Origin of the sequence: Streptosporangium sp. NPDC001681 (assembly GCF_040298085.1) — a bacterium.
Classification (GTDB): domain Bacteria; phylum Actinomycetota; class Actinomycetes; order Streptosporangiales; family Streptosporangiaceae; genus Streptosporangium.
The window spans coordinates 51,746-107,778 of record NZ_JBEOZN010000013.1 but is presented as its reverse complement, the minus strand read 5'-3'; the positions used below and the strand labels follow the sequence as shown (position 1 = coordinate 107,778).

Sequence of the window (56,033 nt, the reverse complement as noted above, 5' to 3'; positions counted from 1 at the left end):
CAGCACCCGGCAGTCGGCCGCTCAGCAGGCTTCCGCCGACCTGGTGTCCAAGGGGCAGGGGCTACGCGAATGGCTCTCTACCCTGGGCGGCCGCTCACCGGCCTCGGCGGTGGCGTTCGACACACGGATCAAGAGCCTCTGGATCCCCGGATCAGCCCGGTACGGCGCCGAGAAACATCTGCGCAGGCAAGGTTTCGCGATCCTGACCGGCTCACAGAGCTTCTACGTCGCCGGTACCCCTGGCCCGCTCCTGGAGGGGGAGATCGAGCGAGCCCGCCACTGGGGCGTGGCGCTGGCCACGGCACGACAGGCGGGCACTCACCGGATCGCGTAGCCAGCCCGGCATTCTGCCCGCGAGAGGGATGTGTCGTCCGGGGACCGAGGATCCGCGGGCGGTGCACGCGCCTTGAGCGGGCTCCGTCGAGGGCGCGCGTCCTGTCTGCGCCCGCGCAGGCCATCGCCCTGGCCAGGCCCAGCAGCAGCCAGGGCATGCGGTGGGTGAATCGCCTGCCGACGGACTCCTCGGCCGATCCCTTCAGATAACCACCGAGCCGGGCCACGTCCTCGTCGTGTTCCTGGAGCAGGATGTGCGGCAACCGGCGGCGGGGAATCAGGCCGGGTGAACCGGCAGGAGGGGGAGACGACCGCCAGGCCGCTCTCGCCGTGCCCGACGGCGTGCCAGGCGGCGACCTCCTGCGAACCTACGGGGGCGCCGCGAGAGACATTGGTCCTTGCGGCGGGTGACGTTCGGCCGGTGCCGGAATCCTCCTACGGGTGTGTGATGGAGATGAAGACACAAGGACTCCCCGACATCACCGAGGAAGCAGGCGAGGTGCGGACCGCACTGTTCCACATCGAGCCCGTGCCGCTCTCAACCAAGGAGCACTCATGACACGTTCGCACAAGCGCTGGCGTGACCTCTCCGACCGGCAACAGGCAGCGATTTTGACGCTGGTCTCCATAGAGCTGTCGCTCACCGCCACGGCGGCCGCAGACCTGTGGTGCAGACCCGCTGAGCAGATCCGGGGACGTAAGACGCTGTGGTGGCCGTTGCTACTCGTCCAGCCCTTCGGCCCGATCGCCTACCTCACGCTGGGCCGCATCCCCTCACCCCACTAGTGCGACGTTCCTTACCGGAAGTGCAGATCCACCCCGGTCCTGGCATGAGGAACGGGAGCACCAGTGAGATCGACGTCTCGTCGACATTAGATTATAAATCTACATTGTAAAGGCATTCGGTAGGTTTAACAACAAACAAGACATAACGGACTAAAGGCAACCACCAAAAAGCCGATGGTTCAGGGCAGAGCGCGTCGGCGGTCGTTGCGGAGACTCCCTCCGCAACGACCGCGACCAACACCCTGTGGTGTTGATGTGGGCAAACATGCGCCCTATACCGGGGCCATCGGTACTTGCATCAAGGGCGGCGCGGGTCCTGGCGAGCCGTCCGAGTGGGGGAGTGAAACCTGGAGAGGGTGGTTGCGCCCGCCATGAGGGGCGGCGCACCGCGGCGGACTACGCGCTTAGTGAATGAGGTCCCGGCTCGCATCGCCGGCGGCGCGCCTCCCAACGCCCGGCACGTATGAGTGCCACATCCGCCTACGACGGTGCCACGGGGGAGCGGGACATGGGCTGCGGCGGTACCCCGTGCATCGACGTCGTTCCACGCGTCTGGTGCGGATTCTGTACGGGCGCCAGGTCCTGCGGCGGCGTATCGAGCAACTTCGCCAGCGGCCCATGTCGCCGCGGGAGGTCGTTGTCGACAGGGCCGATAAGGGGCACTGCGGACAATGTGCTTCTCGCCTTGACTACGGAGATCACTCGGCTCGGGAGCGCTCAGCGGCAGGAGGAGGTCGGGCTGCGTCGGGCGTTGGAGCGGGCGCACGGTGAGAACCTGATCCTGCGCCGGGAGTTGACGCATCGCGGTTGGAGCGGGCCGCCGCCGGTTGAAGAATAGGCATATCTTATACCAAACAGAATTCAGCTTCTGTATGGTTAAGGGTGTTTTGTGCTGATAGGGCCTGTTCGGTGTGCCGTACGGGTTTTTACCTGCCGGGTGCTCCTCGCCATGGGAAGGCAGAGAGCCGGTGCGGTTCCCTCCCGGGTGCGCCATGGTACCCAGAGCCCCTTTCCGTTTTCCGTGCGTGATCACCTCCGCTTGATCGTTTCGTCGAACAAGATCCACAAGCCGTCGGACCGTCCAAAATGATCAAGAGGTGGCGAGGTTCCGCCGGTGCGTGCCGCGTGGGACTGTCCCGTCTCAGATGACCTGCTCGGTGTCTCGCTTGATCTGCTTCGGTTCTGCATCTGTCTCAGTCAATCTGCCCGGTCGAGCGGTTTGTCTTATTTGACCTGCTCCATCAGGCGTCTTTCTTCGACTGTTTGATGGCAGCGGCTGTCATCGTCCACGAAATCGGCGCCCAGGTGGCCTCTCCCCTGTGTCGTCAGGGCAAATATTCGCTTTGGCGGACGAATATGGGCAAGTCGGCGCTACTGAAGATCCTCACGACCGGCAAGCCGCTCTGGATCCGATGGTGGACCACTCCCCCGGTTGGTGATCTCAAAACAATGGGGCGCGGGCGTAATACCCGGCATCGGGCGGCGATGGCTGCGGCCGGTGGGTGGTGATGGCTTGCTCGGTGCCGGGAATGTCGAGTTTGTGGGCGGCGTAGGAGCGGGTCAGCAGGTTTTCGCCGATGACGTCGTCATACTTGTCGATTCTCTTGTCGGGGATCAGGCTCGCCAGGTCGGTGGCGTCGGGGAGGCCAGAGGCGGCCGGCGAAGATGAGCAGCGCCCTCTCGGACGGGGAGTTCTCCAGGGGAAGGCTGCCGAGTGTTTGTTCGTCCCGCGGTGACGATGTGGTATTCGGTGGGGGCGGCGAAGGCGGCGTAGAAGGTGTGGTGGTTGACCAGCCGCTCCCCCACCTCTGCGTGCAGCAGCAGGCCGTCGCTTTCCTGGCGGATGAGCCGTCCGGCGCCGAGGTCGCGCAGCAGGGCGGCGAACGTCGGCGCGTCGATCGCGCGAAATGGTCCCTGGGCGCACAGGGTGCGGTATCGGACCTGCTCCCCCGCTTCCTTGTCACCTTCAGCCGCGTGCTGCGCGTCCGGTACGTCCTGCACGAGCGGGAGGCGGATCTCCGCAACACCACCGAGGCGCTCAAGTACGCCCTGGCGGAGCCGCGCGGAGCTCCCGCCGAGTCCGCCGGGCCGCTGACCGAGTTGTCCGCCCTGCGACGGCTTCGATATGAGAAAGACGACGACACCGCCGCCCTGGACGAGTCGGTCGAGTTCGCCCAGGCGGCGATGGTGCTGCGGCCGCCCGGCACCCCAGGCCGCGGTCCGCAGGTTCCTCAACCCCGAAGACGCCGAGTCGGGCTGAGATTCGATGTCACTCGGAGTCGGCCGGGTTGGCGAGGGCATCGCGCAGGGCTGCGCGGGAGGTGATGCCGAGCTTGGGGAACACCTGGTAGAGGTGGGTGGAGACCGTCCGCGGGGACAGGAACAGGCGGGCGGCGATCTCCTTGTTGGTGTGGCCGGCCGCCGCGAGTTGGGCGATCTGGAGTTGCTGCGGGGTCAGGGAGGCCAGCCCCGTAGCGGTGATCGAATGGCTGATGCCGGTGGCGCGTAATTCCCGGTCGGCCCGCTCCGCCCAGGGGGCGGCGCCCAGGCGGTGGAACGTCTGGGAGGCGTCGGCCAGGTGCCGGCGGGCTTCGCCGGTGCGCTTGGCTCGGCGCAGGTGGGCGCCGTAGGTGAGCTGGATGCGGGCCAGGTCGAACGGCCAGCGGTCGTTGCCGGGTTCGGCGATCGCTCGTTCCAGGTCGGCGGTGTCGGCCTGCGGGGCGGTGATGGCCGCGGCGGCCAGGACCACCAGGCGCAGGCGCGGGGAGAGCCGGTCGAGACGGCGGTCGCGGGCGGCGGCGACGTGGGCCGCGGCCTCCGCGCTTCGGTCGGTGTGGACAGCGGCCTCGATGAGGTCGTGGAACACCCACAAGGCGTGCGGCGTGTAGGGCGCGAGGGTGCCGGGCGGGCTGACGGCGGCCGCGTTGTGGAAGGCCGTCTCGAAGTCGCCCTGGCCGAGGGCGGCCAGGGCGCGGATGTGGCAGGCGTAGGCGCCGATGATCCCGGCGCGGCGGGGCGCGGCCCAGGCGTCCATGTCGCGGGCGATGCTGGCCGCCTTCTGGACGTCGCCGCGTGCCGCGGCCAGCAGGGCGCCGGTGAGGCGACCCGGCCAGGTCAGCAGGTGGTAGCCGTGGGCCTCGCACAACCGCAGGCCCTCCTCGACCAGTCGCTGGGCCTCGTCCCATCGGCCGGTGTGGAAGGCGTCCTGGCCGAGCAGGAACAGCGCCTCGATCGCCGAACTGACCGCGCCGCCTTCACGGCCGTGCTGGATGACGCGTTGCAGGACGTCGCGGCACGGGGAGAGTCGGTCGAGATAGGCCACCGCGATGCTGGTGCGGATGATGCGGGCCGAGCTGGCCTCGTCGCTGACGCTCGCGACGGCCGCGTCGGCGCGGGCCAGCATGTCCGGGGTCAGGCGGGCCGGATCCCCGAACGCGTGGGACAAGATCACCAGGAGTCCGGGTGGGCGCGGTCTGAGGCGGTCGATGGCGTCATGCAGCGGCGGCCACAGGTCGGCCCGGCCGCCGAAGAAGCACACCATGAGCAGCGTGTACAGCACTTCGATGACGACGATGTCGCTCGCGTCGCGCGCAGCGTCTTGGTCCTGGATGGCGGTGACCAGCAGCCGGTGGGCGGTGTCGATGTCGCCGTCACCGTGTAGGAGGTGGAAGGCGCGGGCGCCCGCAACCGACAGCAGGTCGCCGGGGCCGGGGGCGGCGAGGCGGGCCTGCTCCAGCAGGCGGGGTGCGTCGCGCAGGTCGCCGGTGACCAGGGAGCCCAGGTAGGCGGCTTCGGCCAGCCGTCCGCTGCGGCCCTTGCCAGGCGGGCTGAGTTGGGCGGCGCGCAGCAGTTGGGCGACGGCGCCGACGGAGTCGCCGCGGCGCAGGTTGGTGATGGCGACCTCCTTCAGCAGGGCGGCGACCTTCTCGTCGGGTTCCTCAGTGGCTTCGGCCAGGTGCCAGGCGTGCCGTTCGGGGCGGTCGGCGAGGCGGGCGGCGAGTTCGGCGTGGGCGCGGCGGCGTTGCTCGCTGGTCGACAGGTCCACGATCGCCGACTGGATGAGCGGGTGGCGGAAGGTCAGCCGTTCATCGGACTCGTCCGCGCGCACCAGGCCGGACCGTTCGGCCGCGTGCAGTGCCCCGCCGCCGCGGTCGGTGTCGATGGCCCGGACGAGCCGCAGGTCTCCCGTACCGTCCAACGCGGCGAGCAGTAGCAGTTCGACGAACGGCGCGGGCAGCGCGCGGACCCGGGAGGCGAAGACGCTCTGCAGCCGGTGCGTGAGCGGCAGCGCCGCGGGCAGCGCCCCGGCGACCGTGGTGCTCAGGTCGCCGAGGGAGATGGGCAGCTCCAGTAGGGCGAGCGGGTTGCCCCGGGCCGTGTTCAGCAGCCGCCGCCGCACGCGCGGGGTCATCACGGGATAGCGGCCGGTCAGCAGCTCGGTCGCCGCTTCCTCCGACAGGGGGTCCACGTACACGACTGCCAGGCTGCTCAGGTCGAAGAAGCTGGGTTCGCCGCTGCGGCAGGCCGCGACCATGCCGACCGGCAGGCCGTTCAGGCGGCGGGCCACCATGCCGAGCACGAGCGCGCTGGCGCGGTCCAGCCATGGCAGGTCGTCGACCACGAGCAGCAGCGGCTGCTTCTCGGCTGTCGCCTGCAGCAGCGCCAGGACCGCACTGGCGACCAGGAGCTGCGCGGGCGGCTGCCCCTCGCCCAGGCCCAGCGCCACGTTCAGCGCCCCGGCCAGCAGAGGGCTCAGCCGGGGCACCTCGCCAAGGCGCGGGTGGAGGAGTTGGTGGAGCGCGGCGTAGGAGATGTCCGCCTCGAACTGCGAACCGGTCGCCCGCAGCACCCGCATCCCCGAACCGGTCGCGAGAGCGGCGGCATGGTCCAGCAGGGACGTCTTTCCGACGCCCGGGTCACCCGCCAGCAGCAACGCCTCCCCCGCGCCCCCGGCGATTCGGCTGACGAACAGGTGCAGTCGATGGATCTCCGGTTCGCGGCCGACCAGGTTCGCCACCTGGTCGTGGCGTGCGTCGAACCAGTCCATCCCCCGACCTTCCTTCGTCTTGCCGTATCCGTCCAGCCTGTCCGGCGTGGACGTCTACTGGCCGGAAGTGGCGGCCTGGGCGATGACGGCGGCCACGGCGGCGGGGTTGGACACGTAGACGGCGTGGCTTCCCGGGGTCTCGGTGACCGTCGAGCCGGTCCGCTCCGACATGGCGCGCTGCGCGGGCGGGGGGATCATGCGGTCGTCGGTGGCGACCAGGTACCACGACGGCTTGGTCCGCCAGGCCGGTTCGGACACCGCGCCGCCGACTGGTCGTGGCGTGCGTCGAACCAGTCCATCCCCCGACCTTCCTTCGTCTTGCCGTATCCGTCCAGCCTGTCCGGCGTGGACGTCTACTGGCCGGAAGTGGCGGCCTGGGCGATGACGGCGGCCACGGCGGCGGGGTTGGACACGTAGACGGCGTGGCTTCCCGGGGTCTCGGTGACCGTCGAGCCGGTCCGCTCCGACATGGCGCGCTGCGCGGGCGGGGGGATCATGCGGTCGTCGGTGGCGACCAGGTACCACGACGGCTTGGTCCGCCAGGCCGGTTCGGACACCGCGCCGCCGAGCGCGTCGACGCCCCACGGTACCTGCGAGTCGGCCATGAACGCGGCCTGCGCCGCGGGCAGGTCGGCGGCGAATGACGCGGCGAACTTGTCACGGTCGAGGAACAGGAACCCGTCTTTGGGAGGCAGGATCGGTGGGACCGGTGCGCCGGGCGGCGGGTCGGCGATCAACGAGCTGACCGACTCGCCCTTGTCGGGGGCGAACGCCGCGATGTAGGCGAGCGCGACGACGTTGGGGTGGTTGCCGGCCTCGGTGATGACGACGCCGCCGTAGGAGTGCCCGACCAGGACGGCCGGGCCGTCCAGGCCGTCGAGGACCTGGTGGGTCGCGGCCACGTCCCCGGCCAGCGACAGCGTCGGGTTCTGCACCACGGCGACCCGGTAGCCGTCGGCGGTCAGGTGGTCGTAGACCCCCTGCCAGCCGGAGCCGTCGACGAATCCGCCGTGCACCAGCACGATGTTCTTCACGTCTGAATCTGCGTTCACTGCATTGCCTCCTTCGCCCGAGATTCCAGGCTCGGGCTCGATTGGGGAGATGTCCGGAACGGTAGACGGGCATGAAGGGGGCTCGATTGCGTCAAATGACGTAGATCCGGTGGCGGTTGCCGCAGCTACGTCAGATTACGGTCTGTCGTTAAGGAGCATGTCACCAGGTACACGCGAGCCTTGTACGGCCAGGTCGGAGACGCCGTCATCGGAACGACTCCACAGGACATGGCGGTCATCGGTGAGCGCACCCCTCATGTCTTCTGCAAGCCGGCACAGCATGGCGGCAGTGGCGACTCCTCGCCGGCTGTTGTCGGCGCGGACGGAAGATCCACCATGCCCTTGGTCACGAAGCTGGTCCTCGTCGTTCGCGACGACCTCGAGCCTGCGCTGATGGTGAACGCGGCGGGCGGCGACGGCGTCGACGCATCTGGCCGATCCCACGCGGGCCTGAACTCCCACCCGGTGAACGCAGGCACAGGATGTCTCTCCATCGCCAACCGGTCCGACGAGGAGGGCGGTCCGGCATGTCATTGAGCTGGGACTTCATGGACGAAGTCTGCCGATCGGATGCCCGGTTGGCCGCTGAGTAACCGTTCACGACGGTCGTGGCGTAGGCGGAAAAGGACGGTCCGATGCTCCCCTACCGGCTCCCGGGTACCTCCGATGCCGGGCGGGCGGTGGTCGCTCCCCCGCTGGTCGGCCAGGTCGGTCCGATGACCCGGACCGACCGCTTGCGCCGCGCCGTCAAAGGTCTGGGGCGGCTGAGGTGACAATGGTGTGGACGCGCTCAGCCAGAGCGACGGTGTACGACTCGTGGGACTCAGTGCGTCACTTTCCACTGGAAGCCGTCCGGGTCGGTGAAGTAGCCGGAATATCCGCCCCCGGTTGTTTCTGCAGCGGTGACTGTGATCCGGCCGCCGGCAGCGGCCGCAGCGGTCAGGAGGGCGTCGACTTCTTCACGGGACTCGGCTGTGTGGGTGAAGACCATCGATTGGAAGCCGTCGCCGTCTTTGGTGGTGCCCGCATCCCTTGCGAGGACCCCGCGTTCCATCAGGCAGAGCCTGGCCGCTGCGTTGGTCGGGTGGAAGTCGATGTACTTGTTGCCGTAGTCCCGGTCGACCGTCATGCCCAGGGCTTCATAGAAGGCCTTGGATGCCTTCGGCGCAGAAACGCCGAGGATGACTGTGGTCTCGGTCGGCAGCGGGGTTTCTGCCGCGGGGCCGGTGTCCTTATTAGTGGCCGCCGCCAGCTTCCAGATGGCGCCGTCCGGTGCCCGGAACACTCCAGAGAACGAACCGAAGAGGGCCTTCTTCGCGGGCTTGAGAACCTCTGCTCCGCTGTGGACGGCGGCATCCATCAGGGTCTTGACCTCGGTGGGCTGGTTGACGGTGTAGGTCAGCATGTAGCCGCGGAATCCCGATGTCGCCGGTCTCGTGCCTGCGTCCGCGGCGAGCCTTTCGGTCGTGGACAGTTCGAGTTGCCCGGTCCCGTGCATGTCGAGGTTCACCGGGTCACCGTCGTCGGCGATGGTGGCTGAGAGCGCGGTGGCGTAAAACCTGCGCGCGGCGTGTACCTCGGGCGCTCCGAGAGTGATGACGTCGGGCTTGAGGACCATGTTTGACTCCTTGGGCATAGAGCATCCGGTGATGCTGCGCGCGCGGTCGATCTCGTGTGGGGACCGGGACGGCTGGAGGCTCAGCGCAGTTCCTGGATGCGGATCATGTTGCCGGCGGGGTCGCGGAAGGCGCAGTCGCGAACTCCGTAGGCCTGCTTGATCGGCTCCTGGATGACTTCGGCGCCGCTGGCCTCCACTCGCTGAAACGTGCTGTCGAGATCGGCGGTGGCCAGCAGAAGACCGGCGTAGGTGCCCTTGGCCATCATCTCCTCGATGGTGATGCGCTCGCTGTCGGTGATTCCGGGATCCGCGGCCGGCGGCTCCAGGACGATGGACATACCGGGCTGGTTGGCGGGGCCGACCGTGATCCAGCGCATCCCGTCGTACCCGACGTCGTTGCGGACCTCGAAGCCGAGGGTGTCGCGGTAGAAAGCGAGGGACGCGTCCGGGTCGGTGTGCGGGAGAAAGGCGGAGTGAATCGTGATTTCCATGTCGGTCAGGCTAATTGCGGCTCTGACTGCCACGCTTCTCGATTCCTGATCGGTTTTGCCACCTGCTTCGCCACGCACGCAGGAGTTCCCTCAAGTGCGCCGGTCGCCGTACGTCGGTACGCATTCGGTGGCACGCCACGCCCAGGGCGTGCGCAGCCCGGGAAGAAATCGCCTACGGCGGCAGTCTCGACTGGACGTCGAGCCCAGGGCGGGCATCTGCACGCTGTTGTTGAGGGTGATGAATCGTCGTTGACGGTCATCGGGGGATGTCGGTGCCGTCTCGTTCCTGATCGGGTTCGCGCCCACCGGCCGGTGGACGCTGGAGCCGGCCGGCCCGGCACACGTCGGCGCCGGTTGCCACGCGAAACACGGCAGGTACGGCCCGGCTGTCCGATGGCCTGGTAGGTCTGAGGGGGCGTCTCACCTGGGGGTCGGCCGGGCGCCGGTGCTCTCGCGGACGACGAGTTCGGGTTCGATCATGCGGTGCGGGGTGGCGGTGCGGCCGTCGATACGTTCCAGCAGCAGCCGGAAGGCCAGGCGGCCGACCTCGGTGAAGTTCTGTCGTACGGTGCTCAGTGGCGGCCACAGGTAGGGGGCCTCGGGGACGTCGTCGAAGCCGACCACGCTGACGTCCTCGGGCACTCGGCGGCCGGCTTCGCGCAGTGCTCGCAGCACGCCGGTGGCCATGTGGTCGTTGGCGGCGAAGATGGCTGTGACCTCGGGGTCGCGGGCCAGTTGCCTGCCCGCCTCGAAGCCGGAGCGTGCGCTCCAGTCGCCGCGCAGGGGGTCGGGGATCTGGCGGCCTTCGGCGGTCAGGACCGAGTGCCAGCCCTCGACGCGGGCGCTGGCGTCGATCCAGTCCTCGGGGCCTGACAGGTGCCAGACGGTGTTGTGGCCGAGGCTGAGCAGGTGTCTGGTCGCTCGCACGGCTCCGGCCGCCTGGTCGACGGCGGCGACGGGGACGGGGAGGCTTTCACGGGCGCCGACCACGACGGCGGGCAGGTCGGGTGGCAGGTGGTGCAGGCCGTCGGCGGCCGATTCGTGGGGGGCGACGATGACGACGCCGTCGACGGACTGGAAGCGCAGCCGGTTGACGGCCTCGGCGATGGAGCGGCGGTTGAGGGTGGTGACGTTGACGATGGTGACGAGGTAGTCGTGGGTGCGGGCGGCCTGTTCGATGCCGTGCAGGGTGGAGGCCGGGCCGTACAGGGTGGTGTCGAAGCTGACGACCCCCAGGGCGCCCGAGCGGCCGGTGACCAGCGAGCGGGCGGCGAAGTTGGGGCGGTAGCCGAGTTCGCGTACCGCGTCCAGGACGCGGGCGCGGGTGTCGGGGCGCACCTTCTCCGGGGTGTTGAGAACGCGGGAGACGGTCATGGCCGAGACGCCCGCGCGCGCGGCGACGTCTTCCATGACGGCGGCTCTGGGCCGCTCGGAGAACGTCTGTCCGGATACCTGCTGGGTCACCCTGTCCGCCTTGTCGAAGTTACTCCAAGCGTATCCGAGTGTTTGCGCTAACAGTTCGGGGGCGGGTCCCCGTGGGAGGTGTTTTCGGTGGGAGCGCTCCCTTTTTGTGCCGGTCGGGCCAGTGCGGTGAGCTCCAGGCCGGCCACCGATCTGCCGGCGCACGTGCCGACCGGGCGAGGACCTCGCCCAAGCGCGACGAAGCCGCCGCCCCCGCCGGCTGGATGGAGTGCCGGCATGGCCGCCTGGCCCTCCTCGTCGTCTTGGCTGCGAACACGCCGCCGATGGCTGAGATCGGCACACCTCACGACATCCGCAACGCGCTCGGGCGGCTCACAGGCGCCTGCCCAGGACATCGGCCAGCAGGTTGAGCGCCTCGATCACGCGTTCGCGATCCGCGCCCAACCCCTCCAGCAACTCGGCCTCCCGGGCCAATTGCCGGGGGAAGATCGCATCGACGGCCGCTTCGCCCGCGGGCGTCAGCCGCACCAGCGCGGCACGCCGGTCGGTCGGGCTGGGTTCTCTCACGACCAGGCCGCGACTCTCCAGCCGGGTCAGCGTCTTGCTGATCGCTGCACGCGAGTGGCGCATCCGGTCGGCCAGATGGCGCGCGATGGTCGGGCTGGGGTCATGCCGTAGCCGCAGGCACACATCGAGTTCCGCGCCGGTGAGCGCGGCGTCGACATAGAGCGGGTCCAGCGCCTCGCCCAGCAGGGCGATGACGCGTTTAAGCGGGCCGACCACCTCCATCGGGGAGGTGTCGAGATCGGGACGGGCCGCGGCCCACAGCTCATGGACGCGATCGGTACTCCGGCTCATGCCATCCTCACCCCGACGATTGTTAACTGGTTGATTACCAGGTTACCTTTGATGTCGTGATAGACACCACGGCGCTTCGGCGTCCTGTCCTGCTGGCCATCTTGAGCCTGCTCACCGCGGTGGCGCCCCTGGCCATCGACATGTACGTGCCCGGCTTTCCCGACCTCGGCCGAGAACTGGTCGCGGGCGAGTCATCGGTGCAACTGTCGATGAGCGCCTTCCTGATCGGACTGGTCACCGGCCAGTTGGTGATCGGGCCACTCAGCGACGGGCTGGGCCGGCGCCGGCTGCTGGTGGCCGGCACCGCCGCCTTCGCGCTGCTGTCGGCCTGTTGCGCGCTGATGCCGACGGCGCCGCTGCTGGTGGCCGGCCGTTTCCTGCAGGGCTGCGCGGGGGCGGCCGGGCTGGTGCTGGCCCGCGCCGTGCTGACCGACCGCTTCGCCGGGCCGCGGCTGCCGTTCTACTTCTCCATCCTGGCAATGATCCTGGGAGTGGCGCCGGTCCTCGGCCCGCTGCTGGGCGGCATGATCGTGACCGCCTCTGGATGGCGCGCGGTGTTCTGGGCGCTGACCGCCTTCGGGCTGGTGATGCTGGCGGCGACCTGGCTGGGCGTGCCGGAGTCCCTGCCGCCCGCCCGGCGATCACCCGGCGGCCTCCGGCCGGCGTTCGCCTCCATGGCGGCGCTGTTGCGCCAGCGCGCCTTCACCGGATACACCCTGACCCTCGGCTTGGCCGCCGCAGCGATGTTCGTCTACATCGGTTCCTCCAGCTACGTCTTCCAGAACGGCTTCGGGCTGAGCGCCGTCCACTACGGGCTGGTGTTCGCCGTCAACGCCGCCGCCATGCTCATCGCCAGCGCGAGTTTCGGCCTGACCGCCCGGCGGGTGGCGCTGCCCGCACTGCTGTCGGGCTACCTGGCCATCGGCACACTCGGCGCGCTCGCGCTGGCGATCCAGGCCGCGCTGGCGCCCACCCTGGCCGGCACCTGGCTGTGCCTGGCCGTCATGCTGTTCGGCATCGGCGGGGTCTTTCCCGCCGTCACCACCATCACCCAGACCATCGGCCACGCCCGCGCCGGCGCCGCATCCGCGCTGTCCGGCGGCGCCGCCTACCTGTTCGGCGCCCTGGCCGCCCCGCTGAGCGGTACCACGCTGCGCGCGATGGCGTTGATCATGCCGGCCGCACTGGTGCTGGCCGTCTTGTCCCTACTGGCAGCGCGCCCCTGGCGGCCTCTGCCTGAAAGGAGCTTCGCATGAACACCATGCGCCTGATCATGGCACTGGCCGCACTGAGCGGCCGCCCGATCCGCCCGTCCAGCGTGGCCGCCCCAGATGACGACCCCGACAGCATCCGGCTGCACGTGAGGTCGGCCGACCAGATCAAGCCCGGCCGCAGCGCCCGCGCGTATCGAGGGATCGTCTACGCCGCTTCGGCGCGCAAGCTGCGCATGGACATCCTGGTCCCGCAGGCGCCCGGCCCGCACCCGCTGGTCCTGTATCTGCCCGGAGGGGGTTTCGTCACCGCCCGGCGCGCGATGGCCGCCCGTCAGCGCCGCTACGTCGCCCAGGCAGGGTTCGTGGTGGCCAGTATCGACTACCGCACCGTCAGTGACGGCGCCACCTACCGCGATGGGCTGGCCGACGTCGCCGCGGCGCTGAGCTTCCTGCGCCTGCACGCCGGCCGGTACAAGATCGCCCCCGCCCGGACCGCGCTGTGGGGCGAATCTGCGGGCGGCTACCTGGCCGCCATAGCCGCAACCGACCCCGGCGGTGGCGTTGCGGCGGTGACCGGCGCGGGAGTCGACGCGGTGGTTGACGTCTTCGGTGCCTCCCACCTGGCTACCGTGGCCGATGGCTTCGACCCTGCCACGGTGGCCGCCTACACCATGCCGGGCGCAGCGCTGCCCGCCTACCTGCTCGGACCAGGCCGGGACCTGGTCGACCACCCCGCCGAAGTGATCAACGCCGACCCGGCCGGCCACATCACATCCGAGACGCCGCCGTTTCTGCTGTTGCACGGCGACGACGACCGCATCGTGGCTCCTGCGCAAACCGCCCGCCTGCACCAGGCCCTGCGCCGTGGCGGCGTGGACAGCACCCGGTATGTGCTGCAGGGCGCCGGCCACGGCGCGCTGTCGGCCACTGCCCGAATCTGGACCAGCACACAGGTCATGGCGATCATCGTGAACTTTCTCCGCTCCCGGCTGGGGGCCACTCCAGAATCCGGCGACGAGATCAGGGGGTGATCGTCCAGCCCTGGCGGCCCTTCAACGCTCCTCCTTCGAAAAGTGATTCGCTATGACGCCTCACAAAGCCCGGCCCGCCGGCCGGCGGAACCCGAGGCGGCAAAACCTGACCGAAGCGCCGCCGGCAGAAGCCACGAACGCGGTGTGCTCCCCTGAGCCGGCCGTCGGCCCCGGGCAGCGCACCGCGTTCGCCTGAGGCGCCGGCTGAAGGTTGAATCGGCTGAAGTACCGGCGCGGGTTGTCGATCAGCGTGATGGTCAACCGTGCCTCGGCGGCGCCCGCGTGACGCAGGGCCGGGATCACCGCCGAGCAGTTCGACATCGACCGGGCGCGTGCTCCGGAGTACCTGCCCTGGCCGCCCTGCGCACGATCTTCGCGGCCCTTGGGCTCGGCGGCCTTGGCCCGTAAGCTCAAAGCCGCCTCCAGCAGGTCACGAGAAGGAGCGACCCATTCCCACCCCGCCCAGCTTCGCGGAGTTACTGCGCCGGCATCGGCGCGCGGCACGTCTCACTTTGGAACAGCTCGCCGAAGCATCGGGGGTCAGTGCCCGGACCCTGTCGGACATGGAGCGCGGGCGCAGCACCGGACCCCAGCATCGGACGGTCGCCGCTCTGGCGCAGGCGCTCTCGCTTGGGGAGGGCGAGCGTAGGCAGTTCATCGAGCTGGCGCGAGAGGGCCGGTTGCGGGATCACTGGGCGCGTCCGACCGGACTGTGTGAGCTGCCTCGATCCGTTGACGATTTCACCGGTCGTGCCGCCGAGCTGGCCTGGGCGGACGACTTTTTACACGCCGGCGATTCGCCGGGTGCCGCCGGCGTTGCACTCATCACCGGCGCGGCCGGTCTGGGCAAGACCACGTTCGCCGTCCGCGCCGCCCATATCCTGCGGCCGAGCTTTCCAGACGGAGTGTTCTTCGTCGACCTGTTCGGCATGTCACCCCAGCCCCTCACCGTCGACGACGCCCTGAGGCAACTACTGCGCGCGCTCGGCAGCGCCGAGCGGCACATGCCCCACGACCCCCTGGAGCGCGCCTCGTTATACCGGTCGCTGTTACGAGAGCGGCGCGTTCTGGTCGTGCTCGACAACGCCGGGTCGGAGGAGCAGATCCGCCCGATCCTCCCCGGTGGCGGCCCGAGCAGAGCGCTCGCGACGAGCCGGCGGCTGCTGGCCGGTCTGGGGGGCGTGCACCGGCTGAGCCTCGGCCCGTTGCCGCCGGTGGAAGCGGCCGAGCTGCTGACCGGGATTCTGGCCAAGCGTGGTTCCTTGGACGGCGGAGCGGCGATCAGCGAGCTCGCTCAGTTCTGCGGCGGCCTGCCCTTGGCCTTGCGGATCGTTGGAAACCGGCTGGTCAGCCGGCCCAGCTGGCCGGCCGCTGAGTTCGCGGACCGGCTGGCGGACGAGGAGCGACGGCTCGACCAGCTCAAAGCCGGCGACCTCAAGATCGCGACCGCGTTCGGGATGTCCTACGACCAGCTCGCGGCACCCGCGCGGCGGATCTTTCGCCGACTGTCCCTCGTACCCGGCCGGGACTTCGACGCCGCCCTCGCCGCAGTGCTCGGCGGTATCTCGCCCGGGGAGGCCTGGGACGCCCTCGACGAGCTCGTCGATCTCGGCCTGCTGCAGGACGGCACGTCGGGACGTTACCGCTTCCACGACCTGGTGCGGCTGTTCGCCCGCGAGCGCCTTCACGAGGAGGAAGCCGCGGACGACCGTGACGCGCTCGCCGCGACGATGACGTCGTGGCTGCTGCGGATGGCCACCATGGCAGGGCAGCGGTTCGGCCCCCAGCCCGACCGTTTTGACCGGCTGAAGGCCGATCTGAAGGATTTCGCCACCGCCGAGGAGGCCGACCACTGGCTGCGCGTGAACTCCGGCAACTGGCTGGGCGCGCTGCGGTCCGCGTCGGGCGGGGCCCGGCACGTGGAGGTGCTGGACTGCGCCGAGTCGATGCACTGGTTCTCCGACCGATGGATTCACTGGCCGCACTGGGGAGAGGTCTTCACGCTCGGCGCCGAGGCCGCCGCCGCCCTCGGTGACACGGCTCAGCACGCCACGCAACTCAACTACCTGGCCTGGGTGCATCTGGTGCCGCCCGAGAACCCGGAGGCCACGATGCGGTACGCGACCCAGGCGCTGGACCTCGCCACCCGCAGCGGCGCCACAGCACAGATCGCCTGGGCCCACCAGTACACCGCAGAGGCGCTACGACGGCTCGGCCGGCTGGGCGAGGCCTTCGACTCACTGGCCAAGGCGGCGGAGATGTTCGATGCCGCCGCCGACATCGACGCCTACTGCCAGAGTCTGAGCCTTCTCGGCGACTGCCTTCTCGGCGACGGACGCCACGAGGCGGCGCTGGAGCAGTACCTCGAGGTGCGCGCCCTGCTGGACGACGAAGGCTCGGGTATGACAGCCGACATCGTGTCGTTCACCCGGCCGCAGACGCTGGCCCGTATCGGCCACTGCCTGAGGCTGCTCGGCCACCGGGCCGAAGCGATCACCACACTGACCGAGGCAGTCGCCCTCATGGAGCAGTTCCAGACGATCAGCTCACAGGCCCGCGCCCTGGAGACGCTGGCGGCCGTCCTTGCCGAGGAAGGCCGGACCGAGGAGAGCCGCCGAGCCTACGCGCGTGCGGCCGAGCTGTTCGAGGCGATCGGCGACGCCGAGGCCGGCGGCCGCTGCCACGACCTGGCGACGGCTGCCCGCTGAGACGCCGAAGGCCGGTTTCCGCGGAACTTCTGCGTGCTGTTCTGCGTGGTCCGTGATCTTCCTCGCGACTTGAATGGGGCGTGTCGGACAGGCATCGGGCCTGTTCAGCAGCGCAGGAGTGACCATGACCACCATCAGGAACATCGTGCTCGTGCACGGCGGCTTCGTGGACGGGTCCGGCTGGCAGGGCGTTTATGACGAGCTCGCCAGGGACGGCTTCCAGGTCCGGATCGTGCAGAACCCGACGCTGTCGCTTGAGGGTGACGTCGCCGCGACCCGCCAGGTGCTGGATGCGCTCGACGGCCCTGCCGTCCTGGTCGGCCATTCCTACGGCGGGGTCGTCATCAGTGAGGCCGGTACCCACCCCAACGTGGCGGCGCTGGCGTACATCGCGGCGTTCGCCCCCGACAAGGGCGAATCGGTCGCCGCGCTCATCGCCGACCCGCCGCCCGGCGCGCCGGTTCCGCCCATCTTGCCCCCGCGCGACGGCTTCCTCTATCTCGACCGTGACAGGTTCCACGGCGCGTTCGCCGCCGACCTGCCCGCGCAGATGGCCGCGTTCATGGCCGACGCGCAGGTCCCCTGGGGTGTGGACGCCCTCGGCGGGGCGGTCACCGAGCCGGCCTGGCGGCACAGGCGCAGCTGGTACCTGGTGGCCACCGAGGACCGCATGATCCCGCCGCCGGCCCAGCGCACCATGGCCGAGCGTGCCGGAGCGTCCGTCGTCGAGGCCATCGGCAGCCACGCCGTCTACGTCTCCCAGCCCGCCGCGGTCGCCGACCTCATCCGCCAGGCCGCGGCCTGAGGACTGCGCGCATCACCTCGCTCCGGCCTGGCCGTGGCCAAGGACCAGTCGCCTCCCGGTCCGGGCCGCCCCACGGTGGCGCTTGACCTCGGGGGCGGCGCCGCACTGAAGCGTGCTTGAGCCTCGCCCCCGGATCCGCCCGCAATCTCTCAACTAAAGCTCCAATTGGAGACAGCCATGAACCGTCCCACCGCACTGCCGCGCCGCGTCATGCTCGCCGTCGCTGCCGGCGGCCTGGCCGCCGCGCTGCTCACCGTGCCGTCCGTGTCCGCGGCCTCCGCGCACGCTGACACCTCCTCCACGGCCAAGCCCACGATCGTCTTGGTGCACGGCGGCTTCGCCGACGCCTCCAACTGGAACGGCGTGATCCCCAGGCTCCAGGAGAAGGGCTATCCGGTCTTGGCGCCGGCCAACCCGCTGCGCGGCCTGCCCACCGACGCGCCGTACATCGCCAGCGTCCTGAAGTCGATCGAGGGGCCGATCGTGCTGGTCGCCCACTCCTACGGCGGAGCCGTGATCACCAACGCCGCCGTCGGCATCCCCAACGTCAAGGCGCTGGTCTACATCGCCGCGATGGCGCCCGACGAGGGCGAGACCCTCGCCGAGCTGTTCGCGAAGTTCCCCGGCAGTCAGATCCCCGACGCCGTCCGGGAGGTGCCCTTCACCGGCCCCGACGGCAGCACCGGCATCGATCTGTACCTCAAGCCGGACAAGTTCCGCAGCGCGTTCGCCGCCGACCTGCCCGTGTCCACCACTCGCCTCATGCAGGCCGGCCAGCGCCCGTTCGCCGCCTCCTCCTACACCGACAAGACCACCGGGGCCGCCTGGCGCACCATCCCCTCCTGGGCGCTGGTGGCCACCAAGGACAAGGCCATCCCGCCTGCCCTGGAGCGCTTCTTCTACAAGCGCGCCAAGTCCCAGGTCTACGAGACGGCCGCCTCGCACGTGCCGATGATCAGCCAGCCGGGCCTGGTGACCCGCATCATCCAGGACGCCGCTCGTGCGGTCAGCTGAACCGGAGACCGTCCGCGCCGGGGTCGCCGACCACCAGATCGACGTGATGCTCATCGACAACCCGCGCCGCTACTTCAGCCCAGGCGCAACCACCTGAGTGCTGCCCCGGCAACCCCGGGGTAGCACTGTCCACGTCAGGAGCACCTTGTGAGCCTCGCCTCCGGCCCGCTGCTGCCCGGCACCCACACCGTGAGCATTCAGGGCGTTCTTCAGCGCTACCACGTCGCAGGCTCCGGCCCGCTCTGCCTCGTTCACTCCGGCGGGCCCGGGCTCGGCTGGGAGTACCTGCGGATGCCGGAACTGGAGCGGCATCTGACGCTGGTCTACCTGGAGCCGATCGGAACCGGAGGATCCGGGCACCTGTCCCGGCCGCAGGCCTACCGCATCGACACCTACGCCCAGTTCCTGCACGGCGTCGTGGAACATCTGGGCGCGCGAAGAGTGTTCCTGCTCGGCCACTCCCACGGCGGATTCGTGGCCCAGCGCTACGCGCTGAGCCACCCCACCGTCCTGGCAGGCCTGATCTTGTACGACACCTCGCCACGCACCGGGGAAGAGTTCTGGAACCAGGCGCTCAGCAACCTCGACCACCTCCCAGAGCGTCACCCCGACCAGCCTGAGGCGGCCGGCATCCCGGAGGCTTTCCGGCAGGCGTTGGCCGCCACCGACAACGAATCCTGCACGCAGGGTCTGCGTGCCGTTCTGCCCGCCTACTTCGCCGACTACTGGGCCCACGAATCCGAGCTGGCCCCCATCCGGGCTGTCTTGCGCGCGTGGGTCGCCCCGATGCGCGCGCAGGAGGAGCCCTTCGACAGCCGCGACCGACTTCGCGACATCACCGCGCCCACCTTGGTCATCAGCGGAGGCCACGACTTCATCTGCGGACCCGTTTGGGGGCGGCTGCTGCACGAGGGCATCGCCCACTCTCGGTTCGTCCTGCTGGAAGACAGTGGTCACCTGGGGCATCTCGAAGAACCCGAGGTTTTCACCGCGGCGATCGTCGACTTCACGCTCGGTGTCGGCCAGGTGGAGTCGCAAACGCCCACATCCAATGGTGGCTGAGGGCGAGCAGATCAAGGTTCGCATCGTCAATCGCAGTCAATCGCAGCCTCATCGACCACCCTATGCACCTGCACGGGCACCGGGTCCGCGTGTTGTCGCGCAACGGCTCCCACGCAACCGGCGGCACCTGGTGGACCGACTCGCTCAACGTCGCTCCGGGCGAGATCTTCGAGACCGGAGGTCTGGATGGGGAGGTCAGGGCGGAGGGGGCGGCGTGAGCTTCCTGACGAAACGGGCGGCGGCGCGGTGGCTCATCCCGGTCTCGCCCCGGACCAGGAAGACGGCCTGGTCGATCTGGCCGGTGGCTTTCAGCTCCAGGACCCGTTCCACGAGTTCAGGGCCGACCCCACCACCGACCAGGGTGTTTCTGGGGTGCTGTGCCGCCCGCACCGTAAGGACGATCAGGGCGATGACCACCGCCACGACGACCGCCGTCAAAAGGAGGATGACGATCGGGTTCGACATGAGTCGAGCGTATCGTCACAAGGTCATCGCGTGCGTGCCGGAAACGACCGGATCGCGGCTGCTCTTCGGGGGCGGCGTCCCCGCGGCGGTCGAGCCGTCGTGCGGCCGATCGGCGACGGCCCCGCCGGCTCTCGCCGGGCTGTCAGGCCGCCCCGCGCAGCAGGAACATGGTGTAGGCGGCGATCGAGCCGCTGTCGGTGATCGAGCCGCGCAGGATCATCTGCTCCAGTTCCGTCCGTGAGACCCACTCCTGGCGCATGTCCTGCTCGGTGTGCTCGCGGTCGGGGGTGCCCGCGGTCAGGTCGGTGGCCAGGAAGACGTCGAAGTGCTGGCCCGTCGTGCCGTGAGCGTTGTCCAGGCGGCCCAGGTGGGTCATCGAGGCGGCTCGCAGGCCGGTCTCCTGGGCCAGTTCGGTGTGCGCCGTGACCAGGGGCGAGGGGCTGTCCTTGACCCCGCCCTGGGGGAAGTTCCAGGTGCGCCGCCCCACCGGGTAGCGGTACTCCTCCACGAGGTGGAAGCCGTCGTTCTCCATGGGCAGGACGAGGGCGAAGTCGATCTGGTCCACCACGCCGTAGATGCCGTGGGAGCCGTCGGGGCGTTCGATGCGGTCCTCGCGCACGCTCATCCAGGGGTTGGTGTAGACGACCGTCGAGTCGAGAGTGCGGATCGTCGGTCCGGGTACGTCGGTCATGGCGCGCAGCTTACTGCTGTTACGGCTCCGTTCGAGGTGCGTCGGCCTGGTCGGCGTCGTGCGGATGGTGCGGGCCGAGGCCGGGTGGGGCGAACGGCAGGACGGAGGTCACCGCGGTGACCGGTAGCGGCCCGTAGATGTGCGGGAAGGCCTCGGGTGAGTCGGCGGGCACCTCCATGCGCACGTCCAGTCCGCTCGGGTCGACGCTGAGCAGCACCAGGGGGGTGGTGACGTCGCGGTAGAAGCGCTCCACCACGCCGCGTAGCTGTTCGTGGCTCGCGCAGGCGTGGATGAAGCCCTCTTCGTCCAGGGTGCGGCCGAGGGTGGAGACGCGGTACTCCCCCGCCCGCAGGGCGGCGTCCCAGTCGGCGGCCAGGGCCAGATGCAGGATGGTCATCGCAGACATGGTGCCCTGCGGGCGGGCGTTCTTCAACTGGGGGCGGGGGGCGTCACTGCCGGGCGCGCCACTCCCGCCGCAGGATCGCGTAGTCGAGCTCGCTGGTCCATTCGCCCTTGACCATCTCGTTGTCGACCAGGTGTGCCTCGCGGCGCATGCCCAGTTTTTCCAGCACGCGGGCCGAGGCCTCGTTGCGGGCGTCCAGGCGTCCGATGATCCGGTTCAGGTCAAGGCCGTCGAATCCCAGTTCCAGCAGGGCCAGGCCCGTCTCGGTGGCGTACCCCTTGCCGTGGTGGGCGGGGTGGAAGACGTAGCCGATCTCCCCGCTGCGGTGGGTGAGGCTGTGCCAGATCAGCATGCCGTCGCCGATCAGCTCGCCGGTGGCGGCCAGTTCCACCGCCAGTGTCAGGATCTGCCCCTCCTCGAGCAGCTCCGTTTGGGTGATCTTGGTTTGCAATGCCTCGCCGGTCTGCTCCCGGCTGCGCGGTTCCCAGTACAGGTAGCGGGTCACCTGCGGCAGTGACTGGATGGCGTGCAGGGCGTCGAGGTCGGCCGGGGTGTAGGGGCGCAGGATCAGGCGGTCGGTCCGGATGGGGTAGGTGGGTTTCAGCACCGGGCCAGGGTAGGCCAGGTGCTCCGCAGCGGGCGAGGCGTTATTTCCGGCCGGGTGTCAGTGGGGGCTGCCGGCCAGGTTGAGTACCACGACTCCGCCGATGATCAGGACAATGCCCGCGATCTTGGCCAGGCTGATCGTCTCGCCGAGGAACAGTACGCCGATCGCGGCGATGGCCGCGGTGCCGGCTCCGGCCCAGACCGCGTAGGCGGTGCCGACCTCCAGTTGCAGTTTCAGCGCCTGGGCCAGCAGGATGAAGGCGGTGGCGTAGCCGGCGACGACCAGGGCGGCCCAGCCTTTGTGGGCGAAGCCGTCGCTCAGTTTGAGGGCGGTGGTCGCCACGATCTCGGCGATGATCGCCCCAGCCAGGATCAACCACGCCATGACCACTCCCCCAAAATCTGTACGAACGTATCATTTCATCCGGCCGGCGGTGCCCGCGCCGCGTCCGGAGTCCACTTGCGAGTGGTGTCGAAAGCGTGTTCCACTGAGCCGTATGCGATGGGACGCGCCTTCCCTGCTCGCCGTGCCGCCCGATGCCAGGCCGCGGATCGAGCGCTCCGCGCTGGTCAGGGTGCACGGGGCGCTGACCTGCTACGAGGTGCAGGCGCGCACCGCGCTGGAGCGCACGCCCGAGGGATGGAGCATCAGCCCGTACCGGGGGTGTGCCCAGGCCTGCCGCTACTGCTCGGTGCGCCGGGGGCATCGCTATCTGGGGCTGGACGCCGGTGGTGACTTCGATTCGCGGATCGTGGTGCGTACCAACATCGTGCGGCGGTCGCGCGCGGAGCTGGCCTCGCGCTGGGACGGCGAGCATGTCACGGTGGGGGTGGGCGGTGACTGCTACCAGGGTGCCGAGGACATCTACCGGCTGATGCCCGGCCTGGTCACCGCGTTGCGCGAGGCCGGGGCGCCGTTCACCGTGCACACCAAGAGCCGGCTGATCCTGCGCGACGCCGAGCTGCTGGCCGCCACTCCGGGGGCGGGGGTGGTCGTCTCGATCGCCTTCGTCGACGACCGGATCCGCCGCAGTGTGGAGCCCGGCGCCCACAGCGCGCAAAAGCGCCTGGAGCTGGTGGCCGAGCTGAACGAGCGGGGGGTGGCGTGCGGGGTGGCGATGGCGCCGATCCTGCCGCTGCTGACCGACTCCCCCGACCAGCTCGCGGCCACCGTGCGCCGGGTCGCCGACGCCGGGGCCGTCAGCCTGGTCCCGCACGTGCTGCGCCTGCCTCCGGGTGCCCGTGAGTGGTATCTGGCCTGGCTGGGTGAGCACCATCCGGCGCTGGCCCCCCGCTACGGCGAGCTGTACGCCCGGAGTGCCGATGCCGAGGCCGGCTATGTGCGCCGCGTCACCGACCAGGTCCTGCACCTGGCCGCCCGTTACGGCATGGGGCCGGTGCGGCCCGAGCAGCCCCTGCCGCTGGCGCTGCCGCGCCAGGCCCAGCTCACCTTGCTCTAGCCTTCCCGGTGCGAGATCAGAAGTGATCGAGCAGGTCGGGGAAGCTGCTCAGGCGCAGTACCCGCTCGTCGCCGGCGCCACCGTCGTATCCGGGGTACGCGGGTGGCGCCGACGGCGCCGGTGCGGGGTCAGGCCAGGGCGCTGCCCTTCTTCCACTGCGTGTACGGCATCTGCCAGAAGCCCCAGCCGTTGTTCCACTCCATCTCGCGGTCGGTGCCCGTGATGGTGATCACGTCGCCGCGCTGGACCTGGTCGTAGTACCACTTGGCCTGGTCGGGGCGGGAGTTGATGCAGCCGTGGCTGACGTTTCGGCGTCCCTGGGCCCAGACGTTGTTCAGCGCGTGCACGTACTCGCCGCTGTTGGAGAAGCGGACCGCGTGGTTGATCATCAGGTCGTAGTAGCCGGGATCGCCCTTCTTGCGGCCGGGGGAGATCATGCGTTCGGGGTTGGCCTTGCCCATCGCCAGGTGGATGCCGCTGGTGGTGGTGTACTCGCGGGTGCTGGCGTTGCCCGCGCTGATCAGCATGGTCTGCACGACCTTGCCGTCACGCTTGACGATCATCTTGTGCTTGCGGGTGTCGATCGTGGCGATCTGGGCCGCGCCGATGTGGATGACCTTGGTCATGTCCTTGACGCCGTACATGTCCTTGCCGCCCTGGACGCCCTTGAGGCGGGCGGTGAAGGTCACCTTCTGGTGGGGCTGCCAGAATTTCGCGGTGCGGTAGATCACGGTCGTGTCGTTGATCCAGCGCCAGGCTCCCTGGGAGGGTTTCTCCGAGGTGACCTTCAGCGCCTTTTCCACCCCGGCCTTGTTGGCGATCTGCTGGTTGAAGGTGACGATGATCGGCGCCCCCACGCCGACCTTCTCCCCCTTGATCGCCGGGGTCACGTCCGCGACCTCGAGTTCACGCTCGGGCTTGAGCGTCCGAAAGGAACTGCTGGCGGTCGTGCCGTCCACCGCGCGCGCCGAGACGGTGTAGTCGCTGGCGGGAATCATGGGGGTGGTGGAGGTCCACTTGGTGCGCTCGGCGTCGAAGTCGCCTTCCAGCACCTGGCCGCCGGTTTCGACGGTGACCTCCTCCAGCGCGCCGCTGGAGGCGCTGACGACGACCTTCCTGTTCGGGCGCACGGTCTTGCTGCCCTCGGCGGGGCTGATCCTTATCTCCGGCGCGGCCGGGGTGCTGGGCGCCGCGGCGCCCGGCCCGGCCACGGGAGCCTTCGTGTCCGCCCCGGTAGAGCAGGCGGTGGCCAGCACCGCCGCGGTCGCCAGGGCCAGAGCGGCCAGTGGCGTCCTGTGGCGTTCCACGGTCAGCACAATTTCTCTCCCCCACTACAGCAAACTACCCTTAAAAACACTAATAGGAGATGCATGGTGACTGGGCATGGTTGCGACCGGTTTGGTAACGTTTCGGTCTCTTCCTAAAGTAGGAAAAATCCTGACCGGGAGTCAGGTGTGGGCGGCCTGGCCACGGCGGGGCCCGGAGCCGGAAAGAGGGAGGCTTCGGCCGGCGCCGAAGCGTCCCGGGCCGATGATGGGCACATGACTCTCACTCCCCCGGTCCCGCTCGCCGCGCTGGCCGCCCTGCTCGCCGACGGCACGCGCGCCAGGTTCTGCCTGGCGCTGCTGGACGGGCGCGCCTGGAGCGCCGGAGAGCTGGCCGCCCACGCCGGCGTGGCGGCCTCGACCGCCAGCGAGCACCTGTCGCAGCTCATCGGCGGCGGGTTGCTGACCGAGGAGCGGCAGGGACGCCACCGGTACGTGCGCCTGGCCGGGCCGGGCGTGGCCCAGCTCATCGAGGACCTGGCCGCCCACGCCGGCGCCGAGGCCGGTGCGCGGCCGGCCACGCTGCGCGCCGCGAGCGCCACCCGGGCGCTGGCGGCCGCACGCACCTGCTACGACCACCTGGCCGGGCGGCTCGGAGTGATGATCACCGACGCGCTCGTCGCGCGCCGTCTGCTGCGCCAGGACGCCGGTTTCGCGCTCAGCGACGCCGGGCTGTCATGGTTCGCCACCGAGCTGGGGGTCTGCCTGCCGGTCGGCGGGCGCCGCCTGCTGGCCCGGCCCTGCCTGGACTGGACCGAGCGCCGCCACCACCTGGCCGGCACCGCCGGGGCCGTGCTCTGCGCGACCGCGCTGGAGCGCGGCTGGGTCAGCCGGATCGGCTCGGGACGCGCCCTGGCCGTCACCGCCGCCGGGCAGGAGGCCCTGGCCCGCTTGCTGGGCGTCACCGACCTGGCGGAAACCGCCCCCTAGGACCGGCGCAGGCGGTGGGTGAGGCTGGTGTGGCGGCGCCCGGCGCCACGGGTGCGCACCGCCTGGGCCAGCGCGCGGCGGGAGCCGACGATGACGACGAGCTTCTTGGCCCGGGTGATCGCGGTGTAGATCAGGTTGCGCTGGAGCATCATCCACGCGCTGGTGGCCAGCGGGATCACCACCGCCGGGTACTCGCTGCCCTGGGAGCGGTGGATCGACACCGCGTAGGCGTGGGCCAGCTCGTCCAGTTCGTCGAAGGCGTACTCGACCTTCTCGTCCTCGTCGGTCAGCACGGTCAGCTTGTGCTCGTCGGGCTTGATGTCGACGACCAGGCCCACGGTGCCGTTGAACACCCCGGCGGCGCCCTTTTCGTAGTTGTTGCGCAGCTGGGTGACCTTGTCGCCGACCCGGAAGACCCGCCCGCCGTAGCGGCGCTCGGGCATGCCCTCACGCGAGGGGGTCAGCGCCTCCTGCAGCACGTGGTTGAGGTTGCCCGCCCCGGCCGCGCCCCGGTGCATCGGGGCCAGCACCTGCACGTCGCGGCGTGGGTTGAGGCCGAACCTGCGCGGGATGCGGTTGGTGACCACGTCCACGGTCAGCGCCGCGATCTCCTCGGGTTCCTCGCACGGGAACAGGAAGAAGTCGCTCATGCCCTCCAGGGCCGGGTGCAGGCCGGTGTTGACCCGGTGGGCGTTGACGACGACGCCGGACTCCTGGGCCTGGCGGAAGATGTGGGTCAGCCGTACCCGGGGGATCTCCTTCTCGGCGGCCAGCAGATCGCGCAACACCTCGCCGGCGCCGACCGAGGGCAGCTGGTCGACGTCGCCCACGAAAAGCAGGTGCGTGCCCGGGGCGATGGCCTTGACCAGCTTGTTGGCCAGCAGCAGGTCCAGCATCGAGGCCTCGTCGACCACGACCAGGTCGGCGTCCAGGGGGTTGTCACGATCGAAGGTGGCATCCCCGCCGGGGCGTAGCTGCAGCAGCCGGTGCACGGTGGTGGCCTCGTGGCCGGTCAGCTCCGCCAGGCGCTTGGCCGCCCTGCCGGTGGGCGCGGCCAGGATCACCTTGGCCTTCTTGGCCCGGGCCAGGGTGACGATGGAGCGCACGGTGAAGCTCTTGCCGCAGCCCGGGCCTCCGGTCAGCACCGCGACCTTCTGTGTCAGCGCCAGCCGCACCGAGTGGGCCTGTTCTTCGGCGAGGTCGGCGCCGGTCTGGGTGCGCAGCCATTTGAGCGCGACGTCCCAGTCGACGGAGCCGAAGACCCCCAGCCGGTCGTGCTCGCAGGTCAGCAGGGTGCGCAGGGCGCCCGCCAGGGACAGCTCGGCGCGGTGGAAGGGCACCAGGTAGACCGCGGGGACGGTGCCGTCGCCGACCGGGATCTCCTCGGCGACCACGCCTTCTTCGGCGATGAGCTCCTGCAGGCAGCGCGTGGTCAGCTCGGCGGCGACCTCCAGGATCTTCACCGCGTCGGCGACGAGGTTGGGCGCAGGAAGGTAGCAGTGGCCGTCGTCGGCGGCCTGGGAAAGGGTGTAGCGCAGGCCCGCCTTGACGCGCTCGGGACTGTCGTGGGGGATGCCCACGGCCTGGGCGATGGTGTCGGCGGTCTTGAAACCGATGCCCCACACGTCGTCGGCCAGCCGGTAGGGCTCGCTCTTGACGACGGTGATGGAGTTGTCGCCGTACTGCTTGAAGATCCGGACCGCGATCGAGGTGGACACGCCGACCCCCTGCAGGAAGATCATCACCTCTTTGATGATCTTCTGTTCCTCCCAGGCGACACCGATCATCTTGGTCCGCTTGGGGCCGAGGCCGGGGACCTCGACCAGCCGCTCGGGGGTGGTCTCGATGACCTGCAGGGTCTCGACGCCGAAGTGCTCGACGATCCGCTCGGCCATCCTCGGCCCGATGCCCTTGATCAGCCCGGAGCCCAGGTAGCGCCGGATGCCCTGCACGGTGGCGGGCAGCACGGTGGCGTAGGACCACACCTCGAACTGCTTGCCGTACTTGGGGTGGGAGGTCCAGCGCCCGGTCAGCCGCAGTGACTCGCCGGGCTGGGCTCCCAGCAGCGGCCCGACCACGGTCAGCAGGTCGCTGGAGCGATCGACGGCCACCCTGGCGATGGTGTAGCCGCTCTCCTCGTTGGCGTAGGTGATGCGTTCAAGCACTGCGTCTAAACAGGTAACAGGGACCCCGCTTTTTTCCGGTTGCACGCCGCCGCCCTCCGCCCTGAATCTGCTCGCGCAAGTGTAGGGCCACCAGCCAGAAGGGCGCCCGAATGATCGTCTTCCGGACCACTGGCCGCACCTCGAAATTTTTTCGACGCAACTGGCGCATATATTGCAATCTGACGCAATAGACGCAATAGACGCATAATGGTGAGGTGGTAACTCGTTCTGAAGCGTTGACCGCCGCAGGCCGCATCTTCGCTCGCGCCCGAGCTCGTCGTGACGCTCTCACCGTCCTTGAGGCTGCACGCGCCGCGCACGTCCGGGGTGGGCCCTCTATCGAAGAGCTGGTCTGCCTTATCCAGAGCCAGCGTGACGCTGTTCGGGCGAGCGGCGCCGCTACTGGAGGTGCTTCGGTGGTTGTCGAAGGCTCGGCCGTCAGGTCTGGCCGCCCCTTCGCGGATCACACTTCCATGATCACTTAGTGAGCGCTGCGAACCACCCCAACACCGCAACCAGCCCCACGCTCAACGCGACCAGCACCACCGCCCCCAGCGGACCCCACCACAGCGACGCCAGCAGCCACACCATGCCGCCCGTCATCGCGATCCCCGCCGCACCGCCCCCGACGCGCTCCAGCCACCACAGGGCCGCGCAGACCACCACCACGACCGCAGGCACCACCAGCCGACCCTCACGCCCCACCAGGCCGAACCCGAGGGCAGCGACCTGCACCGCACACCACCACGCAGGCACCACTAGCGCGCACCCCACCCACGCCCAGAGGCGACCGGCCACCGGGGACGCAACACGATTCACGGCCATCGAACTACCTTCCACCAGGAGGGGTTGCCCCGCCCGGCAAGAACCAGGCGAGGCAACGACGAACCATCTCAGGCCTTACTCGGCCGCACCGTGGCGCCGCACACCTCGCACTCACCCGACACGTTCCCGCCGTCCAACACGATGTTGACGAACCCATCGGAGTTTCCGCAGGCACACACCACCGGGACGAAGTTGGCGGTCCACTCGCCCATCCGGCCGATCCTGATACTCACCGCTTGAACTCCTTCTACCTCAGGTACTTGTCGAACTCGCGGGCCGCCTTCAGCACGGCATCCACGCTCGCCGCAGGCCCGCACCACTCCATCGCCCACCGCAACGCGATGATCCGCTGCTGAGCGCGGGCGTCGAACTTCTCGCCGTCGATGACAACGACGAGCTGCCGGACGTCGACCCGGGCGGCGTGCTCACCGCTGACGATCATGACTCTCCTTCTTGGCCAGAATGGCGTCGTACTCGCGGCGGACACTCGCAGGCTCCCGCCAGGCAGCGGGGGGTTCCTCGCCGGGCCACGGCCCGATCTCTTCCGTCACCTTCGGTGGTAATGCCATGGTGGTATCTCCTCTTCGAGGAGCCCTGGGCCGGCCGGACCCGACCAAGAGAAGGACGGCCCAGGGCATGAACAGCGGTCAGTCACAACGGCAGCCGCATCACCTCCCCTCATCGACGTAGGAGTACGTCGACCCGGAGCGCCACACCAGCCCGGCGGCCTCCAGCGCCGCCAGCCCGGCCTTGATCTCACCGAGCGAACAGCCCTGGATCCGCTGGCCGCACACCGCGACGATCGACCCCAAATCCAGCGGACCGTCTGCGGCGGCGAGCGCCTCCTCCAGGGCGGCCTGCACATCACCTGACGTGGCCCGCACCGGAGCGGCCTGCACCGCGGCCGCCTTCCGGCCGCTCTTCAGCGTCGCGGCGTACTCGTCGTAGAAGCCGAGCGTGATGTCGTCGAACCGACCGGACGCTGGCCGGGACGCGATGGCGAACTGATCACGCGGGATCAGCGTCCGCATCGTCGCCTGACGGCGGTCCAGGCCACGCAGGTAGCCCAAGCCGTGCGTCTTGGCGCCGTTCGGGAAGTACTCGGGCAGCTTCGACGGGTCGCTGGCCAGGCCCACCATCTTGTGGTCCGTTGAGGTGCCCGTGCGGAACGCGGCGATGCTGCCACCCCCGGAGATGTTCGCGCGGAACGCGCGGCTGCGGCCCAGCTCGCCCAGGTCGAGGTTCTGCGTGTAGATGTCCAGGCTGATGCCCGGCTTGCGGTACGTCTTCGACCCCGGCGCCAGCAGCTTGATCGCCCGAGGTCCGAACACCTCGTCCTGGAACAGCAGCGGCGCCTCCTCAACGGGCACGTAGATCAGGACCATGCCGCCGAGGTCAGGGTCACCGGGCAGCAGGTACGGCTTCCCGATGCGCTCACGTCCCTGGCTGTCCGACCACTGCGCGTGCGAGATGTAGTGGGCGCGGCGACCCGCCACGTAGTCCAGGGCCTGCAGCTCAGCGAACACCTGCTCGACGCCCTCGCCGTAGCGGTGCGTCTTGTTGTTCCAATCGGGCTGGCTGGAACCGTCCTGCGCGTCGAGCAGCACAGTCGCGATGAGCGGGCACCCGTGCGCCAGGCAGATTTTCAGCCCACCGAACCCGGACTTTCCAGTGCCGGTGGTTCCGCAGTTGCAGCCCATCTGCGCGCCGCCCGACGCCGTCCACCACGACCAGTGAGCAGGCCGCAAGTCGTTGAAATACCCGACGCGGGCGATGCCCGTCCTCACGTCGATTCCGGCGCCGTCGTCCTCGAGGTACCGGATCTGCTGCAGGTTGTCGCCGCGAGTGATGACCGTCAGCATGGCCTGCGAGTTGTCGCCCTCCGGCGTCTCCTCGATCGTCACCTGGTCAGGGCGGCCTCGCCACGCGGAGGCGACCGTCCCCTTACCGGTTTCCAGCTTCGACAGTTCCGTCTTGCCGGGCTCGCCGATGATCCGCGCGACGAACCCGCCAGGTACCGCCTCCGGCGTGTCCAAGCGGGTGCCGGCGAACACCGGGTTGTTCGGGATGACCAGCTCGTTGTACTTGACCTGCTCGGGTGCGGGCCCGGCTTCCAGCTCAGGTTTCGGCTCCTCGACGACGATGGCGGGCTGCTTCGGTTCGGGCCGGTGCCGAAACCGGGTCTGGTGCTCACGTAGGAACGGAGCAGCGACGAGCGGGCCGGCCAGCCACAGCGTCAACGCGGTCCAGCCGAACGGCCCCCACAGGTACGCGGGGATCAGCCACAGCACCCCAGCGACGAGCGCGGCCGCGTACGGGCTGCCGCCGCGGCGCTCCAACCAGATCAGCACCGAAGCGATGGCGACGAACACCGCTGCGACCTTCACCCAGGGCACCACAGCGGCCACCGCGATCAGCGCGGCGACGCTCTGCAGACCGGCCATCCACGCCAGCGGCAGCAGGTTGACGACGGCGTGACGCTGCCGCCACGCGATTTTCCGGACCGCGACCTTACGGGCCTGGTTGTCGTCGGCCGCCGGAGGCGACGCGGCGTTGTCCTTCGTGGTCATCGTGTTCTTCCTCGTCGAGGGGAGGTTGGCGGATTGAGCCGCTGCCCGCCCCGCCCCCGGTGCTGGCGGGGCGGGCAGCGACTCGAACCGTCAGCCGTTGGTCAGCTCGTCGATCGCGTCGACCACGCCCTGCAGTTGCTGGGCGTACAGGCTGGCCGTCTCGGACACAGCGGCGATCTGCGTGAGGATCGCGCCGTCGTCAGCGAGCTTGCTGAGCTGGTCGGACTGGATGCCGTCGATCGCGACGACGTCGTTTCCAGCGCTGGCGGCCGCCTCCTCGAAGAGGCTGCGGAGGGTAGCCAGGCCGCTTGCTTCGCCGGTGAATGCCATGTCGGGGTCCTCCTGCTGTGATTGCGGTTCGGGGTCTGTTTCGGGGGTGGGATCCGGAGCCGGGTCAGGCTTCGGAGTGGGCTGAGGTTCAGGCGGGGGCTGGGCGGGGTCGACCACTTCGACGACCACCTCGACGTTCGGGTCTTCGACGACCTCGACCTCGAACGGCTTCGCGTTCTTGTATGCGCGGTAGTTGTCTCGGCCGCCTTTCCACGCGGTGAGGCCGACCCGCTTGGCCGCTACGACCGTGCGGTATCCGCCGTACGCGGTGCCGCCGACCGCGACCGCGCCCCACCCGCAGGTTTTGAGTAGCGCGGCCGCCCAGCGGCGGGGGTCCTTCCACCCTGGGCTGTCGCGCCGCAGGTACATCTGCGCCTGGGTGTAGCGCCTGCGGGTCGCGGTGTAGCCCGCGCGGAACTCCTGGGCGGCCTGTCGGCTACCGGACCGCCACGCGCCGCTGGCCGCAGCGCGGGCGTCCTTCCGGAAGATCAGGCCGCCGATGAGCGAGACCACCACGGCCAGCAGCAGGAACGAGATCATCACTTCACCTGCGACATGATTGCGTCGGTGCCGCTCTCGGCCTGCTCCATGAGGAAGCCGAACGTGTCCGTCCCCGTCATGATCACCACGACGAGCAGTGGCAGCAGCGCCAGGCCACGGAGCGGCTGGTCGACCGTGCCGTCCTTAGCGTCCTTGACGTAGTGCAGGCCCACCCACAGCAGCAGGCACAGCGCGATCACACCGATGACGATGATCGTCGTGGTGTTGGTCACCAGGCCGACCAGCCACACGATGAGGAACACCGGGCCGAGCCCAGCAGCGACGACCAGGGCAGCGACCAGCTTGTCGACCTTCCAGCGGCGCAGCGGAAGCGCCAGGCAGATCAGGACAGCGGTGTAGGCGAGCCCGCCGAGGATGGCAACGAGCATGAGGGGGACCTCTCTCAGATGAGGGACAGCAGAACGGCAATGAGGGTGTGCACGGTGGCCACGGACAGCCGCGCGGGGTAACGCAGGATCCACAGCAGCGGCTGCACCACGGCGTTGACCGGGACGACCAGGCCGAACCCGTACGCGCGGTAGAGGCTGCGCAGCACCAGCGAGTCGAGGGGCGCCGCACCGTACTGGGCGACGAGTTCACCCAGCGACGGCAGCCGCGGCGGCGTCGCCACGACGAGGCGCGACGGATACCAGATAAGCCACAGCAGGGTGTGCGCGGCCGCCGTGAGCGACGTCGCGACGACGCCGTACCCCCGGTAGGCCCAGAACAGCGCCGCTATTTCGCGCGGCACGGACGGCACGGTCTTGTACTGCTCGACCAGCTCGGCCAGCGACGGCAGATGCTCGCCCAGCACCACGGCGTAGCCCCGGACGCCGGCGGCGGCGTCGACCGCCCGAGCGACAGTCGTACGACTCGCGTAAGTCGCTCGAGCGAGCAGCCCACCTGCAGGGCGCTGCGGCGCGGCCGTGGCCACCGCCGCGGATTCGCTCCGCAGCTGCACGACCTCGGCGAGCTGCTCGGCGGCCTCGGCCGCCTCCTGCTCGACCTCGGCGGGAGCGAACGGCGAAACGATGTCCGGGATCACGGCGCGCTCTCCTTTCGGTCCTTGGTCTGCTGGTCGATGTGGAGGGCCACGGTGACGAGTTGGTTGGCGATGTTCGACCGGGCCATGTCGGCGGCGCCCTGGTCGACGCGCTCCAGATCGGCGAGCGCGGCCTGCAGGCCGTACAGCGCTAGATCGAGCCCCCGGCGAGGAGTCGGAGCGGCCTCCACCGAGGGGTGGAGCTCCTTCTCTCGGCGCTGATACGAGGGGGTCTTGCGGCCCACTGGGTACTCCTCAACTAGCTACAGGCTGTGACATCAGGTAGGGTGCCCTCGCGCGCCCGCTCGCGGGCGCCTGCGCGCGGCCGCGCGTGGGGGCCTCGAATCGGGCCTGGTCGGTGGCCCCGGGAAGGTGAACCGCCTCCGAGGCCCGATCACGGACAGTGAATTTCACGACGATTTCAGCAGGGCCTTCAGGGCGTCGTCCCAGTCGATCCGGTCGCCCTCCTTACCCAGTGGCACCAGCTCGTACATGCTCTTCAGCGCGGCGGTCAGCAGGACGCGGGAGACGCGGAACGTCCGCTCTCGCAGGCCGCCGCGCTTCACCGTCCACAGCACCCACCTGGCGTCCGGCGACGGGTACGCCCACAGGTCCTGGGACAGCGCGTCCCAGTCCATGCCCTGCTGGAGCACGGCGCGGGGAACGCTTAGCGGCACCGCTGAGCCGTCCATCGGGATACGGACGAAGAACGGGTCAGCGGCCGGCCGGTAGAGCAGCCAGGCGTCAACGAGTTCACCGGTCGCGTAGTCCCAGATCCCGATGTAGCAGCTGCGTTCGCTGACGGCGTCGGGGTTCGTGTCGTGGCTCATGTCGTCTCTCCGGGGGTGTCGTTGTGCGTCTCGTCCGCCTGGACGATCCGCTCATGCGTCTCGATGCGAGTGGCGGACGGTCCGCCGTTGGCGGCGCGGACGGTCCGCGCGGACAGACGGCTTTCGTCCGCGCCTGTCCGCCCGTTCGGGGCCTCGGCGCGCAGCCGCTTCAGCAGCAGTCCGGTGCGGTCGTTGGAGATGGGCTGTCCGGTCGCCTGGACCGCCGCGCGGAGGTTGTCGCGGGTTAGCCGGACGGAGCTCTTTTCGAGTTCGCCCGCGATGCGCAAGCCGAGCGGCATCAGGTCGTCCACGCTTTCCGGAGCTGCGGACGGCTTGCTCGTCCGCGCGGACGGTCCGCCCTTGTTGACGCGGACGGTCCGCGGGTTCGTCCGCCGTCCGCCTGTCCGCCGTCCGCGCGGGGCGAGCTTCTCGTCCGGCTTCTCATCCCCTTTTCCGTCCGCCCCGTCCGCACGCTCGTCCGCCTGCGGACGGGGCTTCTCGTCCGCCTTCTCGTCCGCGCCGTCCCCCTTCTCGTCCGCGCCCGTCCCCGCCGGACGGAACATCCTCGTCCACCACTTCGCGTGCGGACCGTCCGCGCCGTTCGTGGCGGACGGTCCGCCGCCGTCCCCGGCCTCCAGCTCGCGGACGAGTTGCGGCACGTAGCGCGGGACAAGCCCGGCACCAACCCGGTTGATGAACCGCTTCGCCTCCTCCACGGCCTTCACGGCGTCCGGGTCCGCGCCGTACAGCTCCTGCGTCAGCGCCGCCATGTGCGTCAGCGTCAGCTCCACCGTGGCGCGCTGCGCTGCGATCACCGCAGTCCTGGTGTCCTCGACCGACGCCCACGTCATGCGGACGGCGCGACGCTCACGCACCACCGCCACCGCGGTCTGCGGCGACTGCACACCCTCACCGATGGCCCACCGGAACGCCGCGAACGTCTCCCCGGTGTGCAAGGCCCACCGCAGCGGGGAGAACTTCGGCGCGCGCGGGTCGATCAGGCCGGCCTCGCGCAGGTCCTTACGGTGCAGGTGCCGCGAGTGCATCGCCCACAGCCACGGCGAGATGAGCGAACAGGCGGCGAACAGCTCCGGGGTCTCCGGCACGTGCGTGTAGCTCAGCCAGGCAGCTGCCGCACCAATCAGGTACGACCTCATGCGCAGGCCCCACGCCGCATCCCCCTCCCGCAGCGCGACATGCGCGTGCCAGGAGACGTAGACGGCGACGGACTCGACGATCGCGGCGCCGGTGGCCGCGGCCCACGCCGGTACCCCGAGCGCGATGAACACCATGTACTGCCCGCCGACAGCGACGAGGTTGACGCCTAGGTTGGTGACGGACATGACCGCCAGACGGCCGACGACTTGCGCTCGCGGGCACCACCGGGCACCGATGAGCTTCCACCGGTCCTCGCTGTCCTTGCGGTCCTGCTCGTCGCGGGAGCGGCCTCGCCGCTTCTTCTGCTCGGCGCGTAGCTCGTTGGCGCGCTCACGCTCGGCCTTGGCGTCGTCGTGGCGCTGCTGCTTGGCGAGCCGCGCCTCGTCGCGCAACTGCTCGCGGGCGATGCGGGCCTGCTCCGCCTGCAGGCGGCGGCGCTCGCGCTCCGGGCTCGTGAACATTAAGCCGCCACCGCTTCGGCGCCCTCGGCCAGCTCGGGCGCAGCGGAGCTGAGCGTGATCCGCTCCTCCGGGGTGGTGCCTGCGGCGATGCCGTCGATCTGGTGGCGCGGGCGGCCGTGCTCCAGCAGGAGCGTCCGCTCCAGGCACGGCCCGAGCTGGCCGGTGAAGGGGCAGCCTTCGCACTGGATGGCGGCAGCCGCCGCGTAGCGGTCCGCGAGCTTCGTGATGGGGTACCAGTCGTCCGGCGTGGACGAGCGGACGCACAGCGCCGCCCGGGTGAGCACGATCGTGTCGAGCTCCTGCAGGCGCTTGGCGATGAGGACAGGGCTGGATGTGACAGCACGCAGGCGTGATGCCACGATGTGGTCAGACATCGGGTCTGGTGAACCTTTCGCGAGGGCAGACCTGGTGTTCAGGGCCTCGTTCGGAGTTGGCGCTCCGGCGGGGCCCGCGTCGTTTGTGGGGGTAGGGGCGGTTCTCCGTTGGCGCGGAGCCGCTTTTCGTTGATCAGATGCTGCTGTGTTTAACTGTAAACAGGAGCACTAAGGTCATGGTGCATCACCCAGCCAAGAGCTGTCAACCGCCCAGGTGGGAACCCCGATCACAGAGCACTACCCTCAGTTCAATGACGCCAGAGAGGATCATGATGTGAGCGCCGATCACCGCTTCGAGCAGATCGCCGACGAGCTCCGCCAGCAGATCCTCGACGGCACCTATCCTCCCGGCGAACCGCTCCCCCACACTCGGGTACTGCTCGACCGCTGGGGCGTCTCCGCGACGACGCTCACCCGCGCGCTGAAGATCCTCAAAGAGGAACAGCTAATCTGGCGAGTCGGCAACCGAGGCATGATCGTCCAAAAGCGCCAGCCCGTCACCGTGGACATCACGCCCAGCGACCTCGCCGCGCTCGATCGCAGAACATGGGAAGCCATCTGCCGACGCACAAAGATCGACGGCCGTCTACTGACCGGCGTCCGTGAGGAACCTGCTGAACCCGACGTCGCCCGAATCTTGCACATCCCCGTCGGCGAAACCGTCCTCAAGCGAGCAGCGGTGGGTTCGTTCGCACATCAGCCCGTGTACATGCAAGAGAAGTACTACCCGCTGGCCTTCTCCCAGAGCCCGCCAACCACCATCGTCCGGCAGCTCGTCAGCGCCAGGCCCGCCGACGACGACGAGGCCGCCATGCTCAAGGTGGCTCGCGGATCGTGGGCTCTCACAGTCGAACAGGTCAACTGCGACGAGTCAGGCCGCCTCGTTGAACTGATGCGCTTCATCGCGAACCCACTGCGGGTCCGCCTTCTTGAAGAGGATCTGCCACTGAAGGCTCCCTCGTAGCGGGGGTCATCTACTGCTTGGAGAGGTCCAGAATCAGGGCGTCAGAAGCCATCGCGTCGGGTGCCGGTCGTACGGTGCCCACCACCTGCCATCCCCAGCGCCGGTACATGGCGTGCGCCGGAGCCTCCGGATTGGCCAGCAGCGTCGCGTACCGCGCCCCCTGACTGGCCAGTAGTTCTTCAAGGAGACGCTTGCCTATGCCACGGCCTCGATAGTCCTTACGGACGTTCAACTCGATGACCGCGAACTTAGGCAGATCGGCTGCTTCGGCAGGAGCAGGAGCAGCTTCTCCGCCCCACCACCGGCCCGCTTCAAATCCGAGGCCGAAAGCGAACCCTACGAGTTCCGCCCCGGACCTTGCCGAGACCAAAGAGAATCCGTCCCGCTCCAGTTGCCGGCCGGTGCGTTCGGTGAATCGTTCACGGCTGTAAAGAGGCCCTGAAAGGTAGGGCGGCTCGGCGTGGATCTGCAGGTATAAATCGACGTGCTCTTCATCAAGTATTGCGCGGGCCGCTGGCCCGATCAGGCATTGAAAATCAATACTCATTTGTCCCCTTTTGACGCCGTAAGTACGAGATGTGCACGATAGTCGCTGACCGCTCGCTGCGCCTGCTGCCCTGCTGGTGCGGCGTCAGCCACGACATGAGCGACATGCAGCACGAACTGCGTCATACGACCAGGCCCAAGGTTTTCCATGATCGCGACAGCATGTTGTAACCCATCAGTGACGTCTCCCTGCCGTACTGCCGACGCTGCCTGATGCAGGCGGATCTGAGTTGCTTGTCGCTCACGTCCTACGGGGTAGGAGTCGAGCGCTTCCTGTTGTGCAACAGAGGCGGATGGGGCACCGATCAAGGTCAGGACGAGGGATCGAGTGTGCAGTAGCCGAGACTCCGACCATCCTTCGGCGGACATGGTGTTGCCGGTAACGCTGTCGGGCAGCGTCGCGAACACCTCGGCCTGGGCCGCCAAGCTGGCATGTGCACCATCGTGATCGCCCATGAGGGCCAGCGCATGGGCGCGGGAGCCCAGGGCGCTGACCGCAGCACGGCCCGGCTGATCAGCGGTGAGGTCTAGAGCCGTTTTCACACGTGACAGCACCACAGCCAGGGGACGGCGCTCGTATAGGGCCTGAACCGCTTCGAACGCGTGCGCGGCGGCGATGAACTCCGGGTCATCTGTCTGGGCTGCTGCCCTGCGTGCGGAGATCCACCAATGGATCGACTCGCGGGTGTGTCCGGCAGAACCGAGCGCATGAGCCAGGAGAAGCGTCAGCCGAGCGTTCACGCGGGCCCAGCCGACTGCTTCGCGGCCGGGCGCGGATGACAGAGCCTGCTGGAGAGTCAGGAGGTCTACCGACAAGTCTCGGATCAACACGGCTAAGGGGCGCGAGACGATCCCGTGAGCGTGCTCCCAGACGATTTCTTCCCATGTGTCCAGGTCAGGTCCGCCGAGCCGCCTGTCCACGATGGTGCGCAACTGCTCCAACCCTGGGAGCAAGGCGGACATGCCTGCTCCTGCGACGCTCAGGAGGAGCTGTCTCCGTGCTTCGTTCATATCGCCAGGATCCGGCACGTTCGCGGTTGCCGCTACCGGACTGTGCCCGGATTTGGCCACCTGGACGAGCTCGTGCAGAGAGGTCAGAAGGCCACCGGCGTCATACAGGTCGTCCAGGCGCTTCACAGTCTCGATCGGAGCGCGCCTTTCACCACGCTCCCACTTGCTGAGCAGCGACAAATCCACCAGAACTTCCTTGGCCACCTCCTGGAGACGAAGATCCCTGAGCTCTCTCCAGTGCCTCAGTGAGGCGCCAAAAAGGTTATCGAGTGACTTTGAGGGATCAACTACGTGCGATTCACGAGGCATGGCGACCTCCCGTCGATTTGGCCAATTTGGCCAATCGTATTGGCCAAATCAGATCTCTGGATGAGCCCCGTACTTGCCTCCACTATGGCACGTGAGACCTCACCGGACACGAAGTAGCTACCCAGATTGGCGTACATGCCCTTTTTGGGGGTTTCGCCTTATGTGTGACGAAAGGAGTGTGAATGATGCCTACCGAAGCCTGTTCCCTGCCTTCGGCTGGAAAGACGAGCTATCTCAAACACCCTCCACCCCACGGAACCTCGGGGGACGAACTCCTGGACGGGTTCGTCGAAGGCACAGACGCACTCCAGCGCCTGCGTCACCGCCTGCGCGACTACGGTCTCTACCCGGCCATCAGCTACCCCGAAGGGCCAAGGCTGCATGTGGCCGGCGACGTGACGGTGTGCGTCAGTGAAAACGACGGCGTCTTGACCTACACCTGGAAGATCAAGCCGGGCCTGCGCGTCGCCGTACAGAACACCGTCACGTCCACCCCGGTGAACGACGTGGACGAGGCCGCCCGTCTGATCGCCGAGGCCCTCGGCCGCGTCCCCCGCCCAGAAGAGCACCGGGAGCCATGAAAGCAGCGCGGCGGCTCGGAGACTCCACGCAGCGGGCCGCCCGCGCTGTACCACCCGCCTACGAAAGGAAGATCTCCGTGGCTGTCGTCGTGCAGCTCACCGCCGGTGAGCTGGCCAACCCCCGGACCCTCATCCCCGACCAGCTGTTCGGCTACCTGACCGACCGCGTCGCCCGCGAAGAGGACATCCCCCAGCAGACCGCCGAGCAGATCGTGGAGCAGGCACTGGCGTTCCTCGTCGCATGCGGACGCAACTCGGACGTGCGCCTGTTCCCGTCCAAGCTGGTAGACGTCGGCTGGCACACCTTCATCCTCTACACCCGGCCCTACGCCGAGTTCTGCCAGAAGGTCGCCGGCCGGTTCATCCACCACGTGCCCACCGACATTCCCGAGCACGCGCCACCCGACCGGGTGGCCGCCATCGGCGTCACCGTCGAGACCATGCGGGCCACGGGCCTGCCGGTCGTCCCCGAGCTGTGGACCCTGAAAACAGAATGCAGCCAGTGCTACCAGGGCTGCGCCGATGACCCTAGGGAGAGCTGAGCGTTGAAACGAGCCTTGCAATGGTCGGACCTGCCGGTCCAGGCGCGCGACATCATCGAGGCCCGCGTCGGACTGGCACTCAAAATCGAAACAGTGGACAAGGGCCTGATGCCGGGCTTCGCCGCCCACCTGCGCACCCAGGAGCGCAGCGTGTTCGTCAAGGCTGTCGCGCAAGACAGCCCCGCCGCACCCCTGTACGCGCGGGAGCGGTGGGCGGGCACGGTCCTGCCGCCCGGCCTGCCCGCGCCCCGCATGCTGTGGAGCGGGGACGTGGAGGGGTGGATCGTGCTGCTGTACGAATATCTCGATGGCCGCGACGCCGACCTGTCGCCGGGATCGCCGGACATATGGCGTGTGCTGGACACCGTGACCGTCCTGGGCGAGACGCTCACCCCGTGCCCCGCCCAGGGGGGTAGTGTCCCGGACGTCGCCGGGAATGTCGTCGGGCTCCAGGTCAAGGCCGCGCGCCTGCTGGAGGGCTCAGTCGGCGGGCTGTTGTACCGGGCCATGTACGAGACGGCGCTGCGCGGATTCACACCCGATGCCCTGGCCGGGAACACGCTGCTGCACTACGACCTGCACCCGGGCAACCTGCAGATCAGCGGGGAGCAGGCGTACGCCGTTGACTGGGCGTTCGCGGCGCGCGGCGCCGCCTGGATCGACCCCTTCATGCTCGTTCCCCGGCTCATCCTGGCCGGCCACCCCCCATCGCAGGCCGAGGCGCTCATCGGCCAGGTACCCGCCTGGCGAAGCGCTCCCAAGGAGCCTGTCACCGCGCTGGCCGCGCTGTGGACCCTGTACCGCCTGTACAAGGCCCAGTCCGGCCCGTCCAAAGAGCGCGACTTTCGTGCTCGGGCGGCCGAGGCGGGTCGGTCCTGGGTCGCGTACCGAAGCATGTGACCTGGGATTCCTGACCACCTGAAGAAGCCCCTTGTAACCGTAACCACACCTCTCCCCGGTTCCAAGAGGGCAAGCCGGGAGCCCGCCTGCCCCGGCGGGCTCCCGGCCATCCTGATCGGAGCACTATGTACGACCAGCCGTGGAGTGCGCTGCCACTGACCGCCATCGGCGTGAAGATCAGCGGCGACGACGGGCCCACAGCGATCGTGGAGATCGCGACTGTCCCGCTGATCAACGGCCGCCTGCAACCGCGCGACGCTTACCACTCGATCGTCAAACCGGACCGGTTCGTCCCCCCGCGCCCCTCCATCCCGCCGGGCCTGGAAAACGACTTCCTGGCCCTGGGGCCATCACTGCAGGACATCCAGCCGGAGCTGGTGGCCCGGCTGCACGGCCGGGCGATCGTCTGCCACGACACCGATCGCACCTGGAAGCTCCTGGCGCAGCACTACCCGGCCATCGAACCAGTGGCCGTGTTCGACACGCTGCGCCTGGCGCAGGCCATCCGCCCTGAGGTTCAGCGCCGCAGCCTGACCGCGCTGCTGCGCTGGCACGAACTGACCGATCAGGCCAGGCAGCTCGCGAGCGGGGTGCGACCACACCGTGCGCTGTGGGACGCGGTCGGCGTCGGCCTGCTGCTGCCCGTGCTGATCAAGGCGTGGTCGGCGACGCGAGGTGCACCCAGCGCCGGTGAACTCGCCGACGCGTCCTCACCGCTGGCGGTCTGTCCATAAGTCCCCTGGAATCCGCAGGGAACCAGCTTCCTTTCACGCCGACGCGTCCCCACCACTGGTGGTCCGCCCCCATAAGCCCTCCGAAATCCCCCACGAAAAAGGAAAAACAATGTCACGTCACATTCTGGTGACCGGCGGAGCCGGATTCATCGGCTCCCATCTGTGCGCTGCCCTGCTCGATCGGGGCGACAAGGTCACCGCCCTGGACGACCTCTCGGCCGGACGCCTGCCCGCCCTTGACAACCTGCTCAACGACAAGAACTTCGTCCTGCTGGAACAGGACGTCGCCGACCCGATCACCTGCGGGCAGGTGGACGCGGTCATGCACATGGCCATCCCGGTCGGACCCGAGGTCGTGCTGCGCCGCCCGATCGACACGATGCGCGCTGGCTCGACCGGCACGTTCAACGCGCTGGAGGTGGCCAAGAAGAACGGTGCGCGGTTCGTGCTCGCCTCCACCTCTGAAATCTACGGTGACCCTCTCGTGCATCCGCAGAATGAGGACTACACCGGCAACGTCGATCCCACAGCGCCGCTGTCGTGCTACGACGAGGCCAAGCGGTTCTCCGAGTCGCTGACGTTCTCCTACCTTCGCCAGCACGGCCTCAACATCGGGGTGGTACGGCCGTTCAACGTGTACGGGCCCGGCATGTACCCCGATGACCGGCGAGTAGTCCCGGCGTTCATCCGGCAGGCGATGGCCGGCCAGACGCTGACGCTGCACGGCGACGGCTCCCAGACCCGGTCGCTGTGCTACGTCGAGGACTTCGTCACCGGACTGATAGCCATGCTCGACTCCACCGAAAATGGCCCCATCAACCTCGGCTCCGACGAGGAGGTCACCATCCGCGCCCTGGCCGATCTGGTTGTCGAGGTGGTCGGCTCCGGCGCTGTCCAGACCGTCCCGGGCCGACAGCAGGACTCCCACGTGCGCTGCCCGGACATCAGCCGCGCACGCACACGGCTCGGCTGGATGCCGCTGGTGCCGCTGCGCGCGGGCATCGAGCGCACCGTGGCCCAGGTCCGTACCCAGCAGGCCGCCTGACCCCGTCATGGCCGTCATCGTGATCCCCGCGGCGTGGCGCACCGCCGCGGAGATCCCCAACGGGGAACTGGAGTGCGCCGCACACACGATCGGTGACGCTATCGAGTGGCTGGTCGCGACCCACCCCAAGCTAGAGCCCCGGGTTCTGGTCGAGCCGGGTCGGCTGGCCAGCTGGGTGAATCTCTACGTGGGGAAGGACAACATCCGCGACCTGGACGGCCTGGACACCGCCGTGCCGCCTGGGAGTGAGATCGTCGTGCTGCCCGCGCTGGCCGGAGGCTGATATGACCGACACCGAGAACAACGAGATGGTGTTCATCCCGGGCGGGCAGGTAGTGATCGGTGCGCCTGGCCGCCATCTGGACCAGGTCAGCGATGCTCAGCCCTACCCGCGGTCCTGGTTCGCCGACGAAACACCAGACCACCCCCTCCAGCTGTCGCCGTTCTTGCTGGGTCGACACCCGGTCACCAACGCCGCCTTCGCCGCCTTCGTCCGGGACAGCGGCTACCGGACGGCGGCCGAGCAGCGCGGCTTCGGCCTGGTGTACGGCGAGACCTTCTGGGAGGAGCGTCCCGGGGCCTGCTGGAGGCGTCCCGCCGGCGCCGACAGCGACCTATCGGGGCGCCTCCAGCACCCGGTGGTGCACATCGCCCGCGCCGACGCCGAAGCGTACTGCGTCTGGGCAGGTTGTCGCCTGCCCACCGAGGAGGAATGGGAGTACGCCGCGCACGGCCCAACCTGGCACCCCTGGCCCTGGGGAGAGAAGTTCGATCCTGAGCTCGTCAACTGCGCTGAGCATTGGGCGGGCCAACTGGTGGACGGCCTGACCGGCTGGCGCCACTGGTGGGTCCAGCAGCAGGGCCGACGCGGCGAACTCCCGGCGACCACACCGGTCGGCGCTTTCTCCCCGCAGGGCGACTCGGTGTTCGGCCTCACCGACATGGCGGGCAACGTCGGCGAATGGACCGCCACCACCTACCAGCTGTACGCAGAGCAGGTGGACTGCGATCCGATCCTGCGCCGTGCCCAGGGACGCTACGGCGTCCTGCGCGGCGGCGGCTGGATGAACCTGCGCTGGCAGACGCGCACCACCGAACGCATCGCCTGCGATCCGACCTACAGCACCTGGGCGGCCGGGTTCAGGTGCGCGGCCACCCTCCCCTCCGGACTCTCTTGATTCACCCGTCCACCACGATGAGCCCCCATAGGCTGCTTACCATGCACGCACTCGTCACCGGCGGGGCCGGATTCATCGGCTCCCACCTCACCGACGCTCTCCTCGCCCGGGGGGCCACCGTCACAGTGATCGACAACCTGTCAACTGGGCGCACCGGCCGACTGCCCATCGGTATTGACCTGCGGAAGGTGGACATCACCGACGCCGACGCGGTCACGGCCGTGGTCGAGGAGGTCCGGCCGCAGGTCATCTTCCACCTCGCCGCCCAGATCGACGTGCGAGTCTCGGTGGACGACCCGGCCCGCGACGCGGCCATCAACATCGGTGGCACCATCAACCTGCTCCAGGCCGCACTCACGGTGGAGGCGAAGCTGATCTTCGCCTCCACCGGCGGCGCCTTGTACGGCGTGCAGGCCCCTATCCCCTCAGGGGAGGAAATCCTGCCCGCCCCGGAGGCACCGTACGGCACCGCGAAGTACGGCGCGGAGCAGTACCTGGGCCTGTTCAACCGCCTGCACGGCGCCGAGCACACCGCGCTGCGGCTGGGCAACGTCTACGGCCCCCGCCAGGACCCGAGCGGCGAAGCCGGTGTAGTCGCGATCTTCGCCGGGTGCGCCCACCGGGGACAGCAGCCCACGATCTTCGGTGACGGCGCGCAGACCCGCGACTACGTGTACGTCGGCGACGTCGTCGCCGCGTTCATCGCCGCGGCCACCACCGAGGGCGGCGGGATCTGGAACATCGGCACCGGCCAAGAGACCAGCGTCCTGGAGCTGATCAAGCACGTCAACCAGGCCGCAGGCCGCGACGTGGATCCGGTCTTCGTCGCGGCCCGGCCCGGGGAACTGCAACGCAGCGCCCTGAATGCGAACGCCGCCCAGCGGGACCTGGGCTGGACGGCCATCACCACCATTGAGGAGGGCATCGCCCGCGTATACGCGTGGGTGCGAGACGGCCAGCCCGAGCAGGGCAGCCTGTAGTCGCGTCGGCTACGACATCAGCCGCATGCACTCGTACGCCTCGGCCGCCTCCGCGCCGCACTGCATGCCGCGCAAGGTGGCCAGGCTGCGTAGTGTCTCGTCCGAGCGGGTGTGCGGATGTTCACGGCGCTGGCTGGAGTACAGGTCCATCGCGGTTACCTTCGCGTCCACATGCCGAGGCTGCAGCGTCACATAGAAGTTCGGTGGCGCGGTGGGCGTCATGCGCCACTGATCGGCGGCCTGCTCATAGGCCAGTACCAACGACGGGTGGGGCCGCTTGCGGCGGTCGCTGGGCCGTAGCGCGGTGATGGCGGCCTCGGCGACCGCCTGGTGGTCCTGGTTGTAGCTGGTCGGATGCGGAAACGCGATCAGCGTGGGACATAGCCGGGTGAGAGAGATCGGCGTAGTGTCCTCGATCACGCGCGACAGCTCCAGGCGCTGCACCTGGTCAAGGGTCAGTTGAGCCGCCTCCGGCAGGGCGACGTGCCAGGACGTGATGCCGAGGTGGGCGGCTACCTTCTCGATTTCCTCCCGGTTCTCCGCCTCGGTGGAGAACCCGGCCGCCGCCTGCTGCACGTTCGCGCCGATGGTGACATACAGTACATGCGCCTCCCCGCCGGCCTCGCTGATTCGGGAGATGAGGCCGCCGCAGCCAATGACCTCGTCGTCAGGGTGCGGGGCCAGGATGAGCGCCCGCTGGTCGGCCCAGTTGATCGTCATATCGTGCTCACAACTCCTTCTGCCGTCAACACGTCAGGGGACAAGACAGGAATCGGCCAAGAGGTGTCAGCGCGCCAGTTCGACCAGTCGGCGCCGAACGCCCCGCGGCGGTCCTGAATCATCGTCAGCACCTCGTCACGGGCTTCCTGCACCTGGTGATGCTCGTCGTCGGTGATGACGCCCATCCGTCTGGCGTGGCGATACTCGTCTTCATCTTTCCAGGCATGCGAGGACAGGTCCGGTGCTACGACCAGATCGAGAAACAGGTCGAAGGTGTCGACCCCGTTGGCTGTGCGCTGGTAGGGGCGTTGGAAGTTGATATACCAGCGGTTCAGTCGATGATCTGGGGTGTAGAACAGATTGACGCTGAAAAAGTCGTGCTCGGTGAGGATGCTGAGCCAGATGCTTTCGCACCACGTCCAGTAGCCCAGTTCCCATTGCCGGGCGGCGAGGTTAGTGATCGCCGCATCGCGCGCTGTGGCGTCTTCGCTCTGCGACCAGCTGATCCATGTGGTCGGGGCGAGACTTCGGATTCCAGGCCAGTAGGCCAGGGCGAGTTCATGGCCGGTGTCGTGAACGACGCGGTGGGGTGAAGCCGTCCACACACGGCCGTCAAAGATGTCACGCCGGATCGCTGTGGCTCCCACAGGGAGCCGCGCCGCTATCGGAACCGTCATAGGCGCATGGTGACACCTAGATCGTGCGCTGACGGCATCAGTGAGGATGTGCATCTTCAGGGTCTTGTAAATCTACGACCGGCGGTGATGACCTGCGTTCCGCCGAGTAGCCGAGAGGCCGCTCACGACGCTCCTTGCGCCGTCAAGCCGACCTAACACCCACCACAACACGAAAAGCCCCCGCCGTCTCCGAAGAGACGGCGGGGGCTTCAGGGCCCTGATACAGCCGGTTCCCGGGACCAACCGTACAGAGCGCCGTCTCACGACGGACACGGTCTCGCGATGCTCCCAGATGGTCGTTCCGGGCACGAGACGATCATGATCCTACCGCTGCTCGTCGGGCAGGTCCGGCCGTGCCGTGTGCTTGGCCAGGTAGCCGGCCACGTACGTCACCAGGCCCGGCAGCAGCGGCACCGCCAGTGTCTCGATCGCGTCCGGCATCCACGCGATCAGGTCCAGGTCCGCCTGGGCAGTCTGCAGGATCGCCAGGACCCCGACGAGGCTCAGATACGAGGCCGCGGTGGCCGCCGTGACCTTCCGCTCGATCGGCGCCGTTTCCTTGTATACGTCTCCGTGCATGGCCCCTCCTGAGGGTCCGGAAATGCGAAAAACCAGCCGCGAATGGGCTGGTCAGGGGCAACTATCAATTGAGAGTTGATAGTTCGGGTTACCGCTTGAACATGGCGACCTTGGCCATGGTCACCTTCTCCAGGATCACCGCGTCCGTGCCTGGGTTGAGGATCCGCAGCCGCAGCTGGTTGGAGCCGTTGAGAGCGAACTGGCCGCCCACCGACGCCTCGACGCGGCCCGCTGGGTCAGCGGTGAACGTCAGCGACCAGGCGTCATCCTTGAACGTCTTGCCGTCCCGGTCGTACCGGGACCACGCCACGTCGACCTCAGCGCCAGGGGTAAGGCCCCGCAGCTTCACCAAGGCGTCGCAGAGAACCCAGCGGGAGCCCGGCGCGAGCACGGCGACACCGTTCGCCCCGTGGGCCTTCGTGTCGTCGACGAACTCGGTGTGCCAGCGCACCGCGAGCACGCCGCCGGCCGGGACAGCCTGGTCTTCGCCAGCTCCGAGGGACACAATCTCGGGCACGTCGTCCTCCTCCTTGACGATGGGTTCAGTAGCGGAACCGCTACTGGTAGGTCGAGGCGCTCCGCGTTTCACCCACGCGTACAGCGGCCCGCCGGGGCAGCTGGTGGCGTAGCCGTCGCGGTGCCCCTTGATCTCCGGGCCCGCGCCGCCCTTCTCACGCAGGTACTCGATCGCGTCACGGATACCGTGCAGCATCGCGTCCGGCGGCTCCGTCACACCCGAGGTGCCGACCAGGCCGAGCACCGCGTAGTGGGCGCTGTTGAGCCCAGGACCGTTCGCCGCGGGCACGCGGTGCAAGCCCCGCCCGACGAACACCTTCCGGTGGCCACACACCAGCAACGAATAGCCGACGTCCATCCAGCCGTTGCCATCCATGTGGCCGCTCTGGATGCCTCGCACGGCCGCCACACATCGGCTGTGGTTCGTCAGGGTCGCCGGATCCACATGGCCCCCGGTGTAGTGCACCTTGACGCCCCTGGTGGAGCTGAGACGGCCGTAGGAGCCGCGCGGCTCCCTGGCGCCCCAGCTCTCGCGGCTGATGAGATCCAGCGTCATCGTGTTACCTCCTGTAAGTCGGTGGGGCTGCATCCGAGACGATCCAGGGAAAAGGTCAGCCTCTGGTCAGGCTGATCAGCGCAATGATCGCGCCAGCGATGGTCACCAGCACGCTGACGATCGCGATGATCTGCCGGGTCCGATCCGCGAGCTGGGAACGGGTCACCGACTCACGCTCAACGACGTCGAGCCGCTTCTCCATGGCCTCGTCGCGGGCGGCGGCATCAGCACGGTCAGCGTCGACGCGCTTGGCCAACTCCGCGTGGCGGCCGTCCGCGTGGTCCATACGCTGCAGGATCAACGCGGTCTGGCTGTTGGTCCTTTCAAAGCCGACCTCGACCAGGCGGCGGATCTCCGCGAGTGCGAGCGCCACGTCCGCAGGCGGCTGGTCATTCATGAGACGTCGCCCGCAGCGGCTCACCCACGAACGTGGAAGGCGGCTTGAGTGCCCGGGAAGGCAGGCGTGGCCCATCGAACCCCGTTCGGATCCAGTCCACCGCCATGCGCCGCGCCTGCACACGGATCGGGTCCAGGCGCACGCCGGTCTTGATCGGGTCCAGTGGGTCAGGGGTTGCCCGCCGCTTCGACCCGACGTAGAGCAGCGCCGCCTGCCGCTGCTCGCGCGGTTCCGGCTCACACAGCACCCGGTGCCGCTTCACTTCCGCGACGCGGACAAGATGCGCAGCCAGCCGGTCAGATGCGCCCACGCCCGGCGTCCAGCAGGTCGGCAAACCATGGGTTGCCTCCAGGTAGGCCGCCGTGGCTGGATCCTGCCACGACAGAGGATCATCAGGGCTGGCCATGTATGGCTCATGCAGGATCACATCCAGCAGCGTGTCCACGTCATCGGGGTCGATGCCGTACTCTGCCGCCCGCCACTCCAACGTCGAATGCGGGAAACTGTGGCTGCCCTCCATGCCTTCGAGCACCATGCGGACACCCCACACCGGCTCAGCCCCGTCCGCTGCCGGAGGCGACATCTGAGTGCGGGAGGTGACCTGGTCGGCCAGAGGCGTAGCGGTGTAGGACAGCTCGCTGTCCCAGATGCGCGCGATGTGCATGGGCACCCGCTCCTTAATGGCGGTGGCTCCACCAGTAGATGGCGAACCCGTCCGGCCAGGACGTATGGATACGAAACGAAGACTGGTTGGACTCCACGACGTACCAGGACCCGTTAGGCACATGCGTCGACGGGCTGCTGAGGCCGCGGCGGATCACACACACCGGCCCCATGTTGCCGATCATCGTGGCGCCGTAGCCGACGATGTCCCAGTTGCCGCCGCTGCTGGCCGGCGAGGTGGTCTTCGATCCGGCGAGCACCCCGGCGGTCGGCCCGAGAGCGGCGTAATCCCACCACTTGCCGACGTGGCGGGTGCGGCCGGAGGAGTCGAACCAAAAGTACTGCTCGTCGCTGGCATTGTGCATATACCCGTACAGGGCGTAGGACTCGGTCAGCTCCATGAGGCCGCCGTTGTCGCCATCGAGGGCGGCGTCGCGGACCTGCATTTGCATGTACCCGGCGGCGATGGTGGTCTGCGAGGCGGCCGTACCACCCGAGTTTGTCCCGGACGTGATCTCGAATGTCGCCTCGCCAGGGAAGAGGTCGTTGCGGGTTTGCAGCCTGGTGTAGTTCGAGCCGGAAGCGGGATGGAAGCGCATCTGCGGGTAGGTCGCGCCCGGCGGGGCCAGTTCCAGCCGCCGCCCTGTGGCGGCGGTCCGGATGTGCGCGCCAGTGATCGTTTTACCGTCGATCGCGTTCGCGTCGATCTTCGCGGCGGTAATCGCCCCAGCCGCGATCGTGTTAGCCGTGACCGCGTTCGCCGCGATGTGCCCGGCCTGGATCGCCCCGGCGGCGATCGTGTCGGCCGTGACCGCGTTCGCGCTGATGTGCCCGGCCTGGATCGCGAGCGCCTGGATCAACGCCGCCGTGATCGACCCAGCCACGATCTTCGCGTCCGCCGGGATCGACCCCGAAATGATGTGCTCGGCGCCGTCAATGACCTGACCGATCACGTCCGTGTCGACCAGGGCCACCGTGGCGATGACCTCGTGCTCGGACTCGTCGGACTCGTTGCCCGACCGATCCACACTGGTCAGCCAGATTTCCCGATCCGCTCCGTACGGCTGACCAGGGATGACGACCGAACCGGCAGCGTCCAGCGACCCGACGACGACCGCGCCCGGCGCGAGCGGGTCCTGCATCCACACCCGCGTCCGCTCGAAGTCGGACGGCATTGGCTCGGCCGCCGACCCCAGGCCGTCCCACGCGACGTGGATCACACCCAGCCGCGTCGACAGCTCCGGAGCGCTCGGCACCGGCGGTGGAGTCGCGTCGTCCGGCATCAACTTCACGGTGACGGCTGAGAACAGCCCCTTGGTGCCGTCGTTGATCGCGCGGACCTTGAACCCGTACTCCCAGCCCACGACCAGCGGCGAAACCGTCGCCGACGTGTCACCGGAAGCGGTCTGCGCGACCATGACCCACAGCTGGCCCTCCAGGTTGCGGCGGGCGTACACCTCGTAGCCATCGACGCCGAGCGCGACCCCGTTGACGTCACCGATGACCGGCGACCACGTCACCGTGGCCAGCCCCTGCGCGTACCCGGCCGTGTCCAGGTACGCCACCGAACCCACGATCAACCCGACCGGAGCAGCCGGAACCCGGCCACTGGAGTCCGGCGCCGGCTCCGCGCCGGACCCGCCGGAACCCACACCGCCCGCGAGGATCCCCGCAGCCTGCCGTGCCCGCCGGATGTCGGCCTCGAGGAACCGGTCGTTCAACACCAAGTTGCCCGCGAGCTCACCGTCTTTGCCGACCGACAGAGTGATCTGGCGGATGCGCAGCGGGGCCATGACCGCGCCGTCGCCAGGGGCGAGCACGTAGTCTCCCGGCCCGTAGTGGGAGAACGGCAGCCACCGCGCCAGATGCGGAATAATGCCCCGCGTGAGCTGCACCCGCTCCCGCGCGGCGCGCTCCAGGGCGGACTGTCCCAGGAGCGTCATCGTGACGGTATCCGACACCCCGCCCTGAGTCTGGTGAGTCTCCCATCGGCCCCACGGGACCAGCGCGGCAGGGTTCGTGACCTCCACGTTCAGGCCGCCCTCACCCACGATGAGGATGGAGGACGCCGCGTCCTCCAACGTCGCGTCGTCCGGGGCCTGGTCGACGTCGCGTCCGAGCCGCAGATCCACCGGAGCCGCACCGGCCGCTTGGTCGACGGCCATCTCGGTACCCTCGTTGAACACCTGCAGGACGCGGCCGCTCATCCGCCAGTTGATGACGCCCTGATCGGCGAGGTTGATCAGCATCGTCAGCAGCGGAACGCCGGGCTCCAGCGCGAGCGTCAGCGCCTTGTCCCACTCCTCGCCGGCCGAGTCGGTGTCCTCGTCGAAGTCCACGCTCAGGCCCGGCACCGCGCCGCGCCCCTGGCCTTCGTCGACGAAGGTCCGCAGGATCGCGCCCGCGCTCACGGCCGCGAACTGGCGTTTGCCCTCGATCATCTCGGCGTGCGGGTAGAGCACGACCTTGCGGAGCTGCCAAGAATAGCCGGGGCAGTCGTAGGAGAAAACGCCCGTCCGGTCGGTGTGGTCGGTGCCACGCTTGATGCGGAGGAATCGGCCGTCAGCGGGCTCCACCCACGCGCCGCCGGTCGACCACTCCACGGCGATCTCGCACGGCTGCGCGAGCAGGCCCGCGCCCACGGCGTGCGCTGAATAGGAGACCTTCAGCGACGACACGTCATCAAGAGGGAATGCGGCCTCGAACCCCAGCGGGTGCGGCAGCACTCCCAGGCGGGGACCATTCGGGGCGTACACGACGAGCCGCAACCCGTACCGGACCGGCTCGCCCGGAATGATCACCTGCACGACTATCCCCCGGTCAGCTCATCAATTTTCGCCTGCAGCTGGTCGACGCCCGCCGCCAGGATCGCGTTTTCGTAGATCAGCTCGTCGATGCGGCGCCGCAGCGCCGCGATGATCCGCTGAGGGTCCACCGCCACGTCATGCACCGAGACTCCCTGCTGCTTCCAGGCGCAGTGCCGCGCACCGTACCGGATCGATTCGCACGTGCCCCCGCAGCGGGGCCAGCACATCCGGTGCGCTCCGAGCCGCCGCGCGCCGGGCTGGCGCAGCCACCTTAACGGCGGCGTGTTCGCGTTTGCACCGCTTGACCTGCTCGGCCACCTGGGCGTGGGCCTGCTCCGCGCTGACCTGCCACGGGTTGGCCTCGGTCGTGTCCGGCTCGTAGATGCTCAGCACCGCCTGATGCATGATCACGTCGATTGCCTCGTCAGCGGAGGTCAGCCCGTAGGTCACAGCGGCGTTCTCGATCGCCATCTTCGGCAGGAACATCACCAGCGACACCTCGTCGGCCAGGCGGGTGAGCGTGACCTCCCACGCGGGGATTTTCCCGCTGTTGTCGGTCGTCTCGATCACGTCGGTGACCTGCCACTGATCCGGCACGCGCGGCTCCTTCAGATCAGGCACGCCACGCCCACACGGAGAACGTGACGACGGACGATGGGGCGCTGGGGCTCCGGAACGTGATGGCACTCTGCGACCGCGTGTAGATGTACATGTCGGCCGGGGCTGAGCTTCCCGTCGCCCCGGCGCCTCGCTGCGCCGACCACACACAACTCGGGGTGGTCAGCAACGTGAAACCGTAGTTCACGATGTGGTAAGTGCCATTACCAGTGATCGTCACATCGAGCATGATGAGCCCGGCGTTCACACCGCCGATCTGCCACGTACCGCGATGCAACGTCCCCGCCGGGGAGAACAGGAACATCTGCGTCCCAGAGGTCGGGTGGATCCACCCGACGTGGGCCTGAGTCTCATCCGCGATCACGTACCCGCCGCGCTGATTACCCGTCGAGGGGTCGTGAATCGCGACCCGCCAGAAACCGGCCGCGTGGATCAGGCGGCACGTCGCGGTGTTCGCGGCGTTGGTGCCCGACTCCATGAGGAGCGTCGCCTCACCGGTATACATTGACCCGTCGCTGGTGATCCTCGACGCGTTCACGCCCGAGCCGGGAATGAACCGGATCTCTGGAGCTGACGCCCCCGCAGGGTTGACCACCACCCGGGCGCCTGTCACCCCGGAGGCGAGCTGACCGACGATCGACACCGCACCTGACGACGCTGCGATGCTGGCCGTCTGCACGCCGCTGGCGTTGTAGGCGGCCAGGCCCGAGCTGTTGAGCTCCACCCGCGCGCCGCTCGGATCACCGGCCACCAGCCGCGTCGACAAGGTGAGCACCGCGGCGAGCTTGCCAGCGGTGACCGCGCCGGCCGAGATGTGCCCGGCCTCGACCGCGCCGACCGCGAGCTTGTCGGCCGTGACCGCGTTCGCCACCAGCGCGCCCGTCGTGATGGAGCTGTTGGCGGCGTCGCCCTGGACGAGCGGCACCGTGGCGATCGTCGCCGACGTCGACGCCGCCGACTCGTTGCCGCTGCGGTCGACGCTCGTGAACCGGAACTGACGGTCTGCGCCGTACGGCAGGCCCGGCACGAGGATGGAGCCGGCCGCGTCGAGATATCCGATGTCGGTCCACCCCGGCGCGAGCGGATTCTGCATCCATACCCGGACCCGCAGGAAGTCGATCGGCATCGGCGCTGCGCCGACACCCAGCCCGTCCCAGGTGACGTGGACGACGCCGAGCCTCGTTGCGAGCTGCGGAGTGGTCGGCACGGGCGGCGGGGTCGTGTCGTCGGGGATTGTCACCGCGACCTGCGAGGAGAACGCGCCGACCACGCCGAGGTTGACCGCCCGGACTTTGAACGCGTACGACTGGCCGACGAGCAGCGGTGAGAACGTCGCCGAGTTGTCGTCGGCCTCCGTCGTGGCCACCAGGAACCACGGCTCACCGATCGTGTTGACCCGCATGAACACCTGGTAGCCGCCGACGTCCAGGGCGACACCGCTCACGTCGACAATGACCGCGCCCCAGGTGGCGGTGATCTGCCCCTGAGCCACACCGGCCGCATCCAGGTAGGCGACCGGACCAACGATGAGACCGGTCGGTGCGGCCGGGGTGCGCGGCCGCGGGCTGTCGGGTGCGGGACGGGCTCCGGAGCCGCCGTCCGCTGTGGATCCGCCGACGATGCCCGCGGTGCGGCGGGCCAGCCGGATGTCTCGCTCGAGAAACCGGTCGTTGAGGATCAGACTGCCGCCGACGACGCCATCAGCGTTGCGGGACAGCGCGACCTGGCGGACGCGGAGGCTTTCCAGGGCGCCGCCTTCGCCGGGCGCGCGGACCCGGTCACCGGGCCGGTAGTCGCGGAAGGGCAGCCACCGCGCCCCGTACACGGTGATGCCTCGGGTGCGTTGCACTCGTTCGGCGGCGGCCCGTTCAAGGGCGGCCTGCGCGAGGAGCGTCGCGGTGCCCATGTCGGAGACTCCGCCATGCCCCACGTACTGCTCCCACGGCCCCCACGGCTGCAAAGCAGCTGGATTCTCGAAGGTATGTACGAATCCGTTGTCACCCACCACGAGCACCGAAGAAGCGGCGTCCTCCAGCGTGCCGTCATCGGGCGCTTCGACCACGTCACGGCCAAGGCGGAGCTCCACCGGCGCCGGGCCGGTCGCGAGGTCGCGGTCCAGCTCGGTGTCGGCGTTGTAGACCTGCAGCGTGCGGCCGCTCATCCGCCAGTCACACACGCCCTGCTCAGCAAGGTTGATCAGCAGCGTTAGCACGTCGGTGCCCAACTGATAGTAAATCGTGAGGACCTTGTCCCAGGGCTCGCCCGCGCTGTCATGCGTCGAGTCGAAATCCCAGTCGAGGCTCGGCACCGCGCCGCGCGCCTGCGCCTCCGCGAGAGCCGTCTGCAGGATCGCACCGGGCGTGGCCGACAGAAACGGCCGCTTGCCGTCCACCAGTGCAGCCACACCGGGGTAAAGCACGACCTTGCGGAGCTGCCAGGAGTAGCCTGGCAGCTCGAACCGAACCAGGCCCGTCCGGTCGACTTCATCGCCGCGACGCTTGATCCGCAGGAACCGGCTGTCGGTGCCCTCAGTCCAGGTGGTGCCGTCCTGTGACCATTCCACCGCGACCTCGCACGGCTGGTTGAGCATGGTTGCGCCGACCGCGTGAGAGCTGTAGTGCAGCTTCAACCCCGGTACGTCGTTCAGTGGCCAGCCGGCCTCAATTGATAACGGGTGCGGAAGCACCCCGAGGCGCGACCCGTTCGGGGCATGGACGACCAGCCGAAGATCGAACACGAGGCATGCCTCCGTTCAACCCGAGCGCGAAAATCACCAATTACCAGAGTTGAGCCATCCGCGAGGTGGAGATAGGTGTTCGATCCGCGAAGTGGGCGAACTGAACAGCCGGTGTTTCGGACAGTGTTAATTGTCCATTTGGCCACAGACCGGGAGTCACTTTTTTGAGCTCATGACAGGCTGGTGCTGGTCGCAAAAATAAGACAGACCGAAAACGCTATTAGCGACGATATATAATCGCATAGCCATGCAAACAGATTTCTGCGCCCTTTATGGTCCCATCTGGTTCTGGTTATTGATAATCTCTAGCTCGTTGATCGCAGCCTCTCTCGGCGCAGCAGTCCCCCGGGGACGACTGGGCGGACCGGGTCGCCCCCAAAGGCAAACCGGTTCCAAGAGAGAAAGCGGAGAACCCGTGGGCGACGATCAACGCCGTGGAGATCAGGAAGGCATGGAGAAGCTACTGCTACTGCAGTTGCTGCTGATCCTGCTGGACTGGCTGCTCCAAAGAAACGGGCTCAGCTAGCACCCAGCCAGCCGAGCCCGGAGTGAAGGCGGGCCCCGGCGTGAATAACGGCAGGTCGGGGCCTCGTCTCAAATCTCTCCGCGCTAGCTTAACAAAAACATGCCACAGATGGTGTCCGCCGTCGCGAGTCTCCCGTTTATGTCGCAAAAACCTGTCTGCCAGCGAAAACCGACAGCGTCATCTATGTCGATCACAGATAGGAATGGCGGGCGCGGATCTCCAGACCGGAGGCACCCGTCGTGCTCGTCGCCGAGCTGGTGATGAGCACGACCCGCGAGTGCGGGTCACCGACCGCGACGGCAGGCGTCAGGTGCAACCAGCGGAACGCCGAACCGGGGCCAGTCGCGTCGATCTCACCAGTTACGTCCGAGCCGGCCGCCAGGTCCCACGTATCCGTCGACACCACGGCGGCGCGCATGGTCGCGCAGTCGACCAGGAGTCGCTGCCCGTCCAGCAGACCACCCGGGCGGGCGATGCTGCCGCCGGTCGCGACGTCGACCAGGCGCGGGTTGACAGCTGGACCAGTCCACCGGAGCACCGCGTCAGTGATCGGCCCAGTGGACTCGGCCACGGGCGTCACGACCTGAGACGCGGCGTTCGCCGACCCTGCCCACGTGCTCTCGACCTCGCCCCGCCAATACACGCCTGGCACCCGCATGATGACGCTCACGCGGGCGCGGGCCGCGCCCACGTTGACGTCGGGATCCGACGCCGAATCGAACGCGACGTCGGCGACGCGGACGATGCTCCCGGTCTGGTACTTCAGCGACATCAGCCGATGCTGCACGCCGACCAGAGCGGCCAGCGCCTCCAGGTTGCGTTCCAGCTGTT

At 68.7% G+C, this 56,033-nt stretch carries 59 protein-coding genes and 1 pseudogene (2 of these 60 running past the window's edge); 21 read left to right on the top strand and 39 right to left on the bottom strand.

The window, feature by feature from the left end:
* Nucleotides 1-334: the 3' portion of a flavodoxin family protein gene (locus tag ABT130_RS09110; protein ID WP_350954149.1), read on the top strand. 212 nt of this gene lie to the left of the window's left edge; 334 of the gene's 546 nt are visible here — the last part of the coding sequence; its start codon lies beyond the left edge, outside the window; the stop codon is at nt 332-334.
* 554 nt (nt 335-888) lie between these two features.
* Complete coding sequence (locus tag ABT130_RS09105; protein ID WP_350954147.1) at nt 889-1,119, top strand: hypothetical protein; 231 nt, start codon at nt 889-891, stop codon at nt 1,117-1,119.
* A 1,614-nt stretch (nt 1,120-2,733) separates the two neighbouring features.
* On the opposite strand, the gene ABT130_RS09100 is transcribed toward ABT130_RS09105, so the two are convergent.
* From ABT130_RS09100 to ABT130_RS09085, 4 genes and pseudogenes are all read right to left on the bottom strand, one after another.
* The gene (locus tag ABT130_RS09100) at nt 2,734-3,354 is read right to left on the bottom strand and encodes a hypothetical protein (protein WP_350954145.1); all 621 of its coding nucleotides are present in this window, start codon (nt 3,352-3,354) and stop codon (nt 2,734-2,736) included.
* A gap of 34 nt (nt 3,355-3,388) precedes the next feature.
* On the bottom strand, nt 3,389-6,166 hold the full coding sequence (locus tag ABT130_RS09095) for an ATP-binding protein (RefSeq protein WP_350954143.1): 2,778 nt from the start codon (nt 6,164-6,166) through the stop codon (nt 3,389-3,391).
* Nucleotides 6,167-6,220: 54 nt separating this feature from the next.
* Nucleotides 6,221-6,691 (bottom strand): alpha/beta fold hydrolase, encoded by a 471-nt coding sequence (locus tag ABT130_RS09090; protein WP_350954141.1) that lies wholly within the window; start codon nt 6,689-6,691, stop codon nt 6,221-6,223.
* A gap of 230 nt (nt 6,692-6,921) precedes the next feature.
* Nucleotides 6,922-7,182, bottom strand: a pseudogene (locus ABT130_RS09085) (alpha/beta fold hydrolase); the annotation flags it as partial.
* Between the two features lie 216 nt (nt 7,183-7,398).
* Here ABT130_RS09085 and ABT130_RS09080 point away from each other — a divergent pair.
* The gene (locus ABT130_RS09080; protein WP_350954139.1) at nt 7,399-7,755 is read left to right on the top strand and encodes a hypothetical protein; all 357 of its coding nucleotides are present in this window, start codon (nt 7,399-7,401) and stop codon (nt 7,753-7,755) included.
* A gap of 286 nt (nt 7,756-8,041) precedes the next feature.
* On the opposite strand, the gene ABT130_RS09075 is transcribed toward ABT130_RS09080, so the two are convergent.
* The 4 genes from ABT130_RS09075 to ABT130_RS09060 form a co-directional block, all read right to left on the bottom strand.
* Complete coding sequence (locus ABT130_RS09075; RefSeq protein WP_350954137.1) at nt 8,042-8,836, bottom strand: VOC family protein; 795 nt, start codon at nt 8,834-8,836, stop codon at nt 8,042-8,044.
* 80 nt (nt 8,837-8,916) lie between these two features.
* The gene (locus ABT130_RS09070) at nt 8,917-9,327 is read right to left on the bottom strand and encodes a VOC family protein (RefSeq protein ID WP_350954135.1); all 411 of its coding nucleotides are present in this window, start codon (nt 9,325-9,327) and stop codon (nt 8,917-8,919) included.
* Between the two features lie 420 nt (nt 9,328-9,747).
* Nucleotides 9,748-10,791: a LacI family DNA-binding transcriptional regulator gene (locus ABT130_RS09065; RefSeq protein ID WP_350954133.1), complete on the bottom strand. Its 1,044-nt coding sequence runs from the start codon at nt 10,789-10,791 to the stop codon at nt 9,748-9,750.
* Between the two features lie 330 nt (nt 10,792-11,121).
* Nucleotides 11,122-11,607, bottom strand: a complete 486-nt coding sequence (locus ABT130_RS09060; protein ID WP_350954131.1) for a MarR family winged helix-turn-helix transcriptional regulator — start codon at nt 11,605-11,607, stop codon at nt 11,122-11,124.
* 56 nt (nt 11,608-11,663) lie between these two features.
* Here ABT130_RS09060 and ABT130_RS09055 point away from each other — a divergent pair, with 56 nt between their 5' ends.
* The 7 genes from ABT130_RS09055 (at nt 11,664) to ABT130_RS09025 (ending at nt 19,659) form a co-directional block, all read left to right on the top strand.
* Nucleotides 11,664-12,863, top strand: a complete 1,200-nt coding sequence (locus ABT130_RS09055) for a Bcr/CflA family efflux MFS transporter (protein ID WP_350954129.1) — start codon at nt 11,664-11,666, stop codon at nt 12,861-12,863.
* Complete coding sequence (locus ABT130_RS09050) at nt 12,860-13,852, top strand: prolyl oligopeptidase family serine peptidase (protein ID WP_350954127.1); 993 nt, start codon at nt 12,860-12,862, stop codon at nt 13,850-13,852. Before ABT130_RS09055 ends, ABT130_RS09050 begins: the two co-directional genes overlap by 4 nt.
* Nucleotides 13,853-14,115: 263 nt before the next feature.
* The gene (locus ABT130_RS09045; RefSeq protein WP_350954125.1) at nt 14,116-16,560 is read left to right on the top strand and encodes an ATP-binding protein; all 2,445 of its coding nucleotides are present in this window, start codon (nt 14,116-14,118) and stop codon (nt 16,558-16,560) included.
* A gap of 124 nt (nt 16,561-16,684) precedes the next feature.
* Complete coding sequence (locus ABT130_RS09040) at nt 16,685-17,365, top strand: alpha/beta fold hydrolase (RefSeq protein ID WP_350954123.1); 681 nt, start codon at nt 16,685-16,687, stop codon at nt 17,363-17,365.
* 177 nt (nt 17,366-17,542) lie between these two features.
* Nucleotides 17,543-18,379, top strand: a complete 837-nt coding sequence (locus ABT130_RS09035) for an alpha/beta fold hydrolase (RefSeq protein ID WP_350954121.1) — start codon at nt 17,543-17,545, stop codon at nt 18,377-18,379.
* A 147-nt stretch (nt 18,380-18,526) separates the two neighbouring features.
* Entirely contained in the window at nt 18,527-19,441 is a 915-nt protein-coding gene (locus ABT130_RS09030; RefSeq protein ID WP_350954119.1) for an alpha/beta fold hydrolase, read from the top strand.
* Nucleotides 19,426-19,659, top strand: coding sequence for a multicopper oxidase domain-containing protein (locus tag ABT130_RS09025; RefSeq protein ID WP_350954172.1), 234 nt, complete (start codon nt 19,426-19,428; stop codon nt 19,657-19,659). Before ABT130_RS09030 ends, ABT130_RS09025 begins: the two co-directional genes overlap by 16 nt.
* Here ABT130_RS09025 and ABT130_RS09020 read toward each other — a convergent pair.
* The 5 genes from ABT130_RS09020 to ABT130_RS09000 all read right to left on the bottom strand — a co-directional run bounded on the left by ABT130_RS09020 (nt 19,637) and on the right by ABT130_RS09000 (nt 21,991).
* Nucleotides 19,637-19,906 (bottom strand): hypothetical protein, encoded by a 270-nt coding sequence (locus ABT130_RS09020; protein WP_350954117.1) that lies wholly within the window; start codon nt 19,904-19,906, stop codon nt 19,637-19,639. The genes ABT130_RS09025 and ABT130_RS09020 overlap by 23 nt on opposite strands.
* Nucleotides 19,907-20,048: 142 nt before the next feature.
* Nucleotides 20,049-20,597, bottom strand: coding sequence for an NUDIX domain-containing protein (locus tag ABT130_RS09015; RefSeq protein ID WP_350929826.1), 549 nt, complete (start codon nt 20,595-20,597; stop codon nt 20,049-20,051).
* A 19-nt stretch (nt 20,598-20,616) separates the two neighbouring features.
* The gene (locus ABT130_RS09010) at nt 20,617-20,994 is read right to left on the bottom strand and encodes a DUF952 domain-containing protein (RefSeq protein WP_350954115.1); all 378 of its coding nucleotides are present in this window, start codon (nt 20,992-20,994) and stop codon (nt 20,617-20,619) included.
* 52 nt (nt 20,995-21,046) lie between these two features.
* Nucleotides 21,047-21,607, bottom strand: coding sequence for a GNAT family N-acetyltransferase (locus ABT130_RS09005; RefSeq protein WP_350954113.1), 561 nt, complete (start codon nt 21,605-21,607; stop codon nt 21,047-21,049).
* A 57-nt stretch (nt 21,608-21,664) separates the two neighbouring features.
* Nucleotides 21,665-21,991, bottom strand: coding sequence for a DMT family transporter (locus tag ABT130_RS09000; protein WP_350954111.1), 327 nt, complete (start codon nt 21,989-21,991; stop codon nt 21,665-21,667).
* Nucleotides 21,992-22,103: 112 nt separating this feature from the next.
* Between ABT130_RS09000 and ABT130_RS08995 the strand changes: the two genes are divergently transcribed.
* Complete coding sequence (locus ABT130_RS08995; RefSeq protein ID WP_350929822.1) at nt 22,104-23,066, top strand: radical SAM protein; 963 nt, start codon at nt 22,104-22,106, stop codon at nt 23,064-23,066.
* A 128-nt stretch (nt 23,067-23,194) separates the two neighbouring features.
* Here ABT130_RS08995 and ABT130_RS08990 read toward each other — a convergent pair whose 3' ends face one another.
* Nucleotides 23,195-24,382, bottom strand: a complete 1,188-nt coding sequence (locus ABT130_RS08990) for a L,D-transpeptidase (protein ID WP_350954109.1) — start codon at nt 24,380-24,382, stop codon at nt 23,195-23,197.
* Nucleotides 24,383-24,607: 225 nt separating this feature from the next.
* Between ABT130_RS08990 and ABT130_RS08985 the strand changes: the two genes are divergently transcribed.
* Nucleotides 24,608-25,321, top strand: a complete 714-nt coding sequence (locus tag ABT130_RS08985) for an ArsR/SmtB family transcription factor (RefSeq protein WP_350954107.1) — start codon at nt 24,608-24,610, stop codon at nt 25,319-25,321.
* Here the strand turns inward: ABT130_RS08985 and recD2 are convergent.
* The 12 genes from recD2 to ABT130_RS08925 form a co-directional block, all read right to left on the bottom strand.
* Nucleotides 25,318-27,531 carry an SF1B family DNA helicase RecD2 gene (gene recD2, locus ABT130_RS08980; RefSeq protein WP_451934911.1) on the bottom strand — a complete coding sequence of 738 codons (2,214 nt, stop codon included), beginning with the start codon at nt 27,529-27,531 and terminating at the stop codon, nt 25,318-25,320. The genes ABT130_RS08985 and recD2 overlap by 4 nt on opposite strands.
* A gap of 432 nt (nt 27,532-27,963) precedes the next feature.
* Entirely contained in the window at nt 27,964-28,305 is a 342-nt protein-coding gene (locus ABT130_RS08975) for a hypothetical protein (protein WP_350954103.1), read from the bottom strand.
* A 74-nt stretch (nt 28,306-28,379) separates the two neighbouring features.
* The gene (locus ABT130_RS08970) at nt 28,380-28,544 is read right to left on the bottom strand and encodes a hypothetical protein (protein WP_350954101.1); all 165 of its coding nucleotides are present in this window, start codon (nt 28,542-28,544) and stop codon (nt 28,380-28,382) included.
* Between the two features lie 14 nt (nt 28,545-28,558).
* Complete coding sequence (locus tag ABT130_RS08965) at nt 28,559-28,753, bottom strand: hypothetical protein (RefSeq protein WP_350954100.1); 195 nt, start codon at nt 28,751-28,753, stop codon at nt 28,559-28,561.
* 226 nt (nt 28,754-28,979) lie between these two features.
* Nucleotides 28,980-30,881, bottom strand: coding sequence for a hypothetical protein (locus ABT130_RS08960; RefSeq protein WP_350954098.1), 1,902 nt, complete (start codon nt 30,879-30,881; stop codon nt 28,980-28,982).
* A 90-nt stretch (nt 30,882-30,971) separates the two neighbouring features.
* Complete coding sequence (locus ABT130_RS08955) at nt 30,972-31,751, bottom strand: hypothetical protein (protein WP_350954096.1); 780 nt, start codon at nt 31,749-31,751, stop codon at nt 30,972-30,974.
* Nucleotides 31,751-32,140 (bottom strand): hypothetical protein, encoded by a 390-nt coding sequence (locus tag ABT130_RS08950; protein ID WP_350954094.1) that lies wholly within the window; start codon nt 32,138-32,140, stop codon nt 31,751-31,753. Before ABT130_RS08950 ends, ABT130_RS08955 begins: the two co-directional genes overlap by 1 nt.
* 14 nt (nt 32,141-32,154) lie before the next feature.
* Entirely contained in the window at nt 32,155-32,796 is a 642-nt protein-coding gene (locus ABT130_RS08945; RefSeq protein ID WP_350954093.1) for a hypothetical protein, read from the bottom strand.
* Complete coding sequence (locus ABT130_RS08940; RefSeq protein WP_350954091.1) at nt 32,793-33,038, bottom strand: hypothetical protein; 246 nt, start codon at nt 33,036-33,038, stop codon at nt 32,793-32,795. The genes ABT130_RS08945 and ABT130_RS08940 overlap by 4 nt, the downstream gene beginning before the upstream one ends.
* A 165-nt stretch (nt 33,039-33,203) precedes the next feature.
* Nucleotides 33,204-33,623 (bottom strand): hypothetical protein, encoded by a 420-nt coding sequence (locus ABT130_RS08935; protein WP_350954090.1) that lies wholly within the window; start codon nt 33,621-33,623, stop codon nt 33,204-33,206.
* Nucleotides 33,620-35,242, bottom strand: a complete 1,623-nt coding sequence (locus ABT130_RS08930) for a hypothetical protein (protein WP_350954088.1) — start codon at nt 35,240-35,242, stop codon at nt 33,620-33,622. Before ABT130_RS08930 ends, ABT130_RS08935 begins: the two co-directional genes overlap by 4 nt.
* Entirely contained in the window at nt 35,242-35,616 is a 375-nt protein-coding gene (locus ABT130_RS08925) for a hypothetical protein (protein WP_350954086.1), read from the bottom strand. The genes ABT130_RS08930 and ABT130_RS08925 overlap by 1 nt, the downstream gene beginning before the upstream one ends.
* 274 nt (nt 35,617-35,890) lie before the next feature.
* Here ABT130_RS08925 and ABT130_RS08920 point away from each other — a divergent pair, with 274 nt between their 5' ends.
* Nucleotides 35,891-36,580 carry a GntR family transcriptional regulator gene (locus ABT130_RS08920; RefSeq protein ID WP_350954084.1) on the top strand — a complete coding sequence of 230 codons (690 nt, stop codon included), beginning with the start codon at nt 35,891-35,893 and terminating at the stop codon, nt 36,578-36,580.
* Nucleotides 36,581-36,590: 10 nt separating this feature from the next.
* Here ABT130_RS08920 and ABT130_RS08915 read toward each other — a convergent pair whose 3' ends face one another.
* Both ABT130_RS08915 and ABT130_RS08910 read right to left on the bottom strand, forming a co-directional pair.
* Nucleotides 36,591-37,127, bottom strand: a complete 537-nt coding sequence (locus tag ABT130_RS08915) for a GNAT family N-acetyltransferase (protein ID WP_350954082.1) — start codon at nt 37,125-37,127, stop codon at nt 36,591-36,593.
* Nucleotides 37,124-38,446 carry a helix-turn-helix domain-containing protein gene (locus ABT130_RS08910; RefSeq protein ID WP_350954080.1) on the bottom strand — a complete coding sequence of 441 codons (1,323 nt, stop codon included), beginning with the start codon at nt 38,444-38,446 and terminating at the stop codon, nt 37,124-37,126. Before ABT130_RS08910 ends, ABT130_RS08915 begins: the two co-directional genes overlap by 4 nt.
* Before the next feature lie 182 nt (nt 38,447-38,628).
* On the opposite strand from ABT130_RS08910, the gene ABT130_RS08905 reads away from it, so the two are divergent.
* From ABT130_RS08905 to ABT130_RS08870, 8 genes are all read left to right on the top strand, one after another.
* Nucleotides 38,629-39,027 carry a hypothetical protein gene (locus tag ABT130_RS08905; protein ID WP_350954078.1) on the top strand — a complete coding sequence of 133 codons (399 nt, stop codon included), beginning with the start codon at nt 38,629-38,631 and terminating at the stop codon, nt 39,025-39,027.
* Nucleotides 39,028-39,104: 77 nt separating this feature from the next.
* Nucleotides 39,105-39,569, top strand: a complete 465-nt coding sequence (locus ABT130_RS08900; protein WP_350954076.1) for a glycine-rich domain-containing protein — start codon at nt 39,105-39,107, stop codon at nt 39,567-39,569.
* 3 nt (nt 39,570-39,572) lie between these two features.
* Nucleotides 39,573-40,469, top strand: coding sequence for a phosphotransferase (locus tag ABT130_RS08895; RefSeq protein WP_350954074.1), 897 nt, complete (start codon nt 39,573-39,575; stop codon nt 40,467-40,469).
* A 125-nt stretch (nt 40,470-40,594) separates the two neighbouring features.
* Nucleotides 40,595-41,203, top strand: a complete 609-nt coding sequence (locus ABT130_RS08890) for a 3'-5' exonuclease (protein WP_350954072.1) — start codon at nt 40,595-40,597, stop codon at nt 41,201-41,203.
* A 109-nt stretch (nt 41,204-41,312) separates the two neighbouring features.
* Nucleotides 41,313-42,248: an NAD-dependent epimerase/dehydratase family protein gene (locus tag ABT130_RS08885; RefSeq protein WP_350954070.1), complete on the top strand. Its 936-nt coding sequence runs from the start codon at nt 41,313-41,315 to the stop codon at nt 42,246-42,248.
* A 7-nt stretch (nt 42,249-42,255) separates the two neighbouring features.
* Nucleotides 42,256-42,531 carry a MoaD/ThiS family protein gene (locus ABT130_RS08880; protein WP_350954068.1) on the top strand — a complete coding sequence of 92 codons (276 nt, stop codon included), beginning with the start codon at nt 42,256-42,258 and terminating at the stop codon, nt 42,529-42,531.
* Nucleotide 42,532: 1 nt separating this feature from the next.
* Nucleotides 42,533-43,426, top strand: a complete 894-nt coding sequence (locus tag ABT130_RS08875; RefSeq protein ID WP_350954066.1) for a formylglycine-generating enzyme family protein — start codon at nt 42,533-42,535, stop codon at nt 43,424-43,426.
* 41 nt (nt 43,427-43,467) lie between these two features.
* Nucleotides 43,468-44,406 (top strand): NAD-dependent epimerase/dehydratase family protein, encoded by a 939-nt coding sequence (locus ABT130_RS08870; protein WP_350954064.1) that lies wholly within the window; start codon nt 43,468-43,470, stop codon nt 44,404-44,406.
* 9 nt (nt 44,407-44,415) lie between these two features.
* Here the strand turns inward: ABT130_RS08870 and ABT130_RS08865 are convergent, their stop codons facing one another.
* The 11 genes from ABT130_RS08865 to ABT130_RS08815 all read right to left on the bottom strand — a co-directional run.
* Nucleotides 44,416-45,126: a PIG-L deacetylase family protein gene (locus tag ABT130_RS08865; protein WP_350954062.1), complete on the bottom strand. Its 711-nt coding sequence runs from the start codon at nt 45,124-45,126 to the stop codon at nt 44,416-44,418.
* Nucleotides 45,123-45,803 carry a ribonuclease FAU-1 family protein gene (locus ABT130_RS08860; RefSeq protein WP_350954060.1) on the bottom strand — a complete coding sequence of 227 codons (681 nt, stop codon included), beginning with the start codon at nt 45,801-45,803 and terminating at the stop codon, nt 45,123-45,125. Before ABT130_RS08860 ends, ABT130_RS08865 begins: the two co-directional genes overlap by 4 nt.
* Nucleotides 45,804-46,127: 324 nt before the next feature.
* Nucleotides 46,128-46,382, bottom strand: a complete 255-nt coding sequence (locus ABT130_RS08855; protein ID WP_350954058.1) for a hypothetical protein — start codon at nt 46,380-46,382, stop codon at nt 46,128-46,130.
* Between the two features lie 88 nt (nt 46,383-46,470).
* Entirely contained in the window at nt 46,471-47,454 is a 984-nt protein-coding gene (locus ABT130_RS08850) for a peptidoglycan recognition protein family protein (protein ID WP_350954055.1), read from the bottom strand.
* Nucleotides 47,455-47,509: 55 nt separating this feature from the next.
* Complete coding sequence (locus tag ABT130_RS08845) at nt 47,510-47,851, bottom strand: hypothetical protein (protein WP_350954053.1); 342 nt, start codon at nt 47,849-47,851, stop codon at nt 47,510-47,512.
* Nucleotides 47,844-48,515: a hypothetical protein gene (locus tag ABT130_RS08840; RefSeq protein WP_350954051.1), complete on the bottom strand. Its 672-nt coding sequence runs from the start codon at nt 48,513-48,515 to the stop codon at nt 47,844-47,846. Before ABT130_RS08840 ends, ABT130_RS08845 begins: the two co-directional genes overlap by 8 nt.
* A gap of 13 nt (nt 48,516-48,528) precedes the next feature.
* Nucleotides 48,529-51,315 carry a fibronectin type III domain-containing protein gene (locus tag ABT130_RS08835; RefSeq protein WP_350954049.1) on the bottom strand — a complete coding sequence of 929 codons (2,787 nt, stop codon included), beginning with the start codon at nt 51,313-51,315 and terminating at the stop codon, nt 48,529-48,531.
* 8 nt (nt 51,316-51,323) lie between these two features.
* On the bottom strand, nt 51,324-51,464 hold the full coding sequence (locus ABT130_RS08830; RefSeq protein WP_350954047.1) for a hypothetical protein: 141 nt from the start codon (nt 51,462-51,464) through the stop codon (nt 51,324-51,326).
* The gene (locus tag ABT130_RS08825; protein WP_350954045.1) at nt 51,457-51,918 is read right to left on the bottom strand and encodes a hypothetical protein; all 462 of its coding nucleotides are present in this window, start codon (nt 51,916-51,918) and stop codon (nt 51,457-51,459) included. Before ABT130_RS08825 ends, ABT130_RS08830 begins: the two co-directional genes overlap by 8 nt.
* Nucleotides 51,919-51,934: 16 nt before the next feature.
* Nucleotides 51,935-54,331 (bottom strand): fibronectin type III domain-containing protein, encoded by a 2,397-nt coding sequence (locus tag ABT130_RS08820; protein WP_350954043.1) that lies wholly within the window; start codon nt 54,329-54,331, stop codon nt 51,935-51,937.
* 1,061 nt (nt 54,332-55,392) lie between these two features.
* On the bottom strand, nt 55,393-56,033 hold the 3' portion of the coding sequence (locus ABT130_RS08815; protein ID WP_350954041.1) for a hypothetical protein. The gene runs 229 nt beyond the window's last position; the window shows 641 of its 870 coding nt (coding positions 230-870); the start codon falls outside the window, past its right edge — the gene reads right to left on this strand; it ends in the stop codon at nt 55,393-55,395.

What these genes read in the sequence shown, in the direction of transcription:
- ABT130_RS08935 (WP_350954090.1), bottom strand. Translation starts at nt 33,623, where the DNA reads ATGAGCCACGACACGAACCCCGACGCCGTCAGCGAACGCAGCTGCTAC.
- ABT130_RS08955 (WP_350954096.1), bottom strand. Translation starts at nt 31,751, where the DNA reads ATGATCTCGTTCCTGCTGCTGGCCGTGGTGGTCTCGCTCATCGGCGGC.
- ABT130_RS09060 (WP_350954131.1), bottom strand. Translation starts at nt 11,607, where the DNA reads ATGAGCCGGAGTACCGATCGCGTCCATGAGCTGTGGGCCGCGGCCCGT.
- ABT130_RS08845 (WP_350954053.1), bottom strand. Translation starts at nt 47,851, where the DNA reads ATGAATGACCAGCCGCCTGCGGACGTGGCGCTCGCACTCGCGGAGATC.
- ABT130_RS09010 (WP_350954115.1), bottom strand. Translation starts at nt 20,994, where the DNA reads ATGACCATCCTGCATCTGGCCCTGGCCGCCGACTGGGACGCCGCCCTG.
- ABT130_RS08890 (WP_350954072.1), top strand. Translation starts at nt 40,595, where the DNA reads ATGTACGACCAGCCGTGGAGTGCGCTGCCACTGACCGCCATCGGCGTG.
- ABT130_RS08840 (WP_350954051.1), bottom strand. Translation starts at nt 48,515, where the DNA reads ATGCACATCGCGCGCATCTGGGACAGCGAGCTGTCCTACACCGCTACG.
- ABT130_RS09075 (WP_350954137.1), bottom strand. Translation starts at nt 8,836, where the DNA reads ATGGTCCTCAAGCCCGACGTCATCACTCTCGGAGCGCCCGAGGTACAC.
- ABT130_RS08865 (WP_350954062.1), bottom strand. Translation starts at nt 45,126, where the DNA reads ATGACGATCAACTGGGCCGACCAGCGGGCGCTCATCCTGGCCCCGCAC.
- ABT130_RS08925 (WP_350954086.1), bottom strand. Translation starts at nt 35,616, where the DNA reads ATGTCTGACCACATCGTGGCATCACGCCTGCGTGCTGTCACATCCAGC.
- ABT130_RS08860 (WP_350954060.1), bottom strand. Translation starts at nt 45,803, where the DNA reads ATGACGGTTCCGATAGCGGCGCGGCTCCCTGTGGGAGCCACAGCGATC.
- ABT130_RS08930 (WP_350954088.1), bottom strand. Translation starts at nt 35,242, where the DNA reads ATGTTCACGAGCCCGGAGCGCGAGCGCCGCCGCCTGCAGGCGGAGCAG.
- ABT130_RS08950 (WP_350954094.1), bottom strand. Translation starts at nt 32,140, where the DNA reads ATGCTCGTTGCCATCCTCGGCGGGCTCGCCTACACCGCTGTCCTGATC.
- ABT130_RS09015 (WP_350929826.1), bottom strand. Translation starts at nt 20,597, where the DNA reads ATGACCGACGTACCCGGACCGACGATCCGCACTCTCGACTCGACGGTC.
- ABT130_RS08995 (WP_350929822.1), top strand. Translation starts at nt 22,104, where the DNA reads ATGCGATGGGACGCGCCTTCCCTGCTCGCCGTGCCGCCCGATGCCAGG.
- ABT130_RS09035 (WP_350954121.1), top strand. Translation starts at nt 17,543, where the DNA reads ATGAACCGTCCCACCGCACTGCCGCGCCGCGTCATGCTCGCCGTCGCT.
- ABT130_RS08880 (WP_350954068.1), top strand. Translation starts at nt 42,256, where the DNA reads ATGGCCGTCATCGTGATCCCCGCGGCGTGGCGCACCGCCGCGGAGATC.
- ABT130_RS09050 (WP_350954127.1), top strand. Translation starts at nt 12,860, where the DNA reads ATGAACACCATGCGCCTGATCATGGCACTGGCCGCACTGAGCGGCCGC.
- ABT130_RS08885 (WP_350954070.1), top strand. Translation starts at nt 41,313, where the DNA reads ATGTCACGTCACATTCTGGTGACCGGCGGAGCCGGATTCATCGGCTCC.
- ABT130_RS08905 (WP_350954078.1), top strand. Translation starts at nt 38,629, where the DNA reads ATGATGCCTACCGAAGCCTGTTCCCTGCCTTCGGCTGGAAAGACGAGC.
- ABT130_RS09000 (WP_350954111.1), bottom strand. Translation starts at nt 21,991, where the DNA reads ATGGCGTGGTTGATCCTGGCTGGGGCGATCATCGCCGAGATCGTGGCG.
- ABT130_RS09020 (WP_350954117.1), bottom strand. Translation starts at nt 19,906, where the DNA reads ATGTCGAACCCGATCGTCATCCTCCTTTTGACGGCGGTCGTCGTGGCG.
- ABT130_RS08855 (WP_350954058.1), bottom strand. Translation starts at nt 46,382, where the DNA reads ATGCACGGAGACGTATACAAGGAAACGGCGCCGATCGAGCGGAAGGTC.
- ABT130_RS08960 (WP_350954098.1), bottom strand. Translation starts at nt 30,881, where the DNA reads ATGACCACGAAGGACAACGCCGCGTCGCCTCCGGCGGCCGACGACAAC.
- ABT130_RS09095 (WP_350954143.1), bottom strand. Translation starts at nt 6,166, where the DNA reads ATGGACTGGTTCGACGCACGCCACGACCAGGTGGCGAACCTGGTCGGC.
- ABT130_RS08985 (WP_350954107.1), top strand. Translation starts at nt 24,608, where the DNA reads ATGACTCTCACTCCCCCGGTCCCGCTCGCCGCGCTGGCCGCCCTGCTC.
- ABT130_RS08870 (WP_350954064.1), top strand. Translation starts at nt 43,468, where the DNA reads ATGCACGCACTCGTCACCGGCGGGGCCGGATTCATCGGCTCCCACCTC.
- ABT130_RS08965 (WP_350954100.1), bottom strand. Translation starts at nt 28,753, where the DNA reads ATGATCGTCAGCGGTGAGCACGCCGCCCGGGTCGACGTCCGGCAGCTC.
- ABT130_RS08910 (WP_350954080.1), bottom strand. Translation starts at nt 38,446, where the DNA reads ATGCCTCGTGAATCGCACGTAGTTGATCCCTCAAAGTCACTCGATAAC.
- ABT130_RS09105 (WP_350954147.1), top strand. Translation starts at nt 889, where the DNA reads ATGACACGTTCGCACAAGCGCTGGCGTGACCTCTCCGACCGGCAACAG.
- ABT130_RS08875 (WP_350954066.1), top strand. Translation starts at nt 42,533, where the DNA reads ATGACCGACACCGAGAACAACGAGATGGTGTTCATCCCGGGCGGGCAG.
- ABT130_RS09040 (WP_350954123.1), top strand. Translation starts at nt 16,685, where the DNA reads ATGACCACCATCAGGAACATCGTGCTCGTGCACGGCGGCTTCGTGGAC.
- ABT130_RS08915 (WP_350954082.1), bottom strand. Translation starts at nt 37,127, where the DNA reads ATGAGTATTGATTTTCAATGCCTGATCGGGCCAGCGGCCCGCGCAATA.
- ABT130_RS09070 (WP_350954135.1), bottom strand. Translation starts at nt 9,327, where the DNA reads ATGGAAATCACGATTCACTCCGCCTTTCTCCCGCACACCGACCCGGAC.
- ABT130_RS08850 (WP_350954055.1), bottom strand. Translation starts at nt 47,454, where the DNA reads ATGACGCTGGATCTCATCAGCCGCGAGAGCTGGGGCGCCAGGGAGCCG.